We start from the raw sequence: 54,651 nt of genomic DNA, 5'->3' as shown, positions 1-54,651 counted from the left end.
TCCTCGACGACGGTCGCATCTGCGGTGTGAACGAGCAGTACGTCCCAGCCACGGTCGCGGTACTCCGCGGCCGTCGCGCGGGCGTCGTCTAACAGCTCTGTCCAGTGATCGGCGACCGCGTCGGGTACGGGACTGTCCTGGGGCACGGGCGAACGGGCGGCTGCCAGCTCAAAAAATCCCGCGGTTGGCGATCACTCCAGGAGGTGACAGGTCGCTCGCTCGCCGGTCGGATGCTCGGTCTCGCAAATGCTCTCGTAGCGCTCCCGCAGCTGTTGCTCGGCGGTCTCCCAGTCGTCCTCGACGACGTGGGCTAACGCCTCCCGGATGTAGCTCGCGTGATCCGTCGGTAGCTCGACCTCGATCAGCCGGTCGGCAAGCTGTCGGGCGACGGTGTCGGACTCCGTCTGCTCCGACTCGTCGGTCACCTGCTCGATACTGATCTCGCGGTTCTCGACGAGCTGTCGAAGATCCATCACAGCCCGGAACTGTGGCTGATCGAGCGAACAGCCGTCGGGGGGGATGACCTTCGGACACCGGGTGCGGAACCGACAGCCAGAGGGGGGATCACGAGGGGAGGGGACGTCGCCAGCGAGCGTGTCGACGTCCCGTTGCTGTTCGCTGGTGTCGGCCCGCGGCACGCTCTCCAGTAACGCCTCGGTGTAGGGGTGCTGTGGATCCTCGAAGATCTCCTCGGCCGGCGCGATCTCGACGATCTCCCCGAGATACATCACCGCGATCCGGTCACAGATGTAGCGGATGACGCCCAGATCGTGGCTGATAAAGAGGTAGGTGAGATCGAGGTCGTCCTGCAGATCCGCGAGCAGGTTCAGGATCTGTGCCTGGACACTGACGTCGAGTGCACTCGTCGGCTCGTCGAGGACGATAAACTCCGGTTCGAGTGCGAGCGCCCGGGCGATGCAGACACGCTGTCGCTGGCCGCCGGAGAACTCGTGTGGGTAGCGTTCGAGCTGGTCAGCCGAGAGGCCGACCCGCTCGATCAGCTCTTCGACCCGCTCCTCGCGCTCTGTCTGCGTCCCGACGTCGTGGATGTCGAGGGGTTCGCGAACGATGCTCCCGACGGTCATCCGCGGATCCAGGCTCGCGAACGGATCCTGGAAGACGATCTGTGCGCGCTTGCGGAACTCGGTGAGATCGTCGGTCTCACCCAGTTCGGTGCCGTCGAAGGAAACTGTTCCGCCGGTCTGATCCTGTAACTGGAGCAGCGTCTCCCCGGTCGTGGATTTCCCACAGCCGGATTCGCCGACCAGCCCGAGCGTCTCGCCGGCGCGGATGTCGAAACTCACGTCGTCGACCGCCTGTACTGCAGTTGATTCGGTCCGGAGCAGTTTGTCGACGATGCTGTCGCCCTCGTAGAAGTACTTCTCCAGATTCCGGACGCTGACGAGCGGCTGCTCCCCGGTGTCGGCCGTGGCTGGCACCGGCCCTGACTCGTGGTCGTTACTCATCGAAGTATCCCTCCGGGAGCGCAGTTTCTGGATCGTACTCCTGCTCTGCGAGATAACACTTCGCGGAGTGGCCGTCTTCGACCGGTAACTCCGGCGGTTTATCGAGACACTCCTCCATCGCCTTCGGGCAGCGATCCGCGAAGTAACACCGGTCGGGCATCTCGCTGTCGACGAGACTCGGCACGTTCCCCTCGATCGGTTCGAGCCGTCCCTCCGCGCCGTCGACGGTCGGACTGCTGGCGAGCAGTCCCTGCGTGTAGGGGTGGGTCGGCCGGTCGAAGACAGCTTCGAGCGAGCCCTGTTCGACGAACTCGCCGGCGTACATGACACCGACACGGTCACACATCCGGGCGATGACGCCCAGGTTGTGCGTGATGAGGACGATTGTCATCCCGCGCGCGGCCTGGATCTCCGCGAGCTGGTCGAGGATCTGTGCCTGGATCGTGACATCCAGCGCTGTAGTCGGCTCGTCGGCGATCAGAATATCCGGCTCGCCGGCCAGCGCCTGTGCGATCATCGCCCGCTGGAGCATCCCGCCGGAGAACTGGTGGGGGTACTCGGTCGCCCGCTCCTCCGGGTCGGGGATGCCGACCTGATCGAGCAGTTCGACTGCACGCTCGCGGCTCTCCGATCTGACGAACTCCCGGGAGTCGAAGACCAGCCCCGACAGCAGCGAGCCGAGCCCGTACCCCTGGGTACGCGAGCGTGTCGACCGCGGGTTGGCCGAGGCTCGTCGCTGGACCTCGACGGCCTCTGCGATCTGTTCGCCGACCGTCAGCGACGGGTTCAGGCTACTCATCGGATCCTGGAAGATCATGCTGAAAGACGGCCCACGGAGCGACCGGCGGGCCGACGGCGAGAGCTGTCGTAGGTCGACAGCAGTGCCATCGACTGCATCAGGACTGTCCTCGCGGACAGCCTCCGCAAGCTCCCCGTTCCGGTACCAGATCTCCCCGTCGACGATATCGCCCGGGGATTCGACGAGGTCGATAAGCGAGAGGGCTGTGACGCTCTTGCCCGAGCCACTCTCGCCGACGATCCCGAACACCTCTCCCTCCTCGACAGTGAAACTCACCGAGTCGACGGCGTTGACCTGTCCTTCCTCGGTGAAAAACTGCGTCGAGAGGTTACGAACGTCGAGGATCGGGTCGGCCATCTCAGACACCCCCCTCCCCGCCGATGTCGGGATCGAGTGCGTCACGGAGCCAGTCGCCGACCAGGTTCAGTCCGATCACCGTCAGAACGATCGCCAGCCCCGGCATCGTCGCGATCCACCACGACGTCGACTGGAACTGTCTCCCCTGGGAAATATCGAATCCCCAGGAGAGGTTCGTCCCCGAGAAGCCGAGGAAAGAGAGGGCACTTTCGAGCAAGATGATAGCTGCTACCTGGATCGTCGCGAGCACCATGATCGGCGTGATAGCGTTCGGGAAGACGTGTTTCCTGATGATGTAGCTGTTGTTTGCGCCGACGGCGCGTGCCGCCTTGACGTACTCCTGGCCGCGAAGCGAGAGCGCCTCGCCCCGGGCGACACGTGCGAACCACACCCAGTTGACCAGCGCGACCACGATGATGACAGTCCCCGGCACAGTGATAGTCTCGGGCATCCCGACCGCGAGACCGAGTGCCGATCTGATAGTCTCCGACAGCCCCGAGACGACCAGCGGGTCGGGGATTTTGATCCCGGCAGTCCCCCAGACACCGACGAGTGCAATAGCGAGGACGAGTGACGGGAAGGCGAGCATGATATCCGAGGCGCGCATCAGCGTGTCCTCGACGCGCCCGCCGTAGTAGCCCGCGGTCAGCCCGACGACGACGCCGAACACTGCCGCGAGCAGCGTGCCGGCGATCCCGACGATCATCGAGGTTCGGGCACCGTAGATCACCCGTGAGAGGACGTCACGACCGTTTCCATCGGTCCCCAGCGCGTGTGACCAGCTCGTGTTCTCTGTCACTGTCCGTTCCTCGGTGACGATGTTGCCGTCTTCGATGACGACGCTGCCGTTTTCCTGGACCGGAACCTCCTCTGTGGAGGTGCTGCCGAATCCGACCGGTGGTTGCTGGGACACATCCAGATCCTGTGCTGTCGGATCGTGGGGCGCCAGAAACGGTGCGAAGACCGCGACGATGACGATAAGTAGTATCAAAACGACACCGATCTTTGCCATCGCGCTCTCTCGGAACTGGCGTACGAGACTCCGGCGGATACGTGGTGATAGCATCTCAGTTTTCACCTACCTGTGGATTGATGTACGTATAGAGTGCGTCGACGAGGATATTCAGCACGACGAACCCCACCCCGATGATGATGATCGAGGCCTGGACGACGGGCCAGTCGCGTGCCTGAATCGAGTTGATGATCAGCGTCCCGAGCCCCGGCCATCGGAAGACACGCTCGGTAATGACTGCGCCACCGATGAGTGTCCCTAGCTGGAGTCCGAGCACGGTGATGATCGGGATGAGCGTGTTGCGAAGGGCGTGTTTGTACCGAACCAGTGTCTCCGGTAACCCCTTCGCACGGGCCGCCCTGACGTACTCCTCGCCCAGTTCCTCCAGCATCCCGTTTCTTGTCAGCCGGGTAATCAGCGCGGTGAAGTAGGTCCCGAGTGTGATCGCCGGCAGCGTGATGTAGTACAGCCAGTCTCTCAGTCCGGAGGCAGCGGCCTCCAGTTGCAGGGCGACCAGATCCGCGAGGATAGCATCGATACCGATCCCGACGGGCCGCCGACTGGAGGGGAACCAGCCGATTTGCACGGAAAAGATGATGACGAGCATGATCCCGAGCCAGAAATTGGGGGTCGAGATTCCGACGAGCGAGAACAGCGTCGCGCCGTAGTCGGCCGGTTTGTGCCGGCGCGTCGCGCTGATGACACCCAGCGGGATCGCGATGACGATCGCGACGACTGTCGCTGCGATTGCCAGTTCGAGCGTCGCCGGCAGCGTCGAGAGCACGCGACCACTTGCCGGAGTCCGGGTGACCAGCGACGTCCCCATATCCCCGACGGGGAGCCCGACGATATAATCGAAATACTGCAGATAGAGGGGCTGATCGAGGCCGAGTTCCGCCGCGACCTGTTGGCGGGTCGCCTCGCTGACGTCGGGTGGCAACAATACGTTCTCCGGCGCCCCTGGCGCGATGAACCGGAGTCCGAAGACGACCGTGACGACACCCCAGATGACGAAGATCCCCTGCAGGCTCCGTCGAAGCAGAAAGCGTGCGAGGGACATCCGCTACGGGCGGGAAATCTCGTAGGCGTCGATGCGCTCGTCGCTGCGTGCGTCCCAGTCGATCCGATCCGATGCCCCGTAGACGCTGTACTGTCTGTTGAGGAAGATCCACGGCGCCCGGTCGTGGATGAGCTGGTTCACTTCCTCGAGCGTTGCCTGTCGTTCGTCACCACTCTGGTCGTCGGACTCCGCCATCAGCTGATCGACCTCGTCGTCGCTGTAACTGCTCAACGCACCGTCGGTCGTCAGCAGTGCCGTGATGACGAGCCCGCCGTCGAAGGTCGCCTCGCCCCAGCCGATGAGATACCACGGCGGTTTGTCCTCGATGTTGCCGGTCAGGAGATCGTCGGTCAGCGAACCGAAATCACGCTGGTTGACCGACGCCGACACGTTCTCGAGTTCGTCGATGTAGCCGACGACTGCCTGTGCGATCGCGAAATCTTTCAGATATCGACCGTTCGGTGTATGCAACTCGATTTCCACACCCGCGTGCCCGCTATCTTCGACGAGTTGTTCTGCAGTGTCGGGTTCGTATGGGTACGGATCGATATCCTCGTTGTAGCCGACGAAGCCTTCGAGCGTCGGCTGCCCGGTCTGATCGCCGAAACCCTCCAGTACGTTCGAGACGATGCTTTCGAGATCGATGGCGTAGTTCATCGCCCGTCGGAAATCCGGATCCGAGAACGGCTCGACGTCGTACCGCATCCCGTTGTAGAGGATCCGGGTACTCGGCGCAGATTCGGTTCTGGCGCTGTCGGAACTTTCCACCCGGCTGACCTCCTGGGGCGGGACGTTGACTGTAATATCTGTCTCGCCGTTGAGTAGCTGGTTGACACGCGTGCTGGACTCCGACGCTGCAGTGAAGGAAACCTCCGACACCTCGGCGGGGTCGTTCCAGTAGTCCTCGTTCCGGGTGAGGACGACTTCCTGGTCTTCGGTGTAGCTGTCCAGTTCGAACGGGCCAGTGCCCATCATATCCTGGCCGATCTCTGATTTCTCGCGTTCTTCGACCCAGGACTGTTGCATCACGTCGCAGTAGGTCGCAAACGAGGAGAAGACCGTCGGGTTGAGCCCATCAGAGTAGACGTCGACAGCCCGGGCGTCGTCGGCGACTTCGGCCTCGGAGACGCCGGCGAGCTGGTCGTTCTGTGGGCTCGCGAATCCGACCTCTTCGTCGACGATACGGTTGATGGTGTAGGCGACATCCTCGGGCGTGAGGTCGTCGCCGTTGTGGAACTGGACGTCCTCACGGATGGTAAAGCGGGCCTGTCCGTCCTCGACACGCTCGTACTCGGTGGCGAGTCGGTTCTGGATCTGCCCGCTGGCGTCCCGATTCAGAACGCCCTCGTAGGCGTGGAGCATCACGACGTCGGTCGGTGTCTCCCGGTGGTCGTGGGGGTCGAGACCGGAGGGCATGTTCCCCTGCGTGATGGATACCTCGAACTCCGCCATCTCGTCACCATCGTCACCGTCGTCGGTCGTGTTGCCGTCGTCCATCCCGTCGTCGGACGTGTTGTTGTCGCTTCCGTCGTCATCACTCCCGTCGTCACCGCCACTCGAACAGCCAGCCAGTGAGACGGTGGCCGCTGCTGCACCGCTCGCTTTGAGAAATGTTCGTCGCTGAATCGGTCTCTCGTCAGACATATCCAGGAAATTGGGTGAGCAACATAAATATATTATGTCCATAAAAATATAGATAAGGACAAATTGTTGGATAAAACTGGAAACGGATGGGGTTACGCAGACAGTCTGGGCGAGGCTGGCAGTTTGTGAGAGATCTATCTGATCGCTGTGAAGTTCAGTACTGGTAGTATGCGCGGGACCGGATTTGAACCACGCGAAGACGTGCTCGCTACGCTGCGCGCGTCGTCTCTAATTCAAATCCGCTCCTGCTCCCTCACTGCAAACTGCTCGCTACGCTCGCAGTCTTTGTTCAGTGCGCGGGACCGGATTTGAACCGGCGGACCCCTACGGGACAGCGTCCTAAGCGCTGCACCTTTGGCCTGGCTCGGTTACCCGCGCCCAGTCCACAGTTTACAACCGTCCCAAATGAACGTGTCGCTTGCTGCCGGGAACGTTTATATCACCGTGTGAACTACAGTCAGGCGTGTACCGCGCCAGCGACGAAGTGGACAACGCCGACTGGCTGGAGACTCTCGAACAGGCAGCCGACCGGCTCGATCTCGGGACCGACGCTCGCTCGCACGCCCGCGAGGTCTTCCTCTCGACAGTGCCCGAATCCGAACGGTCGAAACAGGCGAAGCTGGCATCCTCACTCTACGTCGGCGCATTGATCGCTGGCGACCAGCGCTCCCAGACGAAGGTTGCCGACGCTGTCGGCGTCTCTCGGCTCTCGGTCCAGCAACACTGGAAAGAACAGTTAAAAGAGACCGGTCTGCAGCCACCGGGGTGGTGATTATTCGCAGTCGGAACGGACGCGTCCCTCTCGGTCCGGCGTGAGATTGCCGTGTTCGTCGATCTCACCGTGGACGATCCGCGTCGAGGAAATAATCTCTCCGTCCTCGGCGTAGACGTGATCGACGACTTCGAGTTCCAGGGGGTCGTGGCCGCGTTCTCGACGGATCTCGTTGATCCGCTTCCCGCCCGTCTTCGTCTCCGGTGAGATCACGAGTACGTCGAACTGTGGTTCCGTCGCGATCCCCGTCGGTTCGGTGAGTTTCCGGATCTCGTAGCGCCGGTCGTACTCGGTGGCGAGCGTCGACAGCACCTCGTCGAGCGCACTGTGGCGGCGCTCGTAGGACCGGATCGGGCGATCCTCGTGGCGGGTTTTCGGAGCGAGCTCGTCGCTCGTGAGTCCGATCGTCACGTCACCGAGTTCGAAGGCCCGCTCGAACAGCGCACGGTGACCGTCGTGAACCGGATCGAACGTCCCACCGAGCGCGACAGGCATATCTTCTGGCATGGCACCACGATGTTTAGTGGCTTCGGATTGATCCGTCACGACGACTCGTCTTCTTCAGTGACGTTGATCGTCACGGGCTCGTCGTCGGTCTCGTCGCTCCCGTCCAGATACCGGTCGAGATTGAACACGGCGTTGAGCTGGCCCTGTACGTCGTCGACAGCCTCGGCGACGAGATCACTCGGCGGGATCGCGCTGTACTCGTAGGGGTTGTTCCCAGCGCCCTCACTCTGGCGTTTCCCCCGCGTGACAGTCCCATCCTCGTGCAGTGCTGCGAGCGCCTCCCGAACGGTGCTCGGATACAGGCCAGTTCCCTCGGCGATTTCGTCACTCGTGCTGTCGGGATGCTGGCGGAGATGAATGTAGATACGCGCTCGCGTTTCGGTTTCAAGGATCCAGGAGAGGAGATCGACTACTCCCTCGTCGAACTGCTCGATTGCCTTGTCTGCTTCTTCCTCTATTTTTTCGCGAACGTCCCGTGAGGCATCATCAGTTTCGGCGCCGTCGGTCCCGGGTTCGCCGTCAGCTGTATCGTCTGCAGACATATCTCGTAGAAGGAGGAACGCGATTGCCTGATAAAAATCCTTGGCTCATACTGGTGGTTATACGAAACTGATACTGGTGGCGATCCGGAACTGAAGAATTGCGACCTCGTGAGCACTCGTTCTCACGGTGGTCGAATATCTGTCCGAATGTACAGCAACCAATATCAGTCGAAATCCCGAAGCGACGACTGACCTTCCGGTGGTTCGACGTCGCTACCAATCGGTTGCCCCTTCGACACGGCCCCGGCATCGACAGATTCATCCTCCGAATCGGCGTCCGTCTCCCCCGAGAAGGCTGCAAGCGAGGGCTGACTCTCCGAGCCAAAAGAGAGATTCGAGACACGAACGCCGAGTTTACGGATCTCCTCGCCGTCGAACTCCTCGAACAGTTCCGTCGCGACGTCGACGACGAGTTCCTCGTCTGCGACCGGCCCCGACAACGAGTTCGCTCGCGTGTGGACGTCGAACGGCGGTGTAACGACCTTGATCCCGATCGTCTGATAGAGGACACCGCGCTGGTCTGCTCGCCCAGCGACAGCCTCGGCCAGCGTCTGGAGTCGTTCACGCTGGCGCTCCTCGTCGGTCGTCGCCTCGGTAAAGGCCGACTCCCGGGAGAAGCTCTTCGGGCGGCCCTTCGGTTCGACTTCGCGGCCGTCCTCCCCACGAGCAAACCGGTGAACGCGACGGCCACGCTCCCCGAACGCCGCTTCGAGACGCGCTGGATCTGCGGTAGCCAGATCGCCAGCCGTCTCGATTCCCATCTCCCGCATCTCGGCGGCTGTCACCGGCCCGACGCCGTGGACTTCCTCGACATCGAGATCCGAGAAGAAAGACTGGACATCGCCCGGTTCGACGACGACCAGGCCGTCCGGTTTGTCGTGATCACTCGCAACCTTCGCGGCGCTCATCGTCGGCGCGATACCGAGACTCGCTGTCACCCCGACCTCCTCGCGGATCTCGGCTTTCAGCTCTGCGGCGAACGAGCGAAGCTCCCCTCCCCACTCGACGCGCTCGGTCAGGTCGAGATACGCCTCGTCGATGCTCACCTCGCGGACGGTGTCGGCCCGCTCGTGGAGAATCGCCTTGATATCGCTCGCGACGGACTCGTAGTACTCCATGTCGACGGGCCGATAGAAGCCAGCCTTCTCGACGGACTGGTCGTCGGCTTTCGCTGCGTCGATCTTCCGCGGGAGTGCGTCGAGTGCTTGCGAGATGGCCTGTGCGCTCTCGACACCGAACTCCCTGGCCTCGTAGCTCGCCGTGGCCACCGCGCCGTTCGTGGTGCCCGGCTCGTAGCCCATCCCGACGACGACGGGTTCGCCGCGGAGTGCCGACTCCCGGAGTCGTTCGCAGGACGCGTAAAAACAGTCGATGTCGGCGTGACAGACGATCTGGTCCGGACCGGACGCGCCCGGTAGCCGACCTCGCTGTGGCATGTCGGTGCCTTCGACGCGAGAACAGTAAAGCGTGACTGCCGACGGTTTCTGTTCTGAATTTCCAAAAAACGAAACCGTCGCCGCTCACGAACCAGGGCGTTCACTGCGTTCACGCCCTTCTTACATCATGCCGCCCATGCCGCCACCCATACCGCCGCCCATGCCGCCCATACCACCGCCTGGGCCGCCGGCATCCTCTTCGCCTTCGGTCGAGAGATCGCCAGCAGAGATGATGTCGTCGATCTTGAGCACGAGGTTCGCGGCCTCGCTGGCCGAGGAGAGTGCCTGCTTTTTCGCGCTCGCGGTCTCGACGATGCCAGCCTCGAAGGTGTCCTCGATATCGCCGCTGAAGACGTTCAGACCGGCGCGTTCCTCGCCGCCATCGTGGGCGGAACGGAGGTCGACGAGCGTGTCGATGCTGTCGAGCCCGGCGTTTTCGGCGAGCACGCGCGGGACGACTTCGAGGGAGTCCGCAAAGGCCTCGATGGCCAGCTGTTCGCGGCCGCTGACACTGTCGGCGTAATCGTTGAGCCGGCGTGCGAGTTCGACTTCCGGCGCGCCGCCACCCGGCAGCGCCTGTCCGGTACCGGCTGCACTGCCGACGACGTCGAGTGCGTCTTGCACACCACGCTCGATCTCGTCGACGACGTGTTCGGTCGAACCACGGAGGAGCAGCGTCACACCGTGGACGGTGTCGCCGGTGCCTTCGACGTAGAACAGCCCTTCGTCCTCGTCTCGGGTGACCGAACCGGAGCCGAGATAATCCTCGGTGGCAGTCGAGAGATCCGAGACGATATCGGCACCGAGTACCTCGCGGAGGAACTCGATATCCGAGCGTTTGACACGGCGCACAGCGAGGATACCCTCTTTTGCGAGGTAGTGCTGGACCATGTCGTCGATACCTTTCTGGCAGAAGACGACGTCAGCACCGAGGTCGGCGATCTGGTCGACCAGTTCGCGGAGCTGTTTTTCTTCCTGGTCGAGGAAGTCCTGGATCTGGTTCGGGTCGGTGACGCTGACCTGCGTGTCTGCTTCGGCCTCGTCGAGTTCGAGTGCGGAGTCGACGAGTAGCGTGTTCGCATCCTCGAAGTCCGTCGGCATGTCCTCGTGGGTCGCGTCCTTGTCGATGACAGCGCCGTTGAGGAGTTCGGAGTCGCCGGCCGAGCGCCCGGTCTGGGTCTCGACTTTCAGGAAGGCGAGATCGACGATCGTCGAGCCGTCGTCAGCCTCGACGGTGACTGCCTGCGCGGCGTCGACGACGAGTTCGGCGAGGTGTTCTTTGTGCTGTTCGGCGCCTTTGCCGGTCATCGACGTTTCGGCGATCTGCCGGAGCACGTCGTGGTCGTCGCTCTCGATGTCGACGGCGATCTCGTCGAGTTCCGCCCGGGCCTGCGTCGCGGCCAGATTGAACCCTTTGATGATCGCAGTCGGGTGGATGTCCTGTTCGAGGAGCTCCTCGGCGTTTTTGAGGAGTTCGCCTGCGATCGAGACGGCGGTCGTCGTGCCGTCGCCGGCCTCGTCTTCCTGTGTGCGGGCAACCTCGACGATCATCTCTGCCGTCGGGTTGTCGATGTCCATCTCTTCGAGGATCGTCACACCGTCGTTCGTGACGACGATATCACCGAGCGATGTGACGAGCATCTTGTCCATCCCCTTCGGCCCGAGTGTCGACCGTACCGACTCCGCGACCGCGCGGGCGGCCGAGATGTTGTGTTCCTGCGCGCTCTTGTCCTTCATTCGCTGGGCGTCCTCGCCCAGAATGATCATGGGCTGGCCCTGCATCTGCTGCTGACTCATATCAAGAGAAAGTTTGTCTGTGGTTCTATATAAATGTATGTGTTTCCCGCCCGAACTACCGGCAGTGCTGACCGGAACCACGCGGAGAAAGATCCCGGAGACGGGCCATCGGTCCGGAAATGTGTGACAGACTATCACAGAGTGTCGTCGAGTGCCTGGCTTTTTAAATATCGAATCGATCGGTATCGAGAGAGGACAAGACCTATGCGGCAGACAGTCCTCGGCACACGTATGAGTACGGACGCCCCTGAACTCGCGTTCGACGAGCAGTCCCTGCTGCCGGTCGTCGCCCAGGACGCCACCTCGGGTGACGTGTTGATGCTCGCCTACGCCTCCGGCGAGGCGGTCGAACAGACCAGAGAAACCGGACTGGCACACTACTACTCCCGGAGCCGCGACGAGTTATGGAAGAAGGGCGGATCGAGCGGACACCTCCAGCACGTCGAGGAGATCCGTGTCGACTGTGACGGCGACGCCCTGCTGTATCTGGTCGAGCAGGAGGGCGGAGCCTGCCACACTGGCTTCGAGTCCTGCTTCTACCGGTCGATCGACGGCGAACAGGTCGGAGAGAGGGTGTTCGATCCAGACGATGTCTACGAGTAAACCAGCCGAGACTGATCTCGTCGCAGAGATCGAACGGCGTGCACAGGAACTCGACGCTGCCCAGGAACGCGTCGACGAGTACGGCGAAACAAAACTGCAGGAGCTTGCCGACGCCTACAGGGCCTGGACGGAGATGCTCGACCGGTTCCAGGATCAGGTCACTGGCGATGACGGGGATATCCAGACGATCGTCGCCTTCCAGAGCCGGATCGACGAGGTGATGGGCAAAATCTCGGCGGATACCCTGCGATACGAGATCTTCGAGGAGTGTGACGAGTACCTCCAGCAGAAGTGGTTCAGTGACAGCGATTTCGAACACGTCTACGAACAGCTAGAGCCGGTTGGTGAGCTGGTCGAACGACTCGAAGACCGCAACGGGGCACGCGAGGCCTACCGCGAGACACGGAAAGAGCTCTCCTTTCGCTGCGAGGAACTGGCGGCGGAACTCGACGAACTCGAACGACTCGCGGCACTTTCCGACGCGGATCTAGATGCACCCACCGAGCGTATTCGAGAACCCATCGAAACCTACAACGAGGTCGTGACGGAGGCGTTCAGGGAGTTGTACCGGGAGGAGTCAGCCCGAACCGTCGTCGCCTTTCTCGAAGAGATGGAGTGGTATCCACTCGTCGAGTTCGAGCCACCACCGTCGGAAATAGCCGACTACATCCGCAACGACCCGCCCGGGACCGAGCCGGTCCCCAAGTTGCTCGAATACGGGGGCTACTCGCGCTCGAAACTGAGCCACTACGTCGACGATCCGGAGCGTCTCGTCCACGCCGTCGACCACCACAGGGCGTACTTCGACAAACTCGACGCCGACCCGCTCCGGATCGACTGGCCACCGCCGACGGCGACCGAACTGCGCTGGCTGTGTCAGGAGCTGACGAGCGCAGTCAATCGGATCGATCCGTCCGCTGTCGAGTCGCTCCGGGTAGTTCGTGCACTGCCCCGAGAAACAGAGTACGAGCGGCTCAGAAACAGCGCAGTCGTCGCCGAGGATCTCTCCGAGGAGGAGCGTCGGCGACTGAAATCAGGCAGTGTCGAGGACGAACTCGAGGAGGTACGGGCGGAGTACGAGCGATTGGAGGCTGCGCTGTCAGAGTTTCCAGAGCGGTAAGAGGTTCCAGCAGACGAGAGTCGGCCTCGAAAAGCGTTTGTTGGTGGCTCCCCTCGTTCGCGTATGGCGAAACAACCGTGTGACGGCTGCGGGCAGTCGGTCAATATCGGCGGTGGAATCGCCAACATCTGGACCCTGGAGAACAAGCAAACCGAGGGGATGACCCTCGAACTGGCCGACGGAACCGAGCACTTTCTCTGCTACGACTGCATGGATCGACTGCCCGACGACCGGGACGTGACGGCCGAGGACGTGGCTGCACTCGAATAAGACAGAGTGCTATTTCAGTCGCAACGCGGCCGCGAGCACCTCACCGGGTCGTATCTCGACTGCCTCGCCCCAGATCGGCTTCGAGAACGGACTGGGGGCCGCCGCGGTACCGAGAAGCGCGACGACCGCGTCACCGATCCGGATTTCGGCAGTCAAACCGTTGTGAGTCAGCGTCTCCGAGACGGTCGGGAGTCGCTGACGCTCGCTGCCGAACAGTGCTACTGCTGCCCGGACAGAGGGAATCTGAATCCGGATCCGATCGCCCGACGCACTCACTGCGAGTTTCGTCCCGTCGACAGTCAGGGCGAGGTTCGCATCGACAGAGAGTGCGGGGCTGTCGGTCGCTGCCGCTTCGAGGGCAGCGAGCACCTCACTGCCGCTCGACACAGTTACTCACGCTCTTCGGTGGTGATACGAACCGTCCCGTCCATCCGCCAGGTGGCGTGATCCGCATCGTCGCCGACCTTGCTCGGCACCTCGATTTCCATCTCCTCGAACTCGTAGGTGATCTCTGCACCGCGCCCCGTCAACCGGTCGTAGAGGCTGATTGCGAGGTCTGGCCAGGTCGTCGTCTCGTCGATCTGTGTTTCGGTCTCACTCATACCATACTACAAGAACTATTGACACTTATAGCTATCTGACGCAGTGAGACGACTCCCAGAGACGACACTGGAAGTCGAGTACTTGGAGAGACAGATGTAGCGACGGCAGGAACTGGACTACCCTTCCATCGGCTGCCGGCAGTTCGGACACTCCCTGGTCCGGGTCATAAACAACTCGACGACTGGAAGCGTTCTGTAGTCGTCCCGACAGACGAAGGCCCCACAGTTGACACACGTTACCTCCCAGTGTTTCCAGGAACTATGCGTCGCATCACAACCCGACGCAGCACATCTGGTCCGTGTTTTCTGCATAATTAATGACCGGAGTACTACCTAATAAACTTTTTGACTGTATTCAACCAAACTAGATTATTTACACAATACTATAGACAATAATAGCGTCAGAGATTGAATACCCGATAGAAGTACGATCGAGAACCTGAGATGTACAACATTCTTGATCGTGTTGGTTGCCGACCTCGGGTCACCGACGAAACAACATGGCCGGGGGCAGTGAGCGAGTGATCTTTCTCCTGGTTCTTGACGACGTAAATAAAAGGTATAAAGCTCTTAACCTAATTCGAATGTGAACGGATGAGACTCTCAATCTGTATGGGGGAAAAAGAGCCAGGGGAGGGATTATGAACCACGCCGAGACTGCTCGCTCCACTGCGCGTCTCGTCTCATTCAAATCCCTCGTGGCTTTCGCTGTTCACGTTCGTTCACAGTAGAAAGCCAGGGGAGGGATTATGAACCCCGGTCGGAGCAAAGCTCCTCCCTGCTTCAAATCCCACGCGTTCGGCTCTTCGTTCTCACTGTCGTTCGAACAAACGAGCCAGGGGAGGGATTTGAACCCTCGAACTCCCGATTACAAGTCGGGTGCTTGAACCACCCAAGCTCCCCTGGCGCAGTTCGTACTTGCAGATGCCCCTTTGAGTGTGTATCGTTTTCGGTTCATGCTGGTGGCTGTACAAAACTGAAGAATTCACAGCCACCAGTCTCGGCTATTTCTCCATCTCGACACGGTAGACATCGTAGCCGTGGCGGTGGTAGAACCGGCGAGCAGCCTCGTTTTCGGCCATCACACCGAGCGAGATGACGTCTGCGTCCCGGTCGTCGAGTTCAGTTTCGGCAGCGGAGAGCAACGCCGAACCGATCCCCTCGCTTCGGCTACCTGGCTCCACGTAGAGGTTCTCGACGATCCCACGGGTGACGTCCTGCTCGAACTCGCCGTGCTCGATCGAGAACATGACGAACCCACAGATCGACGGATGGCGCGCAGCGAGCACGCGATCACCCGTAACGTACCGGAGCAACGACTCGCGAATCTGACTCCGGTTCGGCTCAGCACGCACGTGCGAGCCGTACTGGCGCTGATCGTCGGCGAGTTCGATCCACAGATCGACGAGTTCGTCGACGCTCCCGGTATCGGGATGGCTGATTTCGAAGGGGGGCATCGCGTTACATATCCCGGCAGTCAGCACAGAGGAGCTGGCCGTTGAACGCGGCGAGATCGCGTGCCAGCGAGCCACAGACCTCACAGATCCCCTGGTCGTCGAACCCCTCCCCGCTCGCACTCTGCGTGGTCGTCTCGGCCCCGGACTGCACCAGTTCCGGCTCGTCCGCGACTGCGGTCTGTTCCGGATAGTTCTGGCCGGCTAGCAGATCTGCCTCGGTGACGACCCCGAACGGTTCGGCTCCATCGGTGACGATCAGTCGGCTGGCTGGCTCTGTCGAGAGCCGGTCTGCTACCTCCGTGACAGTCTCCTCCGGCGAGACTGTCGGAACCTGGTCGGTCATCGCATCACCGACTGTCGCCTCGTCGGGTGCCTGATCGCTGACCAGCAGCTCCAGGACGTCACGCTCGGTCACTACCCCAACGTACTCGCTGCCGCGCAACACCACCGCTGTCTCCTTGTCCTCCGTGAGCAGCAACTCGACCGTTTCGATGAGGCCGTCCGACTCGCTGACACCAACATACTCCCGATCCATGAGTTCCCGCACGGTCACGTCGGAGTTCATATGCCAATATTTGCCACACCCGGTGAAAAAGCTACCTGCAGTAGATTTTTACTCTGTACAGCCGTAAACAACGGGGTTGTGGTAGCGAGGGGTCACGACGACTCGGTCATCTCTCCGGCGGCGAGACGAGAAGTTGTCACAAGTATGAAAGAATGAGAGTCGCAAAGACTGACGAGTTTGCATCTCACAATCGTCGGGCTATTCGTGCTGGTAATCGTCGTCGGCCTCGTGGGGTTCTACGTGGTCAGCCTCTACAACCAGCTCGTCCGACTCGGAGAGAACGTCGACCAGGCAGCACAGAACATCGACGTCCTGGTAAACTACCCCTCCCTACTCCCTCGGCGCATACGTGCCTCGGTCCTTGAGGGAGGGGCTTTGATGTGGACTCCCGGCGATCAACTGTCGGCGGTTGGCCGATAGCCGTCACCGTTCAACGTCCCACCATTTACACGCACGTCTACTGGTGCGTCTGCGCCCCCCGGCGTGGGCGAGGAACGCAGTCTGTGTTGTCGCTTCCGCATATACCGCAGTCCGACGTTTTTGGCGCCGTTGTAGTCCGCGTTGATCTCGTACCCGCATTTCAGACACTGGAACTGCTCGCCGTCGCGATTATCTTCGTGGGTAAACCCACAGTCAGTACGGGAACACCGCTGGCTGGTGTGGTCGGGTTCAACCGCCACACCGTGTTCTGGAGCTTTGTACTCAACGTATTCGACAAGACGGCGAAATGCCCAGACGTGATGCCAGTCAGCGTGGGGCAGTCGCTCACGAATATCGGTTAAATCCTCAGTTCCTCCCGTGCCAGTGAGACGATAGCTGGCTCGGCGAGTCGGACCTTTCCGAGCAACGAATCGTACTCCACGAGTTCGGTCGCAGTCAGTTTCGGCAGGTGTCTCTCGAAGATCTCGTCGCGGGCCGACGCTCGCTCGGCGTCGTCGACATCTTCTGGATCGATCCCACGCTCGTTCGCCCGGATGCGCACCGCCAGGTCGTCGACTGTCGCCGGGCCACCCTCTGCGAGTACAACCAGCAGAAGACACCGACGACGCGCGGAAAGCAACTCGGCCTGGACCGCCGCAGGGAGATTGAGTTGCTCGGCTGGTGTATCTGTCTGATTCATTATTGAAACTACAACATCGGCTGGTAAGTATGTTATGTGCACACAACCCAAACTGTCTGGAACCCCGAGGCGTTCGTTCCCGGGAGCCAGTCAGGCGTGTTCGAGGCGATACGGCCAGTAATCCGCCGCACGGAGTGCTTTGCCGACCGATTTGTGGAACTCGGGGAACGTCTCGAACTGTTCGTCGTCGTCGATCTCCTCGAAAATCTCTGCGACGCTCACGACGCGTTCGTAGTCGATCCGTACCGGGTGGTCGCCGTACTGTTCGACGTACTCACCCGCAGTGAAAGGGAAATCTTCGTCTTCGTCGACTTTTTTCGCGAGGATGGCGTGGCCGTAGTTACGCCGCCCCTCACTTCCCTTCTCGCCGTCGGGATCGTGTGGCCAGTCCATACCTATCTGTTTGGGGAACTACGCAAAAACGTTTCTCTCTGGTGAGCAGAAAGATACGCATATTTGGTATTTTTACTTATCAGACACCATAGTAAGATTATTATGCCTGTTGAACAGACCACACGGTACAATGCAAAATACGGTATCAAAACTGGCCAATCAGTTACAGTTCGGTAGCGGGTTGCTCAGATCGAAACGAGTTCAGATTGCACTCCTGCTTGCGTTTGCCGTTCTGTCTGCGGGTTGTATGGGTGGCGGCGGTGGGGGAGATGCTGGGGATGCAGCGGACACCGTTCCGGCGGGCGTCGACGGCGTGATGTATTTCGACGGCGAGATTGCGACAGACCAGGCGACGACCGAGTTGATGGACGGCATTATCCAGATGGATGAAGATCTCGGTCCGGACGACCCACAGAGCTGGGACGAAGCACTCGAACAGGCTGAAGGCGAAAGCGACATCGACGTCAGCGACTTCCAGAGTGCGACCGTCTTCTTCCAGGCCCCGGACGGACTCGAGGCAGAGAACGTCGGTGACGAGTACACTGGCATTATCGTCCAGAGCGACTGGGAGTGGGACGAACTCGTCGAGGCCGCCGAAGAGGGGGAAATGGACGACTACGAAGAGCAGGAGTACAACGGCGTGACGGTCTATGTCACCACCACCGATGGTGAGGAGACGTGGGTCGCTGACCTCGGTGACGGAACCTTCGTGCTCGGAACCGAGCAGCCGGTCAAAGACGCGATCGACACCCGAGAGGGTGACGCCGACGCCTTCAGCGGCGATCTCCGGGATGCCTACGACAACAACGAGGGAAGCCTGATGAACGCAGCAGTCGACGTCTCCGACGAAGAGTTCAATCAGGGCAGCCAGTTCCCCGAGATCAGTATCGTGACGATGAACTACGACACCGACGGTAGCGAGATGCAGTTCGGGATGCAGATGACGACACCGTCAGAAGAGGATGCCAATCAGTTGGCCAGCACACTCAACTTCGGACTGAGTAGCGTCGCAGAAGATCCGGAACTCTCGGGGATGGCCGAGAATCTGGAGATCGACAACGACGGCAGCCAGGTCACGTTCGATTACACGACGACGACCGACGAACTCCTGACGCTGCTCGAAGAGACGAACTCCGGCAGCACCGGGAGTGGCTTCGGCTCACAGCAAACGGCAGTGTCGGGGTAATCGACCCCCTTCATGTCACTGCGATCGCTCCTCGAAAAAGAGCTCCACTGGAGCTCGCGTAACGCGCTTATTCTCGTCTTTTTGCTCCTCCTGTTACCCGCGTTTTTTGCCGGCACGAGCGCACTCTTTCAGGATGCTGTCCCGCGGTCGGTGCCTGTCGCCGTCGTCGCGGAAGACGACGCTGTCACAGAGTCGGATATCGAGATCATCGAGGGTGGGCTGGCCTCGTTCACCGATCCCGAGCGGGTCGACAGCAGAGCCGAAGCAGACAGGATGCTCGAACGGGAATCCGTCTACGCGATCGTCGGGGTACCAGACGATATCACCACAGCGGGTGAATCCGCCGAGTTCACCCTCGTCGTCGACGGCAGCGTGGTCCCCTTTCTCTCCTCGTCGCGGGTGATCGCCAGTCTCACCGAAACAGAACTCGATCAGCTCCTCGCGGCCGATATCACGGTCGAACGGGAGATCGTCGGCGAGGAAAAACAGCTCCCGGAGTATCTCTACCCCTCCTTTTTGATGGTACTCGTGATCTTCTTCGCCTTTACCTACGTCCCCTACAACATCAAAAACGAATCCGTCGTCCTCGACCGGCTCCGTGTCGAAACCTCACTCGAATCGGTCGTCCTCGCGAAGCTGGTGTTCTTTACAATTCTGCTCTTGTTCCCGATCGTGGTCTTCCACGCGGGCTCGCTGTACTACGGCTACGAGGTCGCGTCGCTCGCGCCGGGTGCCGTGCTCGCACTCCTGCTCACCTTCCTGTTGCTTGCGACCGTGAGCACGACGATCATGATTCTCTCGCGGTTCAGCGGCGTCGGCCTCTTCGTCAACGTCACGCTGATGCTCGGCATCGTGGCGCTGTCGGCGCTCGCCTTCCCGATCGGCTTCTTCTCCGCACTGCGGACGACGGTCGCACAGGCGTTACCGACCTACTACACGATGGTAATCACCCGGAGTATAATGCTCAAAGGCTCGGAGATAGCCATGTTCACAGAGTGGTACGCCGCGACGGTCGGGCTGATCGTCCTCGCCGGCCTCGCTCTCGAAGGCTCGATCGTCTACTACCGGAGGCGAAGCTAATGACCGAACGGATCGAACTCGACGACGTGACACGGGAGTACAGCTCTGTCGTCGCTGTCGACGGTATCTCGCTGTCGATCGGCGACGGGCAGTTCCACTGCCTGCTCGGCCCGAACGGCTCGGGGAAGTCGACGCTGTTCCGGCTGATCCTCGGGCTGACACGACCCTCCAGCGGGACGGTCTCGCTCCCGTCGGCCGTCATCGGCTGTGGCTTCCAGCGGCCGAACTTCTATCCCGGGCTGACTGTCAGGGAGAACATCAACGTCTTCGCCGGCGTGGTCGGTGCCGAGGACTGGGAGTGGAACAACCGCGTCGTGAAAGAACTCCGCCTGGTCCGCGCGCTCGACCGGAAAGCAGGGGAGCTGTCGGGTGGGTTCGCCCGGAAACTGGATCTCACGCTCGCGCTCATCAAGAAGCCGGATTTCCTCTTGCTCGACGAACCGCTCGGCGCACTCGACGACGTCTCGACGGCCCGCTTTCTCGAATTCGTAGACGAGTACGTGGATCGGGGCAACACCGTCTTCGTCTCGACACACCGCGTGACTGCCTTCGAGCCGTACGTCGATCGGGTGACGGTGGTCCACGAAGGCGAGGTCGTCTTCGACCGGGCCACCGGAGAGATCGACCTCGACAGCGAGCAGTCACTCCAGGAATACTACGTCGAACAGGTACTCGACCGGGAGGGTGTCTCGCCGGCAAATCGGCCACCCATCGAGTGACAGATCGATCGGAGAATTTCGCAGCACGGACGAATCAGTACTATAAATACGGTACTGGTAGATCAAACGAGAATGAGTTCACAGCTGGAGCCAGCCGACAGGGAACCAGCGATCGACCTGGGCAAGCGACTGCTGCTGGTTCTCGCTGGTGTGGCGTTGCTCGTTTTCGTCTACGCGCTCATCTACCGGTGGGCAGCCCTCAGGTACGCCGGCGCGGAGCGGTCGGTCGTCACTGCGATCCAGATCGTCATCGAGGCGCTCACCACGGGGAGTTTCGGAGCGGATGCAGCGCTCGTCCGGGAGCACAGCGAGCTGACGACGTTCGTAATCCTGCTGAATATTACGCGTCTCGTGCTCGTCTTCCTGGCACTCCCAATTCTGGCTGTGCCACTGTTCAAACGAGCGTTCGACACGCAACCCCCGAGGGAGACAGGCCTCCAGGATCACGTCGTCCTCTGTGGTAACTCCGCCGTAGACGATGTTCTCCGGACGGAACTCGACGAAGCAGGGATTCCGTACCTGTTCGTCCGACCCGACGCCGACGAGGTCAACGAACTCAGAGCCGACGGCTTCGAGGCGACCTACGGCAACGCAGAACGGGTCGAAACGCTCCGGAACGCGAACTTCGAGAACGCACGAGCCATCGTCACAGACATGGGTGACGAGCGGAATCTCACCGTCATTCTGGCGGCTAGCCGGGTGAATCCGGACGCGACGATCGTCAGCGTCGTCGAGAGCCGCGACGCTGTCGCACATCACGAGTACGCCGGTGCCGACGAGGTCGTCCTCTCGAAACAGAGCCTCGGTGAGAGTCTCGCGATGCGGTCGATACAGACGATCTCGGAGCGGTTTCAGGCGGCTGTCGGGCTGACGACGCAGATCGATTTCGGCGAGTATCTCGTCGAAGACGGGAGCGAACTCGTCGGGACGACGATCGAAGAGATCGGTGCCGCCGACGGCCTCGAAATTACGGTCATCGGCGGCTGGTTCGGCCCTCGCTTTCTCGTCTCGCCGCCGCCAGAGACGGAGATCCTCGAAAACAGTATCCTGCTGGTTTCGGGCGACCACGAACAACTCGAAACGGTCGGCGCACGAAAACTCCCGACCCACCGCGGCCAGTCGTCGCGGGTGGTCGTCTGCGGGTACGGCGACGTCGGCCAGACGGTCGCGAACACACTCGAAGGCGAGGGGATCGACGTCACGACTGTGGATTTCCATGTGGATACGGGTGCCGACGTGATCGGCGATATTACCGACGACCACACGATCCGGGAGGCGAACGTCGCAGATGCCCGTTCTGTCGTACTCGCAGTCGAAAAGGACGCCACAGCGATCTACAGCGCGATTCTGATCAGCCACCACGCCCCCGACGTCGAGATCATCGCCCGGGCGAACGACCCCGACAACGTCTGGAAACTGTACAACGCGGGTGCAGATTACGTCCTCTCGCTACCAGCCGTCACGGACGGCGTCCTCGCGTCGGCGCTGATCGAGGAACGGGAACTGCTCACACCACACAACGAATTCGTCTTCGTCAGAGAGACAGCCCCGGCACTCACCGGCGAGCGACTGGACGAAACACAGATCCGGGAGCAGACGGGCTGTACCCTCGTAGGTGTCGAGCGAGACGACGAACTGATCACGAATCCCGGCCCGGCGTTCACAGTCGAATCGGGGGATATTCTGGTGGCGACTGGTAGAGAGGCAGCCGTCGAACGGTTCAGAACGTTCGTCAGCGAGGACGGCTGACAGCTGATCTCCTGACGACGTGCGACAGCGACTATCGCTGCTTGCCAAGTTCTGCAGCGATCCGCTGTGCGCCGACGGTGGCGGCGAGATCCGCCCGGTCCGGTGCGGTTGCCGTGATCTCGCGGCCGAGTTCCTCGCTCGCGCGTTCTTCGAACGCCTCGACGATGCCGGGGATACAGGCCATCCCGCCCGTGAGGACGACCGGTTTGTCGAGCGCGAGCTGGTAGGCGCGCATGTGTTTGTTCGCGAGTTTCGGCAGGAACTGGTTGGCGAACTCCTCGACGACGTCGTCGAGATAGTCGTCGAGCGCGTCCATCACCGACCGCTCGATGGTGAACTCGTGGGTGCCACCGCCGGGCTGCTGGATGATGTCGGTAAAGGGCTCGAACTCGTCGTAATCGCCGTGGGCTTCCTTGTACTCCCGGGCAGTGTTGGTGTCGATGTTGACACGACCCTGTGTTTCTTCCTCGACCAGGTTCGCGATCGCGCGGTCGACCTCGTTGCCGGTCACCGCACCCGTGGTAAAGGGGACGAGCTGTTCGCCACGGCGGTACGCCGACATCTCCAGGTTCGTCGAGCCCATGTTGAGCGTCACGAAGATCTCCTGGAGCGCTTCGAGACCGTCACCGATCGCTGGGATGGCACCGGTCAGCGACTCGGGGTAGCTCTCGACGAGCTGGTCGCCGATCGCACTCGCCTCGATGACCTGGCTGAGGTTTTCGAGTCCCTCGGGGTTGTCGATCGTCGGCGTCGCGTAGACGACGGCGCTCTGTTCAGGGATATCGTGGGAGTCGATCACGGCCTCGAAAAACTGCGTAGCCAGTTCCGTCTGGTCGCCTTCCGGCAGTCCCGACCGGAGCATATACTCCACCTTGTCGGGGTACTCCATCGCGGCTTCCTCACCGTAGAGGTACTTCTCCTCACCGGTCAGTGGGTCCTCGTAGCGCGCGAGACAGGTCAGTGTTCGGCTTGTCTGCAAGCCGGAACCGTGTTCGGAGGGATGTGCGATTACTGTCCGGGTACTCCCGAGATTGACACCCACCGGAAAACTGTTTCCGTCGCCACCGATTCCCGTTGCTGACACCTCTTCTTTCTCCGCGTCGACTGTCGGACTCATATACTGCGAGCTATGCGAAGGGGGAGTAAATACCTTCGTCAGACAGTATCATTCGTGAAAATAAGAGGGGGAAGACCGAACCGTGAAAATAGTACGACCCCGACAGATCCAGGATGGCGACCGGCGCTTCCGAGCCAGCTCGGATCAGTTCATCGACGCCAGTTTCGCGATGTAGACGAGACTCAGGAGGTGGTCGTCGACGTCCAGATCGTTTGGATCGTTCGCAGCCTGTTCGTCGAGACCGAGCATGTAATCTTTCAGCTCGGATTCGCAGTTTTCCGTGATCCAGCCGACCGATTCGTAGTACGCGATGGCCTCACGAGCGCCCTGGTGGCCGGCGTGCAAGAGGAGAAACTCCAACCACTCGAAGATGAGATGCTCGCCGCTGTTTTCTTCGGGCAGTGTTTCGAGATACGGTTTCTCGGCGTCACCGCCCGCTTCGAGTGGGAGCAGTTCGCGGTAGAGTCCGGCACGGAACGAATCCGGACTGCCGGTACTCGTGCTCTCCCCGCGCATCGAGTCGAGGCCGAGATCCGGTTCCTCACTCTCCCCGCCGTTCTGTTTGCCATCCCGCTCCCGCGCCATCTTGCGGAGTTCGTCGAGGTCGTAATCGCTCGGATTCATACTCATAACTAGCCTTATATTCCAACTACTATCTCTTAAATGTTGGCGTCGTACCAGACAGGCATCTGACGGCCGTATACGGCCGATATCGGTGCTACGTCGGTGTCTCTTTTTGTTCGTGATAATGGGAGACGCATTTTTATTACGGCTGGCTCCCTCACTCCGGGTACGTGGCGATGATACGCGATGATTCCGGCCCGACAAAGGTCTGTGTGACGAACGCGAAAGGCGGGACTGGCAAGACGACCATCGCGATCAACATCGCAGGAGCGCTCAACGAGCGCGGCGAAGACGTCCTCTTCGTCGATGTCGACCCCCAGGGGAACGCGACCGAAGGACTGGGGATGCTCGACGCCTACGACGCGGCCCCGCCATCGTTTTTCGACGTACTGACCGACAGCGACCGGCGTTCGGTCATCAACGACCTGATCGTCGAACACGATGAGATGGACGTCCTCCCGTCGAATCTGGATCTGCTCCACGCCGAACAGGAGCTGACGATCGCCCACCTGATGGCGAAACTCAAAGAGCGAAGCGACCAGTCGGCGGGACTGGAGGCGCTGTCCTCGCTCGCGATCAACGTCTCGCCCGAGAACGTTTCGGGTGGGCACGCGCTCGATATGCTCGACAAGGCGTTCGACGCGCTCGACCACGAGTACGATTACATAATCGTCGACTCGCCGCCGTTCTACGGGCGACTCACAGAGTCGAGTATCTTCGCGGCCCAGAACATCATCGTGCCGGCGCTGACGGAGGCCAGTTCCGAGCGCGCCATCGAGTTGCTGATCGATCAGACCGCAGCGCTCGAAGACCTCTTAGATATTCGGGTGAATACGGTCGGCGCGGTCGCTAATCGCGTCGAACAGACCAACGAGGACCAGACGATGATCGAGTGGTTGAACGAGGTCTTCGCCGGCCAGCCAGTCTGGGAGGTTCGCAAACGAGTTGCACTCCAGCGGGCGTTCTCGGCCGGAAAATCGATCTTTGCATACGAGCAGTCGGTCGACATGGAGGCAGTCTTCCTGGAGATCGCGGACGAACTCGATCGAGCGTTCGAGCACACCGAGGTGAAAGCATGACTGATGATGAGCGAATGGATCGCGCGACGCGAATCCGTGAGATGCGTGAGGGGAGTCGGGACGGCGGTGACGAGGAGTCATCGTCTGAGACAACCGAGGAGAACCGCACCGACGGCGGCGATCCGGAGAAACAGACGATGGAGGACATCGTCGAGGCTGCCGACGACGAGCGCGGCGACTCGGACGCCGGAGGTGATGACGACGGAGGAGTCTCAGATACCGAAAGCACGGCCACGGAGGACGACAAACCATCGGAGGATACTGTCGACACAGCCACTCGCGAGGAGAACGAGCCCCAGCCGACGGAGACGGGGGCTGGCGCACAAGAGATGACACCAACCATGGGAGAGAGTGAACCGACCACGGCCGAGACCGGGAGTACAGCGGACACAGACGACCGGGCGGCGAGTGCGGACGACCGGGCGGCGAGTGCGGACGACCGGGCGGCGAGTGCAGACGACAGGACGGCGAATACGGATACAGGTGCAGCGGACGAAGGAGGGGTCTCGGCACCACTCCCGGAGATGGACGAACTCGAACAGGCGCTGGATGGATCAGCAACGGCTGATCCGGAGACTGTCGCTACGGGGATGGCCGACTCCGGCGGCGGGGGCGCTGCGACGGCTGCACAGATGGGGGCCGAGGCCGGTCCAGCCGACGCGGGGATGGAGACAGCCGACACAGTTGGTGCGTCTGCAACCGACGAAGCAGAGACGACCGAAGAGGAAGAGACACGCGTGCTAGAGTTCACGCTGGACGACGAACACTACTGTCTGGATATCCAGTATATCGAGGAGATCGTCAAACACGAGAACATCACGCGCGTGCCGAACACGCCGGGCCACGTCGAGGGTGTCGTCGATCTGCGCGGGCAGATTACGACGATTCTCAACCCGAAGGTCACCATCGGGAAAGAAAACGACGAGGCTGGCGAGTTGATCGTCGTCTTCGACGCCGAGGCCTTCGAAGATCAGGGCTACATCGGCTGGGTCGTCGACGACGTCCGCCAGGTCTCGCCGATCGTCGAGAGCGAGGTCAACGATCCGCCGATGGCCGAGGATTACATCAACGGCGTCATCGACCGCGAGGACGATGACGAGTTCGTCATCTGGACGAGCCCGGATCTCGCCTTCGAAGACGAAGACTGAGATTGCGTAGCTGGTTTTGTAGCCTGTTTTTGATCCGAAGGACCGGCTTCTGTGAATCGTGAGAACAGCAAGAAAGCCCCCGCCCGCTTGACCGCCCGGGCCTCGATGCGCGCGCTCCCTACGGTCGCGTGCTTTCTTCGTCCGGGGCGGATCAAGCGGACGGCCCCTTTCAGTCCCACCCGTATCGGCTGGCTGACCAAGCTACGCGGGTGGGACTGAAAGGGGCGAGGCGCTGGACGAAGGCGGACCCATCAAGCACCGACTGGAGCGCAGATGGGTCCCCCGAGTTCAGCGCCTCGGGGCTTTCTTGCTGTTCGCAGTGCCTGTCACAATCCATCCGACTCCACCCACAACTCAGTGTCAGCGAGGGCGGCAAACACTACCCGGATCAATCGTCTTTTATCGCTACAGGGTGCGAAAAGAGATAATGGCAGACGCTTCCCAGGGTCGGACGAACGTGCCACGCAGTTTCGAGTTCGACCACCAGCCGACGACCGACCAATCCTTCGAGAATGCCCTCGAAAAGGCACGACAGGGGACGCGTCTCACGATCGACGACGGCATCGAACTCCTCACGACCGGTACCGACCGCCCGGGAATCGATGTCGAACGGAAAGAACGGGTGCTCGAGGCGGCCGACCGGCGACGGGCCGAGATGGTCGGTGAAGAGGTGACCTTCGTCGCGAATCTCAACAACAACGTCACGACGGCCTGCAACACCGGCTGTCTGTTCTGTAATTTCAAGGACCGCTCCGAACAGTTCCTCGAAGCAAACGACGAAGAGCACGGCGGCTTCACGAAGACACCGGAAGAGTCCCGCGAGATCGTCGAGCAGGCACTCGACACCGGAATCTACGAGGTGACCTCCGTCAGCGGCCTGCACCCGGCGCTCGCACTCGACGACGAACACCGGGAACTGCTCGAAGCCGACGAGAGTAGGGATCTCAACTACAAATCACCGGAGAAGTACGAGATCGATCCCGGCAGCTACCGCGAGCAGATCGAGGCGATGAGCGTCGGCGGCGTCCACGTCCACTCGATGACACCCGAGGAGGCCTACCACGCACAGCGTGGCGCGCCGTGGGGATACGAGGAGGTGTACAGCCGCCTGCAGGATGCCGGACTGGACAGCGTTCCCGGCACTGCCGCGGAGATTCTCGTCGACGAAGTTCGTGAGGTTATCTGTCCGGCCAAAATATCGAGTGGGGAGTGGCTCGAAGCGATGGAGGCCGCCGCCAGCGTTGGGCTCGATACGACGGCGACGATCATGTACGGCCACGTCGAAAACGAGGCCCACCGCATCGAACACCTCGACAAGATCCGCCAGTTGCAGGACCGGGCCGGCGCGATCACCGAGTTCGTCCCGCTTTCGTTCGTCCACGCGAACACGCCACTGTACGAGCGCGGGATGATCGACGGCGGCGCGACGACCGACGAGGACGAGCTGATGATCGCCCTCTCGCGGCTCTATCTCGACAACATCGATCACGTCCAGTCCTCGTGGGTGAAATACGGCGACGAGCAGGGACTGAAGATGCTCTCCTGTGGCGCGGACGATTTCATGGGGACAATCCTCTCCGAAGAGATTACCAAACGAGCCGGTGGCTCCTTCGGCGAGCAGCGCTCCTTCGCGGAGTACGTCGAGATGATAAGCGCCATCGGACGGGTGCCCGTCGAGCGCTCGACTGATTACAGGCAACGCCGCCGCGTCGACCCGTCCGACCCACCCTTTGGTCCCGAACTCGGGCCGCGGGCTGATGGGACGCCGCTCGTCGAGCGCTGATCGACTCTTTTTTATCCCTCGTAGGCTCGCCAGAGATACAGCGACGCGTACGACCGGTAGGGTGCCCACTCGCTCGCCCGGTCGCGCATCTCCCCGCGGGTCATCTCCCGGTCACAGACGATCTCCATCCCTCGGCGAACGCCGAGATCCTCCACCGGAAACACGTCGGGGCGTCCCAGCGCGAACAGAAGAAACATCTTCGCGGTCCAGGGGCCGACACCGCGGATCTCGGTCAGTTCCGAGACGACTGCCTCGTCGTCCATCGCCACGAAGTACGCCCGGTCGTAGCCGTGGTCCTGGTAGGCACGAGCGACGTGTTTGACGTACTCCGTCTTGGCTTCCGAGAGGCCGACATCTCGAAGTGCTGTCTCGTCGGCGGCCAGCATCGCCTCCGGGGTGATCTCGAACGCGTCGAACAGTCGCTGCTGGATCGCCGCGGCCGCATCGATCGAGACCTGCTGGCGGAGCAGCGAGACGACCAGTCGCTCGAAGGTATCTTCGACGGGGTCGAGATCGAGCGGACCGAACTCCTCGACGTACGGCGCGAGTGCCGGATCAGTGCCGAGTGTCTGGGCTACCTGTTGACTCATTACCGGATCCAAGGCCGGAAGCTGCTTGACTCTCACTGTCGACAGATCAGCAGCCACTTACTCCCCCAACGCGGAGATTGGGCATGCGCATTGCCGACAGCGAAGTCGTCGAGGGGGGCCGCGAGCGGCTGACGCTCGTCCCCGAAAGTCTCGACGATCTCTGGCATCTCTCCCACGCGATCGAGCCGGGCGACACCGTCTCCGGCGATACGACCCGGCGGATCCAGCGCAACGACGAACAGTTACGCGACACCGGCGGGGAACGGGAACACATCTGGGTGGCCATCGACGTCGAGGACGTGGAGTTCGCCCGCTTTGCGAACCGCCTGCGGATCGGCGGCACCATCGTCGACTGCTCGCGGGAGGACCAGCTGGGCCACCACCACACGCTGAACGTCGAGGAACACACCGAACTCGACGTGACCAAACGCTGGAAACCCGACCAGCGCGACCGGATCGAAGAAGCCGTCGAGGCGACCGACAACCCGGATGTCGCCATCGCCACCGTCGAGGAAGGACAGGCCTACGTCCACACCGTCGCCCAGTACGGCACCGAAGAGCGGGCGACGATCACCGCACCGACGGGCAAAGGCGAGTACGCCCGCCCGCGCTCCGAGTTGTTCGCCGAACTCGCCGAGATTCTCGCCAGACAGGACGTCGACGCGATCATCCTGGCTGGTCCGGGGTTCACCAAACAGGACGCACTCGAATACATCCAGGAGAACCACCAGGAGTTGACCGACCGGATCACCACCGTCGACACGTCGAGTGTCGGCGACCGCGGCGTCCACGAGGTACTCAAACGCGGCGCAGTCGAGGACGTCCAGAAGGAGACCCGCATCGCCGAGGAGTCGGATCGTATCGACGAACTGATGGAACGGATCGCCGAGGGTGCGAAAGTCGCCTACGGCCCCGAACAGGTCGCACAGGCCGCCGACTACGGCGCGATCGAGGAGTTACTCGTCCTCGACGAACAGCTCCGCGAGGAGCGAAGTGGTGACGGCGAGTGGGGGATCGACGTGAACTCGGTCATCGAGACGACCGAACAGAAAGGCGGCGAGGTCACGGTCTTCTCCAGCGAGTTCGACCCCGGCCGACAGCTCGCGAACATCGGTGGCATCGCGGCCCTGCTTCGTTACCGGCTGGAATAGTGTCGGATTCAGTATATATGACAACTCCCGAAACGATTTTTTATCATGACCGCCTCTTCTAACCAGTGAGCGAGTGCAGGAGAGATAATGTCGTCTAACGAACAGTCTGGGAGCGAGAACACTCGCGAGCGGACAGTGAAGACTGCTGGCCACATTGTCAAATACAGCCGGGAGATCTACCATCTCGAATCCGTCGAGGAGGTCGCGAACATGACCCTGGAGGCTGCGCCACGGTTTATCAATGGCCACCCGTCACCGACGGTCGTCGAGATCCGGCGTGTCGACAACCTACGTGTACTCGAAAGTATGTCGACGGAGCTGGCCGCCGGTGACGATCCGGGACCGCTCGCCAGGGAGGCCTACGAGACCGACACAGTCACGATCTGCGCCGGCGACGGGACGGAGATCGGCTACGAGAGCGAGGATGTCTCGGTTGTCGACTCGGCGGCGTACGACCTGGCCGACCGCGGTGGGGTGACGATCGCCGCACCGACAGTCTACACCGACGAAGTCGGTGATTCGGGGGCGATCTTGCTGTTACACTGGGGGTCGCTCGACCGTATCGAGGAGTACCACGTCCGCCCGGCGGATTATCTGGCCGAACACGTCGCGACGGCGATCGTCAACATCCGTTCGCGGGAGCGACTCGAACGCGCCCGGAACGATCTGGCCAAACGGAAGGAGATGGTGGAGGTGTACGACCGGCTGTTGCGCCACGATCTGGGTAACGATCTGCAGGTGATCACCGGCTTTTCGGATGCGGTCGTCTCGATAGCCGACGACGACTCCCAGTCGGCGGAGTACGCCGAGAAGATCTACCGGACGGCACGGAGTGCCGCGGAGTTGATCGACAACGTCGGTGGGACGGTCAAGATGCTTCAAAAAGAGGAAGGAGAGCCCTCGGTCCGCGAACTCGAACCGATTCTCACCGGCGTCGTCCAGGATGTCGAGACGAAATTCGAGGAGCTGACAGTCGAGTACGATCCCGAAGCCTTCGAGTACGAGGCCTACGCCGGCGACTTGCTCGATTCGGTCTTTACCAACATTCTCTCGAACGCTACGGTCCACAACGAACTTCCGGTAACGGTCCGCCTCTACGCCGAAGAGCCCACAGCCGAGACGGTCGTCGTCGGCATGGCTGACAACGGCAAAGGTGTCGCAGACGAGGTCCGGGACGAAATCTTCGAGATGGGCCAGAAAGGACCGGACAGCGAGGGGACGGGCTTCGGGCTCGGGCTCGCCCGGACGCTCGTCGAATCCTACGGCGGGAGTGTCGCACTCCGGGACAGCGAGTACGGCGGTGCGGATTTCAGGATCGCGCTCGAACGGGCCTGATAGCGGCATCGGAGGCGGTTCAGTTACTCGTCTCAGGAGTGTGATAGATTGACACGAACCTGAAACATTGATACGCGTACCATCTGATAACAGAAACAGCACTGGAATGACCGAACACGGACGTGAAAACCAGCGACTCTGGAACGAGTGGAGTGATGATTTCCAGGCGTTGTGGAACGCGAACACTGTAGACGGAGACTCCCCGCCAGCCCCCTCGCCGTTCGGCCCGGATGCTCCAGGTGGGCCACAGCCCGAAATCCTCGCCTCGGTAGCGGGAAAGGAGTACGTCGAACTAGGGTGTGGCGGCGGCCAAGCAACTGTCGGGACTGCTGATCTGGGAGCCGAAACCGTCGTCGGCGTCGACCTCTCGGGCGAACAACTGCAGCACGCACGGCAGTTGCGAGATTTCTACGGCGTCGAAGCACAGTTTCTCAAAGGAAATGTCACAAACCTGCCACTTCCCGGCGATAGCTTCGACGTGGCTTCCTCCGAGGCAGTGTACCAGATGATCAAACATCTCGACGAAGCGTTCCGTGAAGTGCGCCGTGTCCTGCGGGACAGCGGCGTCTTCGTACTCAGCGTGCCACACCCGGTACACGAGATACTCGATCTAGAAGAGCAAACCTTCGAAGGAAGCTACTACGACACCGGTCGGCGAGAGATCACGATCGACGACGACTACGAATCAAATCTGGTCGTCTTCGATCATACGGTTGCGGACCTCCACAACGCTCTCGTCGACGCTGGATTTACTGTCCAGCGACTGCTCGAACCACGGCATCACAGGACGGAAAACAGCGATGCAGCCGATAGTGATCTCCCCGAACTGTTGTGGAAGGTGCCGGGAAGCGTCCGGTTCTGGGCAGTCGCAGATTGACATCCTCCCCGCGGTGAACAGCGGGGCTTTCTCCTTGATTCTCCGTAACAGGCGCCATCAAGAGAGACTGATCGTCAGTCCGTCCTCCGCGAACCGAACGTCGCCGTCGTAGGAATCGGCGATCGAGTCGAGCATCTCCTCGTGTCGACCCTCGGTGTGGGGATAGAGATGCGTCAGGTAGACCCGACCGACCTCGGCATCGGCGTCAGCGAGTGCCTGCCCGAGACTCCTCGGCGTCGGATGGTTCGAGACGTCGACGTCGTCGGGAAACGAGCAGTCGTGGGCCAGCACTGCCGCGCCGTCGGCGAACTCGATCAACTCCTCGAAGGCCTCGCTGTCGGCGCTGAAGACGAAGGGTGGCTCGGCGTCGCCGGTCTCGAAGCGGTAGGCCAGACAGTACATGGAGTGACGTGTCTCCATCGCATTGACCTCGAACCCCGCAATCTCGAAGGGGCAATCCGCTGGGTCGAGTTCGTGGATCGTCAGCTCAAGGCGGTCTTGCATGGGTTCGTGGATATCGAGCAACCGGCTCACGAGGTCGTCGGTTCCCTCTGGACCCACGATCGTGAGTGACTCCTCGCCGGCCAGCCATCGCGCCTGCAGCAGTGGGAGTATATCCGAGACGTGATCGAGGTGGTGGTGGGTGAGCAACAGTGTGTCGACACCCTCGTAGCCCACGTTTGTTCTGGCCAGCCCGTGTAACGCGCCGCTGCCACAGTCGACGAGCAGATTCTGGTCGTCCGATTCGAGCAAGAGACCGGTCTGGAACCGCTCGCCGGTCGGCATCGCCGATCCAGTTCCGAGGAACGTGATCTGCATACGTCGAATATCGGCTGCCGGAGTGAAAACTTCCCATCCCGAAGCATCAGGGGTCCATCGCTGCGGCGAGACCACCGACGACGAACCCGAGAATGAGGGCAGCCAGAAACACCGCTGCCCACCCCGCCGGCCCCAGATCGAAGCCGAGCAGGCCCTCGAATCCGCCCCCTGCAGAGCGGTCCCCGCGAAGGAGCTGTTCGGCGAGAATTAGCCCCACAGAGCCGACGATCGCGTAGTAGACGTACCGCCGGAACTGGGCGACCGCGGAGAGATCGATCTCGGTGTTTTCCGTTCCGAACTCGTAGTCCGCGCCCGGTGGGCCGTCAGTGCCGAAAAACAGCTGCCAGGCAATGCGGCCCAGCTCCGTTTTGCGTGCGCCACGCGAGAAGCCCGCCAGCAGGACGAGTCCGGCCGTCGCGAGGGTGCCGTTTTCCCACCACAGCTCGGGTGCGTTCGCCGGATCTTTCAGCAAGACGAGGAGACAGGCCGCGATGGCAGCCACCGGCACGGAGAGCAGAAACCACAGCGAGATCAATCCGCCGGTCAGGCCACCGGGATCGAGCAGTATCTCCGCTGCGATGACGACCACGCCCGCACCGAAGATGCCGCCGAGGCGCCGTCTGATTGTGGACAGCTCTCTGCTGGATTGCCATCGCTGTAGGACCGGGCCAGCTTCCGACTGGACCTGCTCGCGCCTGTTCACGTTGCACCTTTTCGAGCGGACCGTGGTAATTGCTTCTCTCTATCTCTCGCCGAGAGAACCCCAGGGGTGAGACGAACGTACGGCTACCCTCGGCCGCCGGCCGGCAGGAAACTCTGGACAGTCGCGGCGATGATGGCGGTCGCGAGTTCCGGCCCGACCGCGGAGGCGCTAAACCAGAGTGTCATCGCGAGTAACTCCGCCACAGCGAGAAGCGTGAGCATCCGATACCGACCCGAGCCCTGATCCGCACTCTCACTCATTACAGCCCCAGAGGTGCCCACTGTGTATGAACGTACTTCGGATGTGAGATCAGACTGCGCGTGCGCAAAACACTACGACGACTCCTCGATCATCCAGGAATTCTCACGACGACTCTTCGAACATCCCCGTGGTCATGTACCGCTCGCCGGAATCCCAGTAGACAGTGACGACGAGTGGCTCTTCGACCTGCCCGCGGAGCCGCCGCGCGACCCGCTTCGCCGCGACGTTCGAACCCCCTGAGGACTGGCCGACGAAGATGCCCTCCTCCTGTACGAGCCGGCGACACTCCCGCTCGGCGGTGTCGATGTCGACGGTCTCGATCCCGTCGAGCAGGCTCTGGTCGAGGTTCTCGCTGATGAAGCCGGGTCCCATCCCCTGGAAGTCGTCCTCGCCCGGTTCGTCGCCCGAGAGCACGGCGTTCTCCTCGGGTTCGACGGCGATAATCTCGATGTCGGGGAACTCCTCACGGAGGTGGCGGCCGATCCCCGATATCGTCCCACCGGTTCCGACACCGGCGACGAGCGCATCGGGCTCGCGGCCGTCGAGCTGGTCGATAATCTCCGGACCGGTCGTCTGGTAGTGTGCCTCCGGATTCGCGGGGTTTTCGAACTGGTACATCTGGACGTACCCCTCCCGGTCGGTGAGTTCGTCCGCTCGCTCGCGGGCGTCGGTGATCGACCCCTCGACGAGTTCGAGATCGGCTCCGTAGGCGCGCATGATCTGGCGGCGTTCTTTGGACTGCGAGGCCGGCATCACGAGTACCACGTCGTATCCCTTCGCGGCCCCGACCATCGCCAGTCCGATCCCAGTGTTCCCACTCGTCGGTTCGACGATCGTATTGCCGGCTTCGAGATCCCCCTCCGCTTCGGCCTCTTCGACCATCGACAACGCCGGGCGATCCTTCGCCGATCCGCCGGGGTTGAACGACTCGACTTTCGCCGCGATCGTCGTCCCGTCGGGACTGTCGACGGCGACCAGCGGCGAGCCGATCGTTTCGAGAATATTCTCGTGCACTGCCAGTCCCTACGATATGGCGTTTTAAACCCGCGCCGGCAGCGGCAGCCTGTGCCCCAAACTCCGAGATTGACTCGTGATGGTATTTTAGGGCAGGGATACAGCTCTAGACTGGAAGTACGAACAGCAAGAAAGGGGCGTTCACGGCGCTTTAATGATCAAGATAATTTTTGCAAATAGGGGCTGAGGAATTTGTCGATCCAGGATTTAGCGAATCCAAGTCTCTTCGTGAATTTCTCGAAGAGGCGGCGAGCGAGAGTCCGAAAGGACTTCTCGCTCGCTACAATGATCGGTGAGGCGGCGCGTTTGAGCGTTTTCCAGACCTGCTCAATTGGATTGAGATGCGGTGATCCAACCGGAAGAAACACCAGGTCGATGCCAAGTTGATGTGCTCGCTTGCGCGTGTATTCACACACGTGCGACGAGAAATTATCCAAGACGAGCAGAATCCGCTTGCCGGGATTCTGCTCGCGGACCTGTTCGAACAGTGCACAGATGTTTTCTTTCGATTGGTCTTCAGGAAACGTGAGGACGCTTTCACCGTTGAGTGTATAGCAGCCGACCGCTGGTTCGTCAACCGTCACCAGCGGTCGCTGCAGTGTCGGATCGTCAACGTACCACAGTCGGTGAGAGTTGTCGAATGGTTGCGGGTGAGACGCATCACAGAAGCCGACGACAGTGCCGCCATCTGTGCAAATATCGTCATCAACGATCCAGCCTTTACTCTCGTCATCAGCACGTTTGTTCTGGGGTGTGTCAGCCTCCTCGTCGAACGCGTCGTCGACGCGTTCTTCGAGGATCCCGTCTGGATCTTCTGGCCGAGATGGGCGTTCTGGACGAGGTTTCGCGTACGACAAGCCGAGGTTCCGAAGGAACCGGTGAAGATAATCAGGATGATACTGAACGTCAAACTCTTCATCTAACAACTGCAGGATTTCCTGGGCTTTCCAGGGCTGATCTTCACGCAACATTTCAAGGAGTTGTTCCTGTTGCTCTTCGCCGAGCTTCGGGGGCCTGCCGGCCCCGAAGTTCGGCGTGAGCAGCCCTAGCCCGCCTTCGTTCCACCGACGCGCCCAGCGACTTCCTGTCGAAGCAGACTTGCCAACATCATCGGCTGCGTCTTCCAAGTTTGCTCCTTTGTAGAGACGCTTGATAAAAGTGAGTCGCTTCGTAACCTTTGGATCGTCTGCTTCATCCAGCAGACGATCCAACTCCCCTTCATCCAGATGTCGGACAATCTCGATCCGGCGATCTCCACTCATTACCTCACAGTCTCAGGCCATGCCCATAACTTCCGTCACTCATTACGCGCCGTAAGCTCCCAAGAGCTTTGCTCTCCCGGTGAGGCGCTGAACGAAGGCGGACGAAGTAAGCACCGAAACGACCGAAGGGAGTGAGGAGCGCAACGAGTGTCACGCGAACGATAGTGAGCGTGACCTCGATAGACGAGCGAAGCGAGTCTATCGGTGCCCCCGAGTTCAGCGCCTCGGGGCTTTCTTGCTGTTCACACGGTCGCAGCACCAGGGTTGTCTCGTGGGGCTTTCTTGCTGTTCAAAACAGTCCTCTCACATTCACTGCCACCTATACCGTTCTTTCCGTCCCCACCAATCCATCCGTCCGATCATATAAGTCAGGTCGCGCCAAATAGCAGGCAATGTCACTGGAAACACTCGAACCGAACCCTGTGTGGGTCGCAGACGCATACACGGACACCATCGAAACACTCGACATCTACAGCGATCAGGTCGTCTACCGGATCTGGGGCGGTGACTGGTGCAAGGATTGCCGGGCACAGTTGCCCGATTTCGGGGCCGCACTGGATGCCGCGAACATCCCAGACGATCGGATCCACGAGTACGCACTCGACGAGAACAAGGAAGGGCCGGGCGTCGAGGAGTACGGCATCGAGAAGATCCCGACCGTTATCGTCGAAGACGACGACGGCGAGGAGATCGCTCGCTTCGTCGAAGAGGAGTCGATGCCGATCGCGCTGTATCTCGCCGAAAAGCTCCGCGACGAACTCGACGACTAGAGCATCCGTTTCGCCCACCGCAGCGCGCGCGGGATCTCGTTTCGCGGCGGCGAACAGGTTCGTGACCGGCAGGCGTAGACCGTCGGATTCTCGTTTTTCTGCCCGCGGTCGGCCCAGATCCCCGGCGCTTCGTCGAGTCCGAGCACGTCGAGCCACTCGTCGAGTCGATCCTCGTCGGCGGGCCGCCAGGCGATCACGCGCGGATCGAGATACCACTCCGCGAGTTCGCCGTACCACTCACGCGATGGATCGTCGGCGACCAGCGCCAGTTCGAGAACGCCCTCGGTGACGGTGTCGGCCGCGAGCGTCAGCGACGCGTGCTGGAGCGGGTTCGCGCGAATACGACCGCCGTGGGTCTCGATGACTGCCTCGGCGATATCTGCGAAGTCGTCGGTATCGGTGAAATGGGCGAGTTTGTCCAGCAGTTCCGCGGCGACGCCCAGACTCGACGGCGTGGACTGGTCGGTCAACTCCTGTGGCCGGGCGATCAGTGCTTCGCCGTCTTTCGGGGTGAAATACAGTGTTTCCTTCTCGCTGTCCCAGAAATCCCGTTCGATCGCCCGACCGATATCGAGCGCGAAGGCGAGGTGTTCGACGTCGCCGGTCGCCTGGAAACAGTCGAGTGCGCCCCGACCGAGGAAGGCGTAGTCTTCGAGATAGCCGTCGATTTTGGTGACACCGTCCTTGTACCGGCGGGTGAGCGACTGCTCGTCGTCGTCCCAGAGTTCGTCCTCGATGAATTCGAGTGCATCCACTGCGGGCTCGGCATACTCCTCGTCGAGAACGATCGCAGCCTCGGCGAACGTCGAGATGGTCAGCCCGTTCCAGCTCGCGAGGATCTTCTCGTCGCGGGGTGGTCGCGGGCGCTTTTCGCGTGCCTCGCGAACCTGTGCCAGTGCCCGATCGAGTGTGTCCTCGACCTCCTCGGCCGCCACATCGCGTTCCGCCGCGATCTCCTCGATTCCCCTCGCACGCGTGAGAACGGTTTTCCCCTCGAAGTTACCCCGGCTGGTGACACCGAACCGTTCACAGAAGATCTCCGCGTCGTCCTCGTCGTCGACAGCATCGTGGACTGCATCCGGCGTCCAGAGATAGAACGCCCCCTCCTCACGCTCGCCGGAGTCGTCCTCACTCTGGGCGTCGAGCGTGCTGAAGAAACCACCCTCCGCGTGGGTCATCTCGTGTTCGATAAATTCGAGGGTCTCCCGGGCCGCCGTGGCGTACCGTTCCTCGTCGGTGACCTGGTAGCCGGCGAGATACGCCCGCGGCAGTTCGGCGTTGTCGTACAGCATCTTCTCGAAGTGCGGGACTGTCCACGTCCGGTCGGTCGCGTAGCGGTGGAAGCCGCCGCCGACGTGGTCGTACATCCCGCCATTTGCCATCGCGTCCAGCGTTTCCGTGGCGACGTCGCGGTAGACCTCGCGGTCGGAACGCTCGTAGGCCCGCAGGAGGAGGTGGATCCGGCCGGTGTGGGGGAACTTCGGCCCCGACCCCCAGCCGCCGTGTTCGCGATCAGCACCACGGACGGCCGCCTGGGCAGCAGAGTCGAGAAGATTGTCCTCGGGCGCCTGGGGCTCCTCGGGCACCGATTCGAGTTCGCTCGTGGCCATCTCGGTCCACTTCTGGGCGCGCTCGTCGATCTGTTCGCGCTGGTCGGGGTCCGACCAGGCACCGCTGATCTGTTCGAGGAGATCCAGAAAGCCGGGCATGCCGCGTTTCTCCTCTTTCGGGAAGTAGGTCCCGACCTGGAACGGTTTCTGGTCGGGGGTGAGCCAGACCGAGAGTGGCCAGCCACCGCGGCCGCTGACGCGCTGACAGACCGTCTGGTAGATGCTGTCGACGTCGGGGCGTTCCTCGCGGTCGACCTTGATCGGGACGAAGTTCTCGTTGAGCATCTCGGCGACGGCCTCGTCCTCGAAGCTCTCCGATGCCATGACGTGACACCAGTGACAGGCGGCGTAGCCGACCGAGAGAAAGATCGGTACGTCCCGTTCTCTGGCGGCTTCGAGCGCCTGTTCGTCCCAGGGCTGCCAGTTGACCGGGTTGTCGGCGTGATCCTGCAGATAGGGGCTCTCCTCCTCGTCGAGGCGGTTGCGATCCGCTGGGGAACTCATATCACGTGGTTGTATCTCGCCGCAGGTAAAGCCGTCTGATCGCACAGACGACCAGTACTGCTCCGGCCGAACAAATCAGTTCCATCGATGGAACTATTATGATCGGATCTGAGACAGCGGATATGGGGTCTGGTCGGTCAGAAGATATCTACGCCGAAACCCTCGCGGTCTTCGACCAGCACGGACGGTACGAACCGCTCACCACGCCGGAGGTGACCGATACACTCGACGTGAAACGCCGGACGGTGTACAAACGCCTCCGGAAGCTCGTCGACCGTGGCGAACTCGAAACCAAAGAAGCAGGCTCGAACGCCCGTGTCTGGTGGCGACCGCCGGAGGCAGCTACCGCGGGAGATAGACCGGAAACACAGAGCGTGGATCGAGGCGGGACAGCACGGACAGACGACAGATCAGTCGGGCAGTCGGATGCAAGCTATCACAAAATATTCGAAGCGATGCCCGACGGGGTCCTCCTCCACGACTCAGCAGATGGGACGATCATCGATGCCAACGATACGTTCTGTGAGATGCTCGGATACAGCCGTGAGGAGCTACTCGCACTGAATTTTGAAGCAATTCACACAGATGTCCCACCGTACACGCTGGAACAGGGCAAACAGTACATCGAGCAGGCAGCCTCCGAGGGTCCACAGACCTTCGAGTGGCTCGACGAGACCAAAGAGGGGGAGCAGATCCCGGTCGAGGTCCACCTCAGACAGGCAACTATCGACGGTGATGACTGCATTCTCGGCGTGGTCCGGGACATCTCCGAGCGCAAAGAACAGGAACAGGAAGTACAGGAGACAGCCCAGCAGCTCCAGGGGATACTCGATACCGTCGAGGCAGCGATTTTCCTGAAAGACACCGACGGGCAGTACCTGCTCATGAATCAGAACTGGCGTGAAATGGTCGGTATCGAAACAGACGAGCCGGTAGCTGGGTTGACCGATCAGGATCTCTTTCCGGCGGAGATAGCCACGAAGAAGCGCGCTGACGATCAGCGTGTCTTCGAGAGAAATGAGACGATCGAAATCGAAGAGGAGATTCCAACGCCGGACGGGAGCAAGACGGTACTGACACGGAAAACACCGATTTTCGACGACGACAGCGAGCCATACGCGGTCTGTGCCGTCGCGACCGATATCACCGAGCGCAAGGACCGGGAACTGGAACTCCGTGCGTCCCGACGGTTCAACGAGGAACTGGTCGAGAACGCCCCCTTCGGCATGTTCAGACTCGACGAACGGCTCCAGATCACCTACGAAAACCCACGGGCTCAGGAGATCATCGGCCTCCCCGAAGAGATGGAACGCTCGGCTGCGATCGGTGTCGACATCCGGGAGCTCCCATCGATCCAGGAGACGGGGAAATCGGAGATGTTCACCCGCCTCAAAGACGGTGAGACGGTCGAGTTCGAGTTCCCCTTCGAATCGATCTACGGCAAGGAAGCCTACTTTTCCGGGCGTGGCGTCCCGCTGTACCGCAACGGCGAGTTCGACGGTGCCGTGTTGATGGCCAACGATATCTCCGATCGGCGACAGCGCGAACGAGAACTGGAACGCCAGCGCGAGCAACTCGCTGCACTCAACGAACTGAACGACGTCGTTCGCGGGATCACAGACGCGGTCATCGATCAGTCGACCCGCAGTGAGATCGAAGGAGTGGTGTGTGACCAGCTCGCGGCGTCGGATTCGTACCGGTTCGCCTGGATCAGTTCGGTCGGTCTGGATATGCAGTTGAAACCGCGGACGAGAGCGGGTATCGACGCCTCTCTCGACGAGATCCCGCTGTCGGCCGATCCAGCTGATCCGACCGGGCAGGGACCGATCGGGAACGCAGTCCGGAGCCAGGAGGTCCACGTCAGACAGCACCTGCTCGACGGCACGGAGGGGGCAGACCGCGAGTATCTGTTCCGCTCGGCTGCAGCGATCCCGATCGTCCACCAGGAGATCCTCTACGGCGTACTCGCGATCTACTCGAAGCGATCCGACGCCTTCGCCGAGGAGGAACGCGAGGTCGTCGGCCAGCTCGGTGAGGTCGTCGGCCACGCGATCGCCGCTGTCAACCGCAAACGGGCACTGATGAGCAACGAGGTGACCGAACTCGAGATCCGGATTCCACAGCTACTGGAGTCACCGGACCAGCCAGCCATCGCCGAGGGGCCCGTCACGATCGAACGGACGGTGCCACTGGGTGACGACGAGTATCTCGTCTACGGGACGACGAATAGATCGACCATGGCGGAGATCCGGGCGGCAGCCGAGCAGCACTCGGATGTGAAAGCTGTCCGGACGATCGACGAAGGCGACGACTGCGTACGGTTCGAACAGCATCTCTCGAATCCGCCGGTCAGCTCGACAATCGCGGATTACGGGGGGTATTTCGAATCCGGCCGGATCGAAGACGGGGAGTTCACCACAGCCATCCATCTCCCACCTGGAACGGATATCCGGCAGGTCGTCAGCGATATCCAGAAGCGGTATCCAGACGCCGAATCGGTCAGCCACAAACAGGTGACACGCGACGAACAGGGACCGGGCCAGCTACAGAGTCTCCTCACCGAGAAGCTGACCGACCGCCAGCGGGCAGCCCTCGAAGCCGGCTACTACGGGGGCTTTTTCGAATGGCCACGCGACAGATCCGGGGAAGACGTCGCGGCGTCTCTCGGTATCGGGGCCTCGACCTTCCACCAGCACGTCCGAAAGGCCGAAAAGAAACTGCTGGATGCTCTATTTACCGAAACCGGCGAGTCACATATTTTGGGCAGCTAGATTATAGGCCTATAGACAGGTTTTGATAGTATGAGTAGCGACAGAGAGCTGCTATCCTCGGACGGCGGTGCGCATCCGTCGTCGGTAGTTGCGGACCCACGCCAGCGCCAAATCCTCTCTCTTCTGCGGGATGCGTCCGGGCCGGTCGGGATCGATGAGCTTGCCAGACGACTCGCGGCAACCGAAGACGAGACGACCGAACGCCGCCTCCAGATCGATCTGTACCACCGCTGTCTCCCGAAGCTGGAAGAGATCGGATGGATCGAGCGGGATAGCTCGAAGGGTGTGACCGTCGGCTCGCTTCCCTTCGGACACGGGACGAGTCCCCTTCCCGCACTGGAAGAACTCGACGATCAGTCCTGGCGGGCGATCGGGGCACTCCTGCGGTGTCCGCGACGGCGGGCGCTACTGTCGACGATCGTCGAAAAGCACCACCAGCTCACCGTCGACGAGCTCACGGCAGAGCTAGAAAAATCGAGCCACACGATGTGGAGAGAGTACGATGAGACGACGATCCACGTTCTGTTGCATCATGTAGACCTGCCGAGGCTGGCAGATGTGGGGCTGATCGAGTACGACACAGACGAGAAGTGGCTCACCCGGACCCGGCAGCTGATGACGCTGGCGGAGCAGATCGATTTCGACAGACGACTTGTCGGACAGTAACTCCTGACCGGAAACACAGGAAATTAACACCCAGCGGTCCGTCAACCCGAGCATGCCGAACAAGACGGTGCTCATCACGGGCTGTTCGTCGGGGATCGGCCGGGCGAGTGCACGAGCGTTTCTCGACGAAGAATGGGAAGTCTACGCGACCGCGCGCGACGAGGAAGATATCGCAGATCTCGCAGCCTCGGGCTGTCGGACCGAGGAACTGGACGTGACCAGCGCGGAGGATATCGACCACGTCGTCGACAGAATCCGCGAGGAAACCGAACGGCTCGACTGTCTGGTCAACAACGCCGGTTTCGCACAGTACGGCCCGCTCGAAGACGTCCCGATTTCACGACTTCGGAAGCAGTTCGACGTGAACGTCTACGGTCCACACAGACTCGCTAGTGCCGTATTGCCGATGATGCGCGCACAGGAAGACGGCACGATCATCAACATCTCCAGCGTCCAGGGGATGCTGTCGGCACCGGGTGCGGGCCCCTACGCCGGCTCGAAGTTCGCACTGGAGGCGATGAGTGATGCACTGCGGGCCGAAGTACAGGATCTCGGCATCGACGTTGTCGTCGTCCAGCCGGGCCCGGTCGAGACGGAGTTTACCGACCGAGCCGAGGAGGAGGTCTCGGAACTGGAGCGGACCCGCGAGTACGCCTGGGTGTACGATGCCGTCGAGGACGCGACGATAGCCTCGGGTTCGATGCCCTTCGCGATCACACCCGAACAGGTCGCGACGGTCGTCCACGACGCAGCCTCGCTGTCCGATCCGAACACACGCTACCCCGTCGGGGGGTTCGCGAAGTTCTCTGTCTACTCTCGATTCCTGCCCGACAGAGTGCGTGACGGGATCTTCGGGATCGTCCGCAGACTGTTCTGACCAGCAGTGACACGGCGACCTGTGGGGCAGCCCGTTACAGCTATAGCGTATCGTAACGTACCGGAATGTAACGATCAAGACAGTTACGACTCGAATACCGGAGAGTGACGAAGAGATCCTCGCGGGGTTCGAGGACGATCTCGGTGCAGATCGGTCAGAGGTGCTCCGGCGTCTCATCCGAGAAGGGTTAGCACAGTGGCGCAAAGAGCGGGCACTCGAAGCACTCGAAGCGCACAGCGTAACACTTCGAAAAGCAGCGGAAATTGCAGACGTGTCCTACGTGGAAATGCTCACGCTCGCCGCCGAAGCAGGAGTCGATATCGGATACACGACCGACGACCTCGAACGTGATCTGGAGCGTATCTGATGGCAGTCGTCGATTCATCCGCGCTGATTCCGCTATCGTGGGTCGGTCGACTCGATCTGATCGACGCGGTCTGGGACGAGAGACGGACAACGGAAGCGGTCCGGGAAGAGGTCCTCACCGAGGGCAAGCCCGGAACTGCAGCGCTCAAGACGTTTCTCGAAGATGTCCAGATCGACGGGACACCCCCGAGAAGCGAAGCGGTAGCGGAACTGGAAGGGGTCGGAGTGACAGACGCCTCGGTGGTTTTGCTCGCCGACGAGACCGAAACAGTGCTGCTCGCAAACGACAAGGCACTCGTCGAGGTCGCCCGAACACACGGTGTCGAGTGCTGGTGGGGTACGACCGTATTACTGAAATGCACCAAGGACGGGATCGTCTCGCCAGAGGAAGCAAAGACAGTACTGTACGACCTCGTCGACGAGGGAATGAACCGCCACCCGAAGGTGTACACACAGGTCCAGAAGAAACTCGACGAACTCGGAGCGTGACAGAACGGCCGTCAGTCGGCGAGACACGCAGCCACGACGCGAAGCAGTCGTTCACCGCGTACCTCCTCGGCGAACAGCGGGACGCGGCGAACCTGGTGACCACGGAAGATATCCTGCGAACGAGCGAGTGCCTGTTGCTGGACGTCCCAGCGGCGGGCACAGAACTCGCAGTCGGTGTGATTCGGCGAGACGAACAGCTCGGGGTCGACGTCGACGATCTCGGTCGGGTTCTGCATGACGCGGTTGACGACGACCGTGCCGACGGGAATGCCGAACGCGTCGAGGCGGTCGAGCAGTCGCTCGGATTCGAGGACGCTCAACTCCTCGGGGACCATCACGACCCGGAAATCGGTCCGCGCTGGATCGCGAAGTAGCTCCCGGAGTCGCTCGATGCGGTCGGAGAACTCCCGGAGGCTGTCGATACCCTCTTCCTGCTCTTTTTCGTCGCCGAACATCCCGCCGAGCCCCTCCATCATCCCGCCCATGCGTTCCTTGAGCGTGAGCATCTTGCCGATCATCGAATCGAGCATCTCGGGCAGTTCGAGCAGGCGGAGCGTGTGGCCGGTCGGCGCGGTGTCGACGACGACGCGGTCGAACCGTGGATCGTCGAGATATTCCAGCAGGAGTCGGATCGCGGCCGCCTCGTCGGAGCCGGGCATCGAGCCACCGAGCGGATTGGTGTCGCCGCCGAGCATGCCCGCCAGCGGGTTGGCGTCGCCGCCGAACGGTCCATCCTCGAAGGCCTCGTCGGGGTCGATCTCCGCAGCGAAAAGGGGGATCTCCTCGCGGATCTGTGCCGGCTCGTCCAGAATCTCGGTTTCGAGCGTATCGGAAAGCGAGTGAGCCGGGTCGGTCGAGACGACGAGTGTCGCCGTGCCGTCGCGGGCGCTCGCAAGCGCCGTCGCTGCGGCCATCGTCGTCTTGCCGACACCGCCTTTCCCGCCGTAGAGGACGTACTCGGCGGCGTCGATCCCAGTCGGGACGATCTCGTCGTCGACTGCGACCTCGTCGACCGGTTCGACATCGATATCCATACTCGGCGGTAGCAACCGGACCGTTGTGTAGCCATCGGATTACGATCCTCGGGCGCGTTCTCACGACAGAAACAGCCGCCAGTATCAGCTGCGCGTCGAGCGCGCCTTGCGAATCTCCGCCCCTTCCCTGAGCTTGTCCTCGCAGTTCGGACACACGCGAGGCCTGTCGAACTGTTCCGGTGTAAATACCCGCACGTACTGCTCCGTTACGAACGACTCACAGTTCTGGCAGCTTGGCATTCTTGTATACACCTGTCCCTCGACTCTTAAACGTTCCGCCGGTGGAGGAAGGTCACAGACGGGATAGCGACGCCGACTCCTGCTTGACCAGTGGTCTGACAGGCCTGAAACAGTAGCTTTATCACCCGCAGAGAGCCAAAATTCATCGAGATTACTCCCGAGATGACATCGAACAAGCGACCGGAGGTAAACATCGGACTCGTCGGTCACGTCGATCACGGAAAGACAACGCTGGTCCAGGCGTTGAGTGGTGAGTGGACAGACCAGCATTCGGAGGAGATGAAACGCGGGATCTCCATCCGGCTTGGCTACGCTGACGCGACGTTCAGAGAGTGTCCGGACCTCGAAAAGCCGGACCGGTACACCGTCGAGGAGGAGTGTCCCGACGGATCGGAAAGCGACGTGTTGCGGACAGTCTCGTTCGTGGATGCGCCGGGCCACGAGACACTGATGGCGACGATGCTGTCGGGCGCATCCCTGATGGACGGCGCTGTGCTCGTCATCTCGGCGACCGAGGACGTGCCACAGGCACAGACCGAAGAACACCTGATGGCGCTGGATATCATCGGCATCGAGAACATCGTCATCGCACAGAACAAGATCGATCTCGTCGACCGCGAGCGCGCGGAGGAGAGTTACGACCAGATCAAAGAGTTCGTCGCCGGAACTGTCGCGGAAGACGCACCGATCGTCCCGATCAGCGCCCAGCAGGGGGTCAACATGGATCTCCTGATGCAGGCGGTCGAAGAAGAGATTCCGACGCCCGACCGCGATCCGGACGCGGACGCGGAACTGCTCGTCGCACGCAGTTTCGACATCAACCGCCCGGGGACGACCTGGGATTCACTCGTCGGTGGCGTGCTCGGCGGCTCGCTCTCGCAGGGACAGCTATCCGCCGGCGACGAGATCGAACTCCGGCCGGGACGCGAGGTCGAGGAGGGTGGCAAAAGCCAGTGGGAGCCACTCGAAACCACCGTCCGATCGCTCCAGGCCGGCGGCGAAGACGTCGAGACCGCGACGCCGGGCGGACTGCTCGGGGTCGGAACTGGTCTCGATCCCGCAGTCACCAAAGGCGACGCACTCGCCGGGCAGGTCGCAGGGCCACCGGGGACGCTGCCGCCGGTCCACGACTCCTTCACGATGAAGGTGAATCTCCTCGACCGGATCGTCGGCAACGAGGAGGGCAAGGAGGACGTCGAGGAGATTTCGACGGGCGAGCCGCTCATGCTCACGATCGGAACCGCGACGACCGTCGGCTCGGTCACCAGCGCTCGAAGCGGCGAGTGTGAGGTCCAGCTCAAACGGCCGGTCTGCGCCAGGGAAGGCGTCAAGATCGCGATCAACCGCCGTGTCGGCGCGCGCTGGCGGCTGATCGGCTACGGAATCCTCCAGTGAGCGTCGTCGTCGATACGAACGCACTCATGATGCCCGTCGAAAGCAACGTGCGACTGTTCGACGAACTCGACCGACTGCTCGACGCGCCGACGCTCGTCGTGCCCGAGGCGGTCGTCGAAGAACTCGAAAAACTCGCAGAGGGCGCGGGGAAAGAGGGGAAAGCGGCAAGTGTCGGGCTCGACCTGGCCGAGCGGTGTGAGAGTCGGGCAACAGAGGCGGCGTACGCCGACGACGCGGTCGTCGAACTTGCGGAACACGAGGACGCAACACACGTGGTCACGAACGACGGACCGCTGAAACAGCGCGTGCTCGACGCGGGCGTATCGGTAATTAGTTTACGCGGGCGGTCCAAACTAGCTATCACTCAATCATAATCTATCGGGGTTAGCATACATGTACAAACGGGTAACACTACGCGACACAGTCGAGGTACCACCGGAGCATCTGGCGGAAGTGACGCCGGATCTCGTCAAGAAACTTCTCCAGGACAAACTCGAAGGCCGGGTCGACGAGGACGTCGGCTCCGTCGTCTCCGTCATCGAGGTCGACGACATCGGCGAGGGTGCAGTCGTGCCGAACGAGCCGGGCGTCTACTACGAGGCCGAGTTCGACGCGCTCACCTTCGATCCACAGATGCAGGAGGTCGTCGACGGCGAGATCGTCGAGGTCGTCAACTTCGGTGCCTTCGTCGGCATCGGTCCGGTCGACGGGCTGCTCCACGTCTCCCAGATCTCCGACGAGTATCTGGCCTACGACGAGGAGAACCAGCAACTGGCCTCGCGGGACACCAACCGGACCATTGGCGTCGGTGACGCGGTGCGGGCGCGGATCGTCACGAAAAGCATCGACGAGCGCAACCCCCGGGATTCGAAGATCGGCCTGACGGCCAAACAGGTCGGGCTGGGCAAACACGGCTGGCTGAAAGAAGAGCGGGAGAAACGCCAGGCACAGCAGGCGGAAGCCGGTGAAAGCTGATGGCTGACAGACTCGTCTGCCGTGACTGTCACCGGATCCAGGAAAGCGAGGAGATCGAGGCCTGTATCGCCTGTGGCTCGACCTCGCTGACGGAGGACTGGGCCGGCTACGTCGTCATCTCCCACCCCGAGGAGAGCCAGATCGCCGAAGAGATGGAAGTGACAGAGCCGGGAACGTACGCGCTGAAAGTTAGATAGTGTGACTGTCGTCGAACTCCAGGAGTCGCTTCGATCGGAGCTGAAAGCACCGCTCGGACCGATCTATACGGATGCGACCGAACTTCTCGCGGAGACAGGCCAGCCACTGATTACCGTCGGGGACGTCGTCACCGACCACGTGATCGAGGCAGGCCGGACACCAGCCGTCGCGCTGGTCGACGAACGAACCGAGCGTTCGGCAGTCAGCGACGGGATCGCGCGTCGGCTGTCGGCCTTCGACGGTTTCGATCGGATACAGGAACTCTCGAACCCGCCAGCGACGCTCTCTGCGGAACTTCTCTCTGCGATCCGGACAGCGATCGACGACGAGGAGACGACACTGATCGAGGTCGACGGCGAGGAGGATCTGGCGACGCTGCCGGCAGTCCTCGTCGCACCACAGGGTGCGAGCGTCGTCTACGGACAGCCGGGCGAGGGGATGGTCCACGCCACCGTCGACGAGAAACGGCAGGAGCGGGTCCGCGATATTCTCTCCCGGATGGACGGTGACACCGACCGGCTCTGGGAGCTACTTGGTGTCGAACCGACGGCGTGATGCGAATATAATTGTACCGCGATACGGGAGATATTTGCCCGTTTATCCAGTTCTGCCGGAACGATCACGTGACGGACAATCACGCCGTTGAAATACATCTCTATCCCGTTTCTGCGACGAGTACGACACCAGCCGGAATGACAGTAGCCACACCAGTGGACTACGGCGTCTCCCAGCTTGGGGGCCAGTAATCCTCGGATTAAGCGAAAACTGCCCCCATACGGGCGTGTCGAAGATACCGGATGCTGTTGCTGGTATTAGGGAGTATTGGTAGCCTTTACGCCTGTAGACGTCGTTAAGAGGGAGTAGATAATATCTGGGGTAGAGAGTGATGGTCGTTTGGTCTGTGAGCGACTGAACGCGCCGGAGTGATTTCAAATATGACAGCGACTCCCGAACAAAACGAAGAGGAAGAAGAGGATATTAGAGAGCATCTCTCGGATGTCGAGGACGGCTGTGGGTGTACAGAGATCTGGGAGCACATGTCCGAAGAGCGTGACTCGTAGTGCGGACGCTGTTTTGCCGGTTGCCCACTCCGATGCACGGACGCGGGACGTTTTTAGTAGCCGACCACGTGTACTGAACTAATGACAAACGACGGTTCCCGAGATATCTTCAAAACGGGACGAGAGTCGCCGGTCGGTGAGCCCGTGATCCGTGGCGATCCGTCGGTAACCGGGCAGGACCGAGAGGAGGCAGTGCAGTTCGATCCGGAGGATCCGGAGAGTCTCGAACTCGCGGCAGAGACGGTGACGGCCTTCGCAGCGAACACAGCCGGTGCAGACGACAACGTCTTTATGCTCCGTGGCGCGGCCGCGTGCGCAGCGCTCGTCCGTGGCGAAGGCTCCTACAAGGCCGCTGCAGAGCGGGCGGGGACCGGCGTCACGGTGTCGTTTATCCGCAAGTGGTCACGAGTCCACGACCTGCCCCAGTCGATCCGGCGACACGTCGCCCGGGGCGAGATCGCGCCGACGGCAGCGAAACACATCGCGCGTGTCTCGGGGACCGCACGGCTCCATCTGGCCTGGGTCACGCTCGACCACGGTCTGACAGTCAGGGAGGTGCGCTCGATAGCCAGCGATATCAACGAGGGGACCGACATCAGCCGTGCACTCAGGTCCCGCGAGATCACACTCGGTGAGATTTCGCTCACACTCGATCAGGCTGTCTACGGTGAGTTGCGCCGGCGAGCCTCCATCGAGGATGTCGATCCGGGCGAGATCGCGACCGAAGCACTCCTCGCACAGTTTCGGAAGGACTGGGACTGATAGTGATTATTGCGGTGATTTTCAGTACGGAAGCGGAAACAAAGATTTTTCGGCTCTAATAGACCGGTTCTATCGGAAACTGGTGGTAAAGACTCGCAGTAATCACTATGAGGCACTTTGTTTCTTGCTGGTCTCAATCACGGTGTCTCGACCGGAATATTACCAGACAACGAATTCGTAAGTACTTAGCCCTCCACTTCCCAACCCATGGTTGCGGGCCGGTAGCTCAGTTAGGGAGAGCGTCTGGCTTTTAACCAGATGGTCGGGGGTTCAACTCCCTCCCGGCCCGTGCAATGAGACCGTGAGCGTAGCGAGCGGTCGAATGAACCGGCAGGAAGGAGTTGAACCCGGGGAGTCGCGCACAGCGAACGAAGTGAGCGAGCACGTCTCCACTCGGTTCAACTCCCTCCCGGCCCGTCAGATATCCGCGAGCGATAGCGAGCGATATCGAACGTCGGCGTGAGGGCGTTGAACCACGGCACGAGCCTATCGGAGTCCAGCCCCGGTACGCCCGTCGGGATTTTTATAAATCCGACAGTTATCACTAAATCGGAACAATCTCATAGTTATATATTCCCTCTGGCCGCACGTCCGGTCGTCCGACACTCGGACGTGAATATCATGAACGGCATCACAGACAGCGTCGCGGTCGTCACAGGAGCGAGTACAGGAATCGGCGATGCAGCAGCGCTCAGGTTCGCCCAGGAGGGTGCGAGCGTCGTCGTCGCTGATATCAATACCGAAGAGGGGAACGCGACAGTCGAAGAGATCGAGGAGAGCGGAGGAGAAGCAACCTTCGTCGAGACCGATGTCAGCGACTGGGAAGACGTACAGGCGATGGTCGACACTGCGGTCGAAACCTACGGCGGATTGGACTTTGCGTTCAACAACGCCGGGATCGAAGGTGCGAGCGACCCAACAGGCGACCACCCGATGGAGAACTGGGACCAGGTCATCGATATCAACCTGAAAGGCGTCTTCCAAGCGATGAAAGCAGAGATCCCGGTCATGCTCGAGGATGGCGGTGGATCGATCGTCAACACCTCCTCGATCGCCGGCAAAGTCGGATTTCCAGAACTGAGTCCGTACGTCGCCAGCAAACATGGAGTTCTCGGACTGACGAAGACGGCAGCGCTGGAATACAGCGAGGCGGGTGTGCGAGTCAACGCGATCGCTCCCGGCGTCATCGATACACCGATGGTGGATCGAGCGTCCGAAGACAACGAGAACGTCGAACAGTCCATCGCTGCGACACCGCTTGGCCGACTGGGTCGCCCCGAGGAGATCGGTGATGCCGCGGTATGGCTTTGTTCAGACGACGCCTCGTTCGTTACCGGCGAAACTCTGGTAGCCGATGGCGGATTTGTTAGCCAGTAGAAACGACTGTCCTGACTGCTGGCACCTCTTGACAGAGTTGGATAGCCAGAGCTGCGAAGCGTTCTATGACACAGTGATATTAAAACAGAGTATCCTATCCGGCGACACATTCAATACGTTACAGACCAACAACACGACGAACCATGTGCCATGGTTTCACACCTCGTGACGAGGAGACAGAACACACAGAAGAGATCGAGCAGCCGGAGTTTCTGAACGAAGAGAGCGAGACGGAAACAGAACTGGTGACCGACGGGGGTGACGACGAGGAGTAAGACGGAAGCGCCACGTAGCCTGCCATACCCTCATTCGAGCAGTTCGTTCGTGTAGAGGTCAGCCACATCGATCTGGTCGGCGGGGATGTGATCACCCTCGATGGTGGTCAGGATATCCTCGTCGGCCAGCCACTCGACGAACTCCACCCAGCGGTTTTCTGCCATTCGTCCCCACTCGTCTTCAGCTGTCAGATAGTTGTCCGCGAGTCGATGCTGGCTCTCGATCAAGAAGTCCGTATCGTCGAGTGACTCCGGCCCCGCCGCCGTCTCCCCGAGAATCCGGGCGGCTTTCTCCGGATTGGCTGCTGCGAACTCGTAGCCCCGGCCCGTCGCGTCGAGAAAGCGCGCGAGGTCGTCGGCTTGCTCCTCGATCGTGTCCGGACTGGCGAGCATGAGTGGCGTGTAGCCGTAGGGCACGCCGTAGTCGTCGAGATAGAACGGCGTGAGATCGATTCCATCGCGTTCGGCCATGACGCCCTCCCAGGGCATGAACACCCACGTCGCGTCGGCGTCGCCGTCGAGCAGCGTGTTCCAGATCCCCAGCTTCGGCGGCGTCGTAATCTCGATATCTCCCTCGCCACCGTCCGATCTGACCAGCTGTTCGACGATGTGGTCCTCGAACCGTGCGTCGTAGGAGGCGTAGGTCTTGCCGTCGAGATCTGCCGGCCGGTCGATCTCGCTGTCACCGAGCGCGACGATCGCGCTGGTGTCCTGCTGGCAGACCGCAGCGATCGCCGTCAGTGAGTCGTAGTCGGGATGCGTATGATAGCTGATCGCACTCTCGGAGGGTGCGATTGCGACCGTCGACTCGCCCGTCGCAGCCCGCTTTGCGGGTGTCTGCTCGTAGTCGTCCTCGGCAGGCGAGCGGATCCGGACGTCCAGATCCACCTCGTCGTAGTACCCCTCCGCCTCGGCGACGTAGATCCCGGTATGGTTGGTGTTCGGTGTCCAGTCGAGTGCGAGTTCGAGAGCTGACATAGAGCGCTGTTTGGGCGCGAGGGTTATAATCGGCCGGTATCACGCTGTGGTATCGGACAGATGTGATAGATCAGGCCGGTCACCATCTCGCCGGATCTTTTAGGACTCGATACGTAACCTCACCCAATGGAGATTGCCGAAGAAGACGTCGCGGACAACCCCTACATCCACGATCCCGACACCGAGTTCGAACCCACGGAGCAACTCGACGAACAGCAGGCGCGCGAGCAGGCTGAACTGCTCCGCGAGGCGATCCGACACCACGATCACCGCTACTACGTCGAGGCCGATCCGGTCATCGACGACAGAACCTACGACGCGCTGTTTTCCCGACTCGAAGCGCTGGAGGACGCGTTCGGTCTTCCGACCGAGGACAGCCCCACCCAGCGTGTCGGCGGTGAGCCACTCGACAAACTGGACACCGTCGAACACGTCGCAGTGATGCGCTCGCTCGATCAAAGTGGTGAGGCCGAGGATGTCAGGGAGTTCGACGAGCGCGTCCGAAAGGATCTGGCTGGCACCGACTGGGACGGCGAGATCCAGTACTTCTGTGAGCCGAAATTCGACGGGCTCTCCGTGGAAATCGTTTACGAGGACGGCATCTACCAGCGGGCGGCAACCCGTGGCGACGGCCAGCGCGGCGACGACGTGACCGAACAGGTCCGAACGATTCCCACAGTACCACTGAAACTCCGTGGAGAGTATCCCGACTTCCTGGCCGTTCGCGGTGAAGTGTTCATGCCCCGCGAGCAGTTCCAGGAGTACAACCGCGAGCGCATCGAACGGGACGAGGAACCCTTCGCGAACCCCCGCAACGCTGCCGCCGGAACGCTCCGACAGCTCGACCCCTCGGTCGTCGCCGAGCGGCCACTCGCAGTCTACTTCTTCTCGGTGCTCGAATCCACAGATTCCTTCGAGCGAAATAGCCAGAAATACGAGCAGTTCCCCGAGTGGGGACTCCGCGTCACCGACCAGACGGAACTCGTCGACGACATCGAGGGCGCGATCGAGTACCGCGATCAGATGCTCGCGGAACGCGAGGAACTCGACTACGAGATCGACGGCACGGTCATCACCCTCGACGACAGGGACGCCTGCGAGCAACTGGGTTCGACATCACGTGCGCCACGCTACGCCTTCGCCTACAAGTTCCCAGCCCGCAGCGGCGAGACCACGATCCGCGACATCGTCGTCCAGGTCGGGCGAACCGGACGCCTGACGCCGGTCGCCCTGCTCGATCCAGTCGAAGTCGGGGGCGTCACCGTCTCCCGGGCGAACCTGCACAATCCCGACGAGATCGAACGACTCGGCGTCGATATCGGTGACAGCGTCCGGATCAAGCGGGCCGGCGACGTGATCCCGGATGTAAGCGAGGTGATCGAGGCAGAGAGCGAGGGTCATTTCGACTTTCCCGAACACTGCCCCGAGTGCGGAGCCGAGATCGAACGCGACGGACCACTGGCCTACTGTCCGGCCGGACTCGGCTGTCCGGCACAGCGCGAGCAGGCCGTCGAGTACTACGGCAGCCGCGAGGCACTCGATATCGAGGGGCTGGGCGGCGAACGGGTCGAACAGCTCGTCGACGCCGGGATCGTCGAGGAGCCGGCGGATCTGTACGAACTCGCGATCTGGGATCTGACCGGGCTGGAGGGGTGGGGCCAGCAGAGCGCCCAGAATCTGATCGCCGAGATCGAGCGGACGAAAGAGCCCGAACTGGCGGACTTTCTCACTGCACTGGGAATCCCCGAGGTCGGGAAGACGACCGCCCGCGAGCTGGCCCGTGCCTTCGGGCGTTTCGAAACGATCCGGACCGCGAGCGAAGACGAACTCAAGCAGGTGCCGGATATCGGCCCGAAGGTGGCAGCATCGATCCGGGACTTTTTCGAAAACGAGCGCACCAGCGAGGCGATCGATCGGCTGCTGGAACACGTCGATCCGCAGGAGGTCGAGGTCGAACAGGATGATACCCTCGAAGGGAAGACGTTCGTCTTCACCGGTGCACTGGAGGAGATGACACGAGGCGAGGCACAGGAACTGGTCGAACGCCACGGCGGCTCGGCGACCAGCAGCGTCTCGGGGAACACAGATTATCTCGTCGCTGGCTCGAATCCCGGACAGACGAAACAGGACGACGCCGACGCGGAGGATGTTCCGATTCTCTCCGAAGAGGAGTTCAGTGAGTTGCTCGCCGAGAATGGCATCGAATATCCCTGAACGGCGCTGTGGTAGTTACGGTTTTTCGACTTCGGTGACGACGATATCCCAGTCCGGATACTCCGTGCCG

Annotated in this window: 61 protein-coding genes, 3 tRNA genes and 1 pseudogene (2 of these 65 cut by a window edge); 32 read left to right on the top strand and 33 right to left on the bottom strand. The window is 61.3% G+C overall.

Annotated features, from left to right (window positions below):
• From EOW68_RS12600 to EOW68_RS12570, 7 genes are all read right to left on the bottom strand, one after another.
• Positions 1-146, bottom strand: the start of a protein-coding gene (locus EOW68_RS12600) for a DUF7529 family protein (protein ID WP_128225517.1). It extends 310 nt beyond the left edge of the window; only the first 146 of its 456 coding nucleotides appear in the window; it begins with the start codon at positions 144-146; its stop codon lies off the left edge, out of view.
• 45 nt (positions 147-191) lie between these two features.
• The gene (locus EOW68_RS12595; protein ID WP_128225516.1) at positions 192-1,466 is read right to left on the bottom strand and encodes an ABC transporter ATP-binding protein; all 1,275 of its coding nucleotides are present in this window, start codon (positions 1,464-1,466) and stop codon (positions 192-194) included.
• Positions 1,459-2,622 carry an ABC transporter ATP-binding protein gene (locus EOW68_RS12590; protein ID WP_128225515.1) on the bottom strand — a complete coding sequence of 388 codons (1,164 nt, stop codon included), beginning with the start codon at positions 2,620-2,622 and terminating at the stop codon, positions 1,459-1,461. Before EOW68_RS12590 ends, EOW68_RS12595 begins: the two co-directional genes overlap by 8 nt.
• 1 nt (position 2,623) lies before the next feature.
• A complete protein-coding gene (locus EOW68_RS12585; protein WP_128225514.1) occupies positions 2,624-3,688 on the bottom strand; it encodes an ABC transporter permease in 1,065 nt (354 codons plus the stop codon).
• Between the two features lies 1 nt (position 3,689).
• Complete coding sequence (locus tag EOW68_RS12580) at positions 3,690-4,694, bottom strand: ABC transporter permease (protein WP_128225513.1); 1,005 nt, start codon at positions 4,692-4,694, stop codon at positions 3,690-3,692.
• Between the two features lie 3 nt (positions 4,695-4,697).
• Positions 4,698-6,338, bottom strand: a complete 1,641-nt coding sequence (locus EOW68_RS12575; RefSeq protein ID WP_128225512.1) for an ABC transporter substrate-binding protein — start codon at positions 6,336-6,338, stop codon at positions 4,698-4,700.
• Positions 6,339-6,631: 293 nt separating this feature from the next.
• Positions 6,632-6,716, bottom strand: a tRNA-Leu gene (locus EOW68_RS12570).
• Between the two features lie 85 nt (positions 6,717-6,801).
• Between EOW68_RS12570 and EOW68_RS12565 the strand changes: the two genes are divergently transcribed.
• A complete protein-coding gene (locus EOW68_RS12565; RefSeq protein ID WP_128225511.1) occupies positions 6,802-7,110 on the top strand; it encodes a transcription initiation factor IIB family protein in 309 nt (102 codons plus the stop codon).
• Here EOW68_RS12565 and EOW68_RS12560 read toward each other — a convergent pair whose 3' ends face one another.
• The 4 genes from EOW68_RS12560 to thsB all read right to left on the bottom strand — a co-directional run bounded on the left by EOW68_RS12560 (position 7,111) and on the right by thsB (position 11,392).
• Positions 7,111-7,605: a phosphopantetheine adenylyltransferase gene (locus tag EOW68_RS12560; RefSeq protein WP_128225541.1), complete on the bottom strand. Its 495-nt coding sequence runs from the start codon at positions 7,603-7,605 to the stop codon at positions 7,111-7,113.
• Positions 7,606-7,652: 47 nt separating this feature from the next.
• Positions 7,653-8,159: a helix-turn-helix domain-containing protein gene (locus EOW68_RS12555; RefSeq protein WP_128225510.1), complete on the bottom strand. Its 507-nt coding sequence runs from the start codon at positions 8,157-8,159 to the stop codon at positions 7,653-7,655.
• Between the two features lie 164 nt (positions 8,160-8,323).
• Positions 8,324-9,595 (bottom strand): DNA polymerase IV, encoded by a 1,272-nt coding sequence (gene dinB, locus EOW68_RS12550; RefSeq protein WP_128225509.1) that lies wholly within the window; start codon positions 9,593-9,595, stop codon positions 8,324-8,326.
• A gap of 120 nt (positions 9,596-9,715) precedes the next feature.
• Positions 9,716-11,392 (bottom strand): thermosome subunit beta, encoded by a 1,677-nt coding sequence (thsB, locus tag EOW68_RS12545; protein ID WP_431358915.1) that lies wholly within the window; start codon positions 11,390-11,392, stop codon positions 9,716-9,718.
• A 231-nt stretch (positions 11,393-11,623) separates the two neighbouring features.
• Here thsB and hisI point away from each other — a divergent pair, with 231 nt between their 5' ends.
• The 3 genes from hisI to EOW68_RS12530 all read left to right on the top strand — a co-directional run bounded on the left by hisI (position 11,624) and on the right by EOW68_RS12530 (position 13,385).
• Positions 11,624-11,995 (top strand): phosphoribosyl-AMP cyclohydrolase, encoded by a 372-nt coding sequence (gene hisI, locus EOW68_RS12540; RefSeq protein WP_128225508.1) that lies wholly within the window; start codon positions 11,624-11,626, stop codon positions 11,993-11,995.
• Complete coding sequence (locus tag EOW68_RS12535; RefSeq protein WP_128225507.1) at positions 11,982-13,115, top strand: DUF7118 family protein; 1,134 nt, start codon at positions 11,982-11,984, stop codon at positions 13,113-13,115. Before hisI ends, EOW68_RS12535 begins: the two co-directional genes overlap by 14 nt.
• A gap of 63 nt (positions 13,116-13,178) precedes the next feature.
• Positions 13,179-13,385, top strand: coding sequence for a DUF7561 family protein (locus EOW68_RS12530; RefSeq protein ID WP_128225506.1), 207 nt, complete (start codon positions 13,179-13,181; stop codon positions 13,383-13,385).
• Positions 13,386-13,394: 9 nt separating this feature from the next.
• Here EOW68_RS12530 and EOW68_RS12525 read toward each other — a convergent pair whose 3' ends face one another.
• From EOW68_RS12525 to EOW68_RS12500, 6 genes are all read right to left on the bottom strand, one after another.
• A complete protein-coding gene (locus EOW68_RS12525) occupies positions 13,395-13,772 on the bottom strand; it encodes a hypothetical protein (protein ID WP_128225505.1) in 378 nt (125 codons plus the stop codon).
• A gap of 2 nt (positions 13,773-13,774) precedes the next feature.
• Entirely contained in the window at positions 13,775-13,987 is a 213-nt protein-coding gene (locus tag EOW68_RS12520) for a hypothetical protein (protein ID WP_128225504.1), read from the bottom strand.
• A gap of 117 nt (positions 13,988-14,104) precedes the next feature.
• On the bottom strand, positions 14,105-14,299 hold the full coding sequence (locus tag EOW68_RS12515; RefSeq protein WP_128225503.1) for a hypothetical protein: 195 nt from the start codon (positions 14,297-14,299) through the stop codon (positions 14,105-14,107).
• Between the two features lie 521 nt (positions 14,300-14,820).
• Positions 14,821-14,894 (bottom strand) — tRNA-Thr (locus EOW68_RS12510).
• 97 nt (positions 14,895-14,991) lie between these two features.
• The gene (locus tag EOW68_RS12505; protein ID WP_128225502.1) at positions 14,992-15,444 is read right to left on the bottom strand and encodes a GNAT family N-acetyltransferase; all 453 of its coding nucleotides are present in this window, start codon (positions 15,442-15,444) and stop codon (positions 14,992-14,994) included.
• Between the two features lie 4 nt (positions 15,445-15,448).
• Positions 15,449-16,009 (bottom strand): CBS domain-containing protein, encoded by a 561-nt coding sequence (locus EOW68_RS12500; protein WP_128225501.1) that lies wholly within the window; start codon positions 16,007-16,009, stop codon positions 15,449-15,451.
• 204 nt (positions 16,010-16,213) lie between these two features.
• Here EOW68_RS12500 and EOW68_RS12495 point away from each other — a divergent pair, with 204 nt between their 5' ends.
• Positions 16,214-16,429, top strand: a complete 216-nt coding sequence (locus EOW68_RS12495) for a hypothetical protein (protein WP_431358914.1) — start codon at positions 16,214-16,216, stop codon at positions 16,427-16,429.
• Here EOW68_RS12495 and EOW68_RS12490 read toward each other — a convergent pair.
• The 3 genes and pseudogenes from EOW68_RS12490 to EOW68_RS12480 all read right to left on the bottom strand — a co-directional run.
• Positions 16,405-16,797, bottom strand: a pseudogene (locus EOW68_RS12490) (zinc ribbon domain-containing protein); the annotation flags it as partial. The gene EOW68_RS12495 and the pseudogene EOW68_RS12490 overlap by 25 nt on opposite strands.
• Positions 16,788-17,129 carry a DUF7344 domain-containing protein gene (locus tag EOW68_RS12485; protein ID WP_128225499.1) on the bottom strand — a complete coding sequence of 114 codons (342 nt, stop codon included), beginning with the start codon at positions 17,127-17,129 and terminating at the stop codon, positions 16,788-16,790. The pseudogene EOW68_RS12490 and the gene EOW68_RS12485, both read right to left, overlap by 10 nt.
• A gap of 90 nt (positions 17,130-17,219) precedes the next feature.
• On the bottom strand, positions 17,220-17,522 hold the full coding sequence (locus EOW68_RS12480) for a DUF5785 family protein (RefSeq protein WP_128225498.1): 303 nt from the start codon (positions 17,520-17,522) through the stop codon (positions 17,220-17,222).
• A 130-nt stretch (positions 17,523-17,652) separates the two neighbouring features.
• Here EOW68_RS12480 and EOW68_RS12475 point away from each other — a divergent pair, with 130 nt between their 5' ends.
• From EOW68_RS12475 to EOW68_RS12460, 4 genes are all read left to right on the top strand, one after another.
• A complete protein-coding gene (locus EOW68_RS12475; protein ID WP_128225497.1) occupies positions 17,653-18,708 on the top strand; it encodes a hypothetical protein in 1,056 nt (351 codons plus the stop codon).
• Positions 18,709-18,720: 12 nt separating this feature from the next.
• Positions 18,721-19,788 (top strand): ABC transporter permease, encoded by a 1,068-nt coding sequence (locus EOW68_RS12470; RefSeq protein ID WP_128225496.1) that lies wholly within the window; start codon positions 18,721-18,723, stop codon positions 19,786-19,788.
• A complete protein-coding gene (locus EOW68_RS12465) occupies positions 19,788-20,507 on the top strand; it encodes an ABC transporter ATP-binding protein (protein ID WP_128225495.1) in 720 nt (239 codons plus the stop codon). Before EOW68_RS12470 ends, EOW68_RS12465 begins: the two co-directional genes overlap by 1 nt.
• Positions 20,508-20,579: 72 nt before the next feature.
• Positions 20,580-22,256, top strand: a complete 1,677-nt coding sequence (locus EOW68_RS12460; protein ID WP_128225494.1) for a potassium channel family protein — start codon at positions 20,580-20,582, stop codon at positions 22,254-22,256.
• A gap of 31 nt (positions 22,257-22,287) precedes the next feature.
• Here the strand turns inward: EOW68_RS12460 and EOW68_RS12455 are convergent, their stop codons facing one another.
• Entirely contained in the window at positions 22,288-23,373 is a 1,086-nt protein-coding gene (locus EOW68_RS12455) for an actin-like salactin (protein WP_128225493.1), read from the bottom strand.
• 144 nt (positions 23,374-23,517) lie between these two features.
• The gene (locus EOW68_RS12450; protein WP_128225492.1) at positions 23,518-24,003 is read right to left on the bottom strand and encodes a FlaD/FlaE family flagellar protein; all 486 of its coding nucleotides are present in this window, start codon (positions 24,001-24,003) and stop codon (positions 23,518-23,520) included.
• Between the two features lie 170 nt (positions 24,004-24,173).
• Here EOW68_RS12450 and EOW68_RS12445 point away from each other — a divergent pair, with 170 nt between their 5' ends.
• The 3 genes from EOW68_RS12445 to cofH all read left to right on the top strand — a co-directional run bounded on the left by EOW68_RS12445 (position 24,174) and on the right by cofH (position 28,007).
• On the top strand, positions 24,174-25,076 hold the full coding sequence (locus EOW68_RS12445; RefSeq protein WP_431358913.1) for a ParA family protein: 903 nt from the start codon (positions 24,174-24,176) through the stop codon (positions 25,074-25,076).
• Positions 25,073-26,224, top strand: coding sequence for a chemotaxis protein CheW (locus tag EOW68_RS12440; protein ID WP_128225491.1), 1,152 nt, complete (start codon positions 25,073-25,075; stop codon positions 26,222-26,224). Before EOW68_RS12445 ends, EOW68_RS12440 begins: the two co-directional genes overlap by 4 nt.
• A gap of 427 nt (positions 26,225-26,651) precedes the next feature.
• Complete coding sequence (cofH, locus tag EOW68_RS12435; RefSeq protein ID WP_128225490.1) at positions 26,652-28,007, top strand: 7,8-didemethyl-8-hydroxy-5-deazariboflavin synthase subunit CofH; 1,356 nt, start codon at positions 26,652-26,654, stop codon at positions 28,005-28,007.
• An 11-nt stretch (positions 28,008-28,018) separates the two neighbouring features.
• On the opposite strand, the gene EOW68_RS12430 is transcribed toward cofH, so the two are convergent.
• Positions 28,019-28,597, bottom strand: coding sequence for a DNA-3-methyladenine glycosylase family protein (locus tag EOW68_RS12430; protein WP_128225489.1), 579 nt, complete (start codon positions 28,595-28,597; stop codon positions 28,019-28,021).
• A gap of 83 nt (positions 28,598-28,680) precedes the next feature.
• On the opposite strand from EOW68_RS12430, the gene EOW68_RS12425 reads away from it, so the two are divergent.
• From EOW68_RS12425 to EOW68_RS12415, 3 genes are all read left to right on the top strand, one after another.
• Positions 28,681-29,748 carry an mRNA surveillance protein pelota gene (locus EOW68_RS12425; RefSeq protein ID WP_128225488.1) on the top strand — a complete coding sequence of 356 codons (1,068 nt, stop codon included), beginning with the start codon at positions 28,681-28,683 and terminating at the stop codon, positions 29,746-29,748.
• Between the two features lie 87 nt (positions 29,749-29,835).
• A complete protein-coding gene (locus tag EOW68_RS12420; RefSeq protein ID WP_431358912.1) occupies positions 29,836-31,083 on the top strand; it encodes a sensor histidine kinase in 1,248 nt (415 codons plus the stop codon).
• A 106-nt stretch (positions 31,084-31,189) separates the two neighbouring features.
• On the top strand, positions 31,190-31,960 hold the full coding sequence (locus tag EOW68_RS12415; RefSeq protein WP_128225487.1) for a class I SAM-dependent methyltransferase: 771 nt from the start codon (positions 31,190-31,192) through the stop codon (positions 31,958-31,960).
• A 57-nt stretch (positions 31,961-32,017) separates the two neighbouring features.
• Here the strand turns inward: EOW68_RS12415 and EOW68_RS12410 are convergent, their stop codons facing one another.
• The 5 genes from EOW68_RS12410 to EOW68_RS12395 form a co-directional block, all read right to left on the bottom strand.
• On the bottom strand, positions 32,018-32,779 hold the full coding sequence (locus EOW68_RS12410; RefSeq protein ID WP_128225486.1) for an MBL fold metallo-hydrolase: 762 nt from the start codon (positions 32,777-32,779) through the stop codon (positions 32,018-32,020).
• 46 nt (positions 32,780-32,825) lie between these two features.
• Complete coding sequence (locus EOW68_RS12405; RefSeq protein ID WP_128225485.1) at positions 32,826-33,482, bottom strand: hypothetical protein; 657 nt, start codon at positions 33,480-33,482, stop codon at positions 32,826-32,828.
• Positions 33,483-33,565: 83 nt separating this feature from the next.
• Complete coding sequence (locus EOW68_RS18760) at positions 33,566-33,742, bottom strand: hypothetical protein (protein ID WP_431358911.1); 177 nt, start codon at positions 33,740-33,742, stop codon at positions 33,566-33,568.
• A 103-nt stretch (positions 33,743-33,845) separates the two neighbouring features.
• Complete coding sequence (locus EOW68_RS12400) at positions 33,846-34,757, bottom strand: PLP-dependent cysteine synthase family protein (protein WP_128225484.1); 912 nt, start codon at positions 34,755-34,757, stop codon at positions 33,846-33,848.
• A gap of 158 nt (positions 34,758-34,915) precedes the next feature.
• Positions 34,916-36,019: an IS630 family transposase gene (locus EOW68_RS12395; protein WP_128225483.1), complete on the bottom strand. Its 1,104-nt coding sequence runs from the start codon at positions 36,017-36,019 to the stop codon at positions 34,916-34,918.
• 392 nt (positions 36,020-36,411) lie between these two features.
• On the opposite strand from EOW68_RS12395, the gene EOW68_RS12390 reads away from it, so the two are divergent.
• Positions 36,412-36,789 carry a TlpA family protein disulfide reductase gene (locus tag EOW68_RS12390; protein WP_128225482.1) on the top strand — a complete coding sequence of 126 codons (378 nt, stop codon included), beginning with the start codon at positions 36,412-36,414 and terminating at the stop codon, positions 36,787-36,789.
• Here the strand turns inward: EOW68_RS12390 and EOW68_RS12385 are convergent.
• Complete coding sequence (locus tag EOW68_RS12385; RefSeq protein ID WP_128225481.1) at positions 36,786-38,903, bottom strand: thioredoxin domain-containing protein; 2,118 nt, start codon at positions 38,901-38,903, stop codon at positions 36,786-36,788. The two genes, EOW68_RS12390 and EOW68_RS12385, sit on opposite strands and share 4 nt — an antisense overlap.
• 98 nt (positions 38,904-39,001) lie before the next feature.
• Between EOW68_RS12385 and EOW68_RS12380 the strand changes: the two genes are divergently transcribed.
• The 5 genes from EOW68_RS12380 to EOW68_RS12360 all read left to right on the top strand — a co-directional run bounded on the left by EOW68_RS12380 (position 39,002) and on the right by EOW68_RS12360 (position 44,072).
• Entirely contained in the window at positions 39,002-41,674 is a 2,673-nt protein-coding gene (locus EOW68_RS12380; protein ID WP_128225480.1) for a PAS domain S-box protein, read from the top strand.
• Positions 41,675-41,704: 30 nt separating this feature from the next.
• Entirely contained in the window at positions 41,705-42,340 is a 636-nt protein-coding gene (locus EOW68_RS12375) for a DUF7344 domain-containing protein (protein ID WP_128225479.1), read from the top strand.
• Positions 42,341-42,392: 52 nt separating this feature from the next.
• Entirely contained in the window at positions 42,393-43,217 is an 825-nt protein-coding gene (locus EOW68_RS12370; protein ID WP_128225478.1) for an SDR family oxidoreductase, read from the top strand.
• A gap of 160 nt (positions 43,218-43,377) precedes the next feature.
• Complete coding sequence (locus EOW68_RS12365; RefSeq protein WP_431358910.1) at positions 43,378-43,584, top strand: UPF0175 family protein; 207 nt, start codon at positions 43,378-43,380, stop codon at positions 43,582-43,584.
• Positions 43,584-44,072, top strand: coding sequence for a PIN domain-containing protein (locus EOW68_RS12360; RefSeq protein ID WP_128225476.1), 489 nt, complete (start codon positions 43,584-43,586; stop codon positions 44,070-44,072). The genes EOW68_RS12365 and EOW68_RS12360 overlap by 1 nt, the downstream gene beginning before the upstream one ends.
• 11 nt (positions 44,073-44,083) lie before the next feature.
• Here the strand turns inward: EOW68_RS12360 and EOW68_RS12355 are convergent, their stop codons facing one another.
• Positions 44,084-45,106, bottom strand: coding sequence for an ArsA family ATPase (locus EOW68_RS12355; RefSeq protein ID WP_128225475.1), 1,023 nt, complete (start codon positions 45,104-45,106; stop codon positions 44,084-44,086).
• Between the two features lie 84 nt (positions 45,107-45,190).
• Positions 45,191-45,346: a DUF7563 family protein gene (locus EOW68_RS18755; protein ID WP_431358909.1), complete on the bottom strand. Its 156-nt coding sequence runs from the start codon at positions 45,344-45,346 to the stop codon at positions 45,191-45,193.
• 162 nt (positions 45,347-45,508) lie between these two features.
• Here EOW68_RS18755 and EOW68_RS12350 point away from each other — a divergent pair, with 162 nt between their 5' ends.
• The 10 genes from EOW68_RS12350 to EOW68_RS18745 all read left to right on the top strand — a co-directional run bounded on the left by EOW68_RS12350 (position 45,509) and on the right by EOW68_RS18745 (position 51,389).
• Entirely contained in the window at positions 45,509-46,741 is a 1,233-nt protein-coding gene (locus EOW68_RS12350) for a translation initiation factor IF-2 subunit gamma (protein WP_128225474.1), read from the top strand.
• A complete protein-coding gene (locus EOW68_RS12345; RefSeq protein ID WP_431358908.1) occupies positions 46,738-47,115 on the top strand; it encodes a type II toxin-antitoxin system VapC family toxin in 378 nt (125 codons plus the stop codon). The genes EOW68_RS12350 and EOW68_RS12345 overlap by 4 nt, the downstream gene beginning before the upstream one ends.
• A 19-nt stretch (positions 47,116-47,134) precedes the next feature.
• Positions 47,135-47,716, top strand: coding sequence for a DNA-directed RNA polymerase (locus EOW68_RS12340; protein ID WP_128225473.1), 582 nt, complete (start codon positions 47,135-47,137; stop codon positions 47,714-47,716).
• The gene (gene spt4 / locus EOW68_RS12335; RefSeq protein ID WP_128225472.1) at positions 47,716-47,913 is read left to right on the top strand and encodes a transcription elongation factor subunit Spt4; all 198 of its coding nucleotides are present in this window, start codon (positions 47,716-47,718) and stop codon (positions 47,911-47,913) included. The genes EOW68_RS12340 and spt4 overlap by 1 nt, the downstream gene beginning before the upstream one ends.
• 1 nt (position 47,914) lies before the next feature.
• A complete protein-coding gene (locus EOW68_RS12330) occupies positions 47,915-48,469 on the top strand; it encodes a GTP-dependent dephospho-CoA kinase family protein (protein ID WP_128225471.1) in 555 nt (184 codons plus the stop codon).
• A 380-nt stretch (positions 48,470-48,849) separates the two neighbouring features.
• Complete coding sequence (locus tag EOW68_RS18750) at positions 48,850-48,975, top strand: DUF8595 family protein (protein WP_431358907.1); 126 nt, start codon at positions 48,850-48,852, stop codon at positions 48,973-48,975.
• A gap of 81 nt (positions 48,976-49,056) precedes the next feature.
• Positions 49,057-49,737, top strand: a complete 681-nt coding sequence (locus tag EOW68_RS12325) for a DUF7119 family protein (RefSeq protein ID WP_128225470.1) — start codon at positions 49,057-49,059, stop codon at positions 49,735-49,737.
• Between the two features lie 215 nt (positions 49,738-49,952).
• A tRNA-Lys gene (locus EOW68_RS12320) sits at positions 49,953-50,026 on the top strand.
• Positions 50,027-50,358: 332 nt separating this feature from the next.
• Positions 50,359-51,114 (top strand): SDR family NAD(P)-dependent oxidoreductase, encoded by a 756-nt coding sequence (locus tag EOW68_RS12315; RefSeq protein WP_128225469.1) that lies wholly within the window; start codon positions 50,359-50,361, stop codon positions 51,112-51,114.
• A gap of 143 nt (positions 51,115-51,257) precedes the next feature.
• A complete protein-coding gene (locus tag EOW68_RS18745) occupies positions 51,258-51,389 on the top strand; it encodes a hypothetical protein (protein ID WP_431358906.1) in 132 nt (43 codons plus the stop codon).
• Positions 51,390-51,419: 30 nt separating this feature from the next.
• On the opposite strand, the gene EOW68_RS12310 is transcribed toward EOW68_RS18745, so the two are convergent.
• On the bottom strand, positions 51,420-52,367 hold the full coding sequence (locus EOW68_RS12310; RefSeq protein ID WP_128225468.1) for an ABC transporter substrate-binding protein: 948 nt from the start codon (positions 52,365-52,367) through the stop codon (positions 51,420-51,422).
• Between the two features lie 126 nt (positions 52,368-52,493).
• On the opposite strand from EOW68_RS12310, the gene ligA reads away from it, so the two are divergent.
• Positions 52,494-54,581, top strand: coding sequence for an NAD-dependent DNA ligase LigA (gene ligA, locus EOW68_RS12305; protein ID WP_128225467.1), 2,088 nt, complete (start codon positions 52,494-52,496; stop codon positions 54,579-54,581).
• Between the two features lie 15 nt (positions 54,582-54,596).
• Here ligA and EOW68_RS18740 read toward each other — a convergent pair whose 3' ends face one another.
• Positions 54,597-54,651, bottom strand: partial view of a hypothetical protein gene (locus EOW68_RS18740; protein ID WP_431358905.1) — the 3' portion only. Its footprint extends 116 nt past the window's final position; only the last 55 of its 171 coding nucleotides appear in the window; its start codon lies beyond the right edge, outside the window; the stop codon is at positions 54,597-54,599.

It is taken from the genome of Halovenus amylolytica (assembly GCA_004015825.1).
Lineage (GTDB): Archaea > Halobacteriota > Halobacteria > Halobacteriales > Haloarculaceae > Halovenus > Halovenus amylolytica.
This window is presented reverse-complemented; position numbering and strand designations above follow the sequence as displayed.

Excerpts from the sequence above, each read along its gene's own strand:
- EOW68_RS12595 (WP_128225516.1), bottom strand. The coding sequence starts at position 1,466 with ATGAGTAACGACCACGAGTCAGGGCCGGTGCCAGCCACGGCCGACACC.
- EOW68_RS12590 (WP_128225515.1), bottom strand. The coding sequence starts at position 2,622 with ATGGCCGACCCGATCCTCGACGTTCGTAACCTCTCGACGCAGTTTTTC.
- EOW68_RS12585 (WP_128225514.1), bottom strand. The coding sequence starts at position 3,688 with ATGCTATCACCACGTATCCGCCGGAGTCTCGTACGCCAGTTCCGAGAG.
- EOW68_RS12580 (WP_128225513.1), bottom strand. The coding sequence starts at position 4,694 with ATGTCCCTCGCACGCTTTCTGCTTCGACGGAGCCTGCAGGGGATCTTC.
- EOW68_RS12575 (WP_128225512.1), bottom strand. The coding sequence starts at position 6,338 with ATGTCTGACGAGAGACCGATTCAGCGACGAACATTTCTCAAAGCGAGC.
- EOW68_RS12560 (WP_128225541.1), bottom strand. The coding sequence starts at position 7,605 with ATGCCTGTCGCGCTCGGTGGGACGTTCGATCCGGTTCACGACGGTCAC.
- EOW68_RS12555 (WP_128225510.1), bottom strand. The coding sequence starts at position 8,159 with ATGTCTGCAGACGATACAGCTGACGGCGAACCCGGGACCGACGGCGCC.
- dinB (WP_128225509.1), bottom strand. The coding sequence starts at position 9,595 with ATGCCACAGCGAGGTCGGCTACCGGGCGCGTCCGGTCCGGACCAGATC.
- thsB (WP_431358915.1), bottom strand. The coding sequence starts at position 11,392 with ATGAGTCAGCAGCAGATGCAGGGCCAGCCCATGATCATTCTGGGCGAG.
- hisI (WP_128225508.1), top strand. The coding sequence starts at position 11,624 with ATGAGTACGGACGCCCCTGAACTCGCGTTCGACGAGCAGTCCCTGCTG.
- EOW68_RS12535 (WP_128225507.1), top strand. The coding sequence starts at position 11,982 with ATGTCTACGAGTAAACCAGCCGAGACTGATCTCGTCGCAGAGATCGAA.
- EOW68_RS12530 (WP_128225506.1), top strand. The coding sequence starts at position 13,179 with ATGGCGAAACAACCGTGTGACGGCTGCGGGCAGTCGGTCAATATCGGC.
- EOW68_RS12520 (WP_128225504.1), bottom strand. The coding sequence starts at position 13,987 with ATGAGTGAGACCGAAACACAGATCGACGAGACGACGACCTGGCCAGAC.
- EOW68_RS12515 (WP_128225503.1), bottom strand. The coding sequence starts at position 14,299 with ATGCAGAAAACACGGACCAGATGTGCTGCGTCGGGTTGTGATGCGACG.
- EOW68_RS12505 (WP_128225502.1), bottom strand. The coding sequence starts at position 15,444 with ATGCCCCCCTTCGAAATCAGCCATCCCGATACCGGGAGCGTCGACGAA.
- EOW68_RS12500 (WP_128225501.1), bottom strand. The coding sequence starts at position 16,009 with ATGAACTCCGACGTGACCGTGCGGGAACTCATGGATCGGGAGTATGTT.
- EOW68_RS12485 (WP_128225499.1), bottom strand. The coding sequence starts at position 17,129 with ATGAATCAGACAGATACACCAGCCGAGCAACTCAATCTCCCTGCGGCG.
- EOW68_RS12480 (WP_128225498.1), bottom strand. The coding sequence starts at position 17,522 with ATGGACTGGCCACACGATCCCGACGGCGAGAAGGGAAGTGAGGGGCGG.
- EOW68_RS12475 (WP_128225497.1), top strand. The coding sequence starts at position 17,653 with ATGCAAAATACGGTATCAAAACTGGCCAATCAGTTACAGTTCGGTAGC.
- EOW68_RS12470 (WP_128225496.1), top strand. The coding sequence starts at position 18,721 with ATGTCACTGCGATCGCTCCTCGAAAAAGAGCTCCACTGGAGCTCGCGT.
- EOW68_RS12465 (WP_128225495.1), top strand. The coding sequence starts at position 19,788 with ATGACCGAACGGATCGAACTCGACGACGTGACACGGGAGTACAGCTCT.
- EOW68_RS12460 (WP_128225494.1), top strand. The coding sequence starts at position 20,580 with ATGAGTTCACAGCTGGAGCCAGCCGACAGGGAACCAGCGATCGACCTG.
- EOW68_RS12455 (WP_128225493.1), bottom strand. The coding sequence starts at position 23,373 with ATGAGTCCGACAGTCGACGCGGAGAAAGAAGAGGTGTCAGCAACGGGA.
- EOW68_RS12450 (WP_128225492.1), bottom strand. The coding sequence starts at position 24,003 with ATGAGTATGAATCCGAGCGATTACGACCTCGACGAACTCCGCAAGATG.
- EOW68_RS12445 (WP_431358913.1), top strand. The coding sequence starts at position 24,174 with ATGATACGCGATGATTCCGGCCCGACAAAGGTCTGTGTGACGAACGCG.
- EOW68_RS12440 (WP_128225491.1), top strand. The coding sequence starts at position 25,073 with ATGACTGATGATGAGCGAATGGATCGCGCGACGCGAATCCGTGAGATG.
- cofH (WP_128225490.1), top strand. The coding sequence starts at position 26,652 with ATGGCAGACGCTTCCCAGGGTCGGACGAACGTGCCACGCAGTTTCGAG.
- EOW68_RS12430 (WP_128225489.1), bottom strand. The coding sequence starts at position 28,597 with ATGAGTCAACAGGTAGCCCAGACACTCGGCACTGATCCGGCACTCGCG.
- EOW68_RS12425 (WP_128225488.1), top strand. The coding sequence starts at position 28,681 with ATGCGCATTGCCGACAGCGAAGTCGTCGAGGGGGGCCGCGAGCGGCTG.
- EOW68_RS12420 (WP_431358912.1), top strand. The coding sequence starts at position 29,836 with ATGTCGTCTAACGAACAGTCTGGGAGCGAGAACACTCGCGAGCGGACA.
- EOW68_RS12415 (WP_128225487.1), top strand. The coding sequence starts at position 31,190 with ATGACCGAACACGGACGTGAAAACCAGCGACTCTGGAACGAGTGGAGT.
- EOW68_RS12410 (WP_128225486.1), bottom strand. The coding sequence starts at position 32,779 with ATGCAGATCACGTTCCTCGGAACTGGATCGGCGATGCCGACCGGCGAG.
- EOW68_RS18760 (WP_431358911.1), bottom strand. The coding sequence starts at position 33,742 with ATGAGTGAGAGTGCGGATCAGGGCTCGGGTCGGTATCGGATGCTCACG.
- EOW68_RS12395 (WP_128225483.1), bottom strand. The coding sequence starts at position 36,019 with ATGAGTGGAGATCGCCGGATCGAGATTGTCCGACATCTGGATGAAGGG.
- EOW68_RS12390 (WP_128225482.1), top strand. The coding sequence starts at position 36,412 with ATGTCACTGGAAACACTCGAACCGAACCCTGTGTGGGTCGCAGACGCA.
- EOW68_RS12385 (WP_128225481.1), bottom strand. The coding sequence starts at position 38,903 with ATGAGTTCCCCAGCGGATCGCAACCGCCTCGACGAGGAGGAGAGCCCC.
- EOW68_RS12380 (WP_128225480.1), top strand. The coding sequence starts at position 39,002 with ATGATCGGATCTGAGACAGCGGATATGGGGTCTGGTCGGTCAGAAGAT.
- EOW68_RS12375 (WP_128225479.1), top strand. The coding sequence starts at position 41,705 with ATGAGTAGCGACAGAGAGCTGCTATCCTCGGACGGCGGTGCGCATCCG.
- EOW68_RS12370 (WP_128225478.1), top strand. The coding sequence starts at position 42,393 with ATGCCGAACAAGACGGTGCTCATCACGGGCTGTTCGTCGGGGATCGGC.
- EOW68_RS12360 (WP_128225476.1), top strand. The coding sequence starts at position 43,584 with ATGGCAGTCGTCGATTCATCCGCGCTGATTCCGCTATCGTGGGTCGGT.
- EOW68_RS12355 (WP_128225475.1), bottom strand. The coding sequence starts at position 45,106 with ATGGATATCGATGTCGAACCGGTCGACGAGGTCGCAGTCGACGACGAG.
- EOW68_RS18755 (WP_431358909.1), bottom strand. The coding sequence starts at position 45,346 with ATGCCAAGCTGCCAGAACTGTGAGTCGTTCGTAACGGAGCAGTACGTG.
- EOW68_RS12350 (WP_128225474.1), top strand. The coding sequence starts at position 45,509 with ATGACATCGAACAAGCGACCGGAGGTAAACATCGGACTCGTCGGTCAC.
- EOW68_RS12340 (WP_128225473.1), top strand. The coding sequence starts at position 47,135 with ATGTACAAACGGGTAACACTACGCGACACAGTCGAGGTACCACCGGAG.
- spt4 (WP_128225472.1), top strand. The coding sequence starts at position 47,716 with ATGGCTGACAGACTCGTCTGCCGTGACTGTCACCGGATCCAGGAAAGC.
- EOW68_RS18750 (WP_431358907.1), top strand. The coding sequence starts at position 48,850 with ATGACAGCGACTCCCGAACAAAACGAAGAGGAAGAAGAGGATATTAGA.
- EOW68_RS12325 (WP_128225470.1), top strand. The coding sequence starts at position 49,057 with ATGACAAACGACGGTTCCCGAGATATCTTCAAAACGGGACGAGAGTCG.
- EOW68_RS12315 (WP_128225469.1), top strand. The coding sequence starts at position 50,359 with ATGAACGGCATCACAGACAGCGTCGCGGTCGTCACAGGAGCGAGTACA.
- EOW68_RS18745 (WP_431358906.1), top strand. The coding sequence starts at position 51,258 with ATGTGCCATGGTTTCACACCTCGTGACGAGGAGACAGAACACACAGAA.
- EOW68_RS12310 (WP_128225468.1), bottom strand. The coding sequence starts at position 52,367 with ATGTCAGCTCTCGAACTCGCACTCGACTGGACACCGAACACCAACCAT.
- ligA (WP_128225467.1), top strand. The coding sequence starts at position 52,494 with ATGGAGATTGCCGAAGAAGACGTCGCGGACAACCCCTACATCCACGAT.